The sequence below is a fragment of the Aureimonas endophytica genome (genome assembly GCF_014642635.1).
GTDB classification, from domain to species: domain Bacteria; phylum Pseudomonadota; class Alphaproteobacteria; order Rhizobiales; family Rhizobiaceae; genus Plantimonas; species Plantimonas endophytica.
The window spans coordinates 1-56,067 of record NZ_BMIQ01000004.1 but is presented as its reverse complement, the minus strand read 5'-3'; the positions used below and the strand labels follow the sequence as shown (position 1 = coordinate 56,067).

The window sequence follows — 56,067 nt, the reverse complement described above, 5'->3', positions numbered from 1 at the left end:
GTGGCGCTGTTCGACGTGATCGAGACGGTCGACCGCGAGAAGATCGCCCGCGAGATCGCCAAGGAGATCGCACGCCAGGGCCGCGCGCCGCGTCTCTACGTGCAGGTGAATACGGGGGAGGAGGAGCAGAAGGCCGGGATCGCGCCCGGCGAGGCGGTCGCCTTCGTGGCGCGCTGCCGAACGGAATTCGGCCTCGCCATCGAGGGGCTGATGTGCATTCCGCCGGCCGAGGAGGCGCCGGGGCCGCATTTCGCGCTGCTGGAGCAGCTGGCGAGGGAGGCCGGCCTGTCCCGGCTCTCCATGGGCATGTCGGGCGATTACGAGACGGCGATCGGCTTCGGGGCGACCGCCGTCCGGGTGGGCTCCGCCATCTTCGGAGCCCGCGACTACGGCTGAGTCTCAGAGCTGGCGGGCGCGGCGCTTCTTGCGGAAGTCGAGGACCAGCCAGATCGCGCCGGCGACGAGCGCCAGGACGATGACCGCGTCGGCGACGTGGAAGGCGGTCTTCAGCGCCGGGCTGTCGTGCCAGTTCTCGCCCAGGCGCTGGCCGATATAGGCGAGGGCATAGCACCAGATCAGCGAGCCGACGAAGGTGAAGAGGTGGAAGGTCCAGAGATTCATCCGCGCGATGCCGGCCGGCAGCGCGATGAAGGTGCGGACCACCGGCAGCAGCCGGCCGACGAACATCGCCCAGGCGCCGTATTTGTTGAAGAACCAGTCGGCGAGCTGCAGCTCGCGCTTGCCGAAGACGGAATGCTGGCTCCAGCGCTCGGCCAGCGGCCGGCCGCCCTTGGCGCCGATCATATAGGCGACATGCGAGCCGATATTGCAGCCGATCGCCCCGGCGAGCGCGACGCCCCAGAGCTCGAACCGGCCGGTCGAGACGAGATAGCCGGCGAAGGGCATGATGATCTCGGACGGGATCGGGATGCAGGCCGATTCCAGCGCCATCAGCAGCGCGACGCCGGCGAGGCCGCCGGCCGAGATCAGGCCGAGCACGGCCGCGACGAGAGGGGCGATCAGGGTTTCCATGGGCAAGAAAGCTCGGTGGAGAGGGAGAAAAAGCCGGGCAGGCCCGGGGTCCGGGCGCAGACGAATGCTTTCGCCGGCATATATCGAACGACGAAACGGCGCCAGCGCCGGCCGGACACGATGCGCCGCGCATCCTCTCCGCGCCCGCCGCCCGCCGCCATCCTCGTCCATCGGAAGGCGCGTCCTTGTCCCTCGAAGTCCCGCTCCCTTCCCGGCCCGATCCCGCGCGGACGGAGGACGCCCGGCGCAAGCGCCTCGCGCTCGACACCGTCCTCGTCACCGGCATCGTGCTCGCCATGCTGGTTCTGGCGCTCGTCGTCTATGCCGCCGCGCCCGCCTTCCTCATCGTCTTCGCCAGCCTCCTCGTCGCCGCGATCTTCTGCGGCATCGCGCGTCTGCCGCAACGGCTCGGCCTGCCGCGTGGCGTCGCGCTGCTTCTCGTCTATCTCCTGGTCTTCGCGGCGCTTCTCGCCCCGCTCGCCTGGGGCGGCGTCAGCCTGGCGCAGCAGTTCAACGATCTTCTCGCGGCGGTGCGCCAGCAGGCGGAAGGCGTGCTGCGGACCCTGTCGCAATCGGGCCTGCCGCTCGGCGACGAGAAGACGCTCGGCGATCTCCAGCAGTTCCTGCCCAATCCTTCCGGCGTCTTCTCCTCGGCGGGCCGGGCGGTGCTCGGCGCGCTGGGCGGCCTCGGCAATCTCTTCGTCGTCCTTTTCCTCGCGATCTTCATCTCCTGGCAGCCCGGCCTCTATCGCGACGGCCTCGTCTCGCTCCTGCCGAAGACCAAGCGGGCGCGCGTCGCCGAGGTGCTCGGCAAGAGCGCCCATTCGCTGATCATGTGGGTGGCGGGCGACGCGATCTCGATGGCGACGATCTTCGCCGTGTCCTGGATCGGCCTCGCGCTGATCGGCATCAACAACGCCTTCCTGCTCGCGCTTCAGGCCGGCCTTCTCGCCTTCGTGCCGACCATCGGGCCCTTCGTCGCGGGCGTCGTCATCGTGCTGGCGGGTCTCGCGCAGGGGCCGCAGATGGCTCTGTGGGCGCTCGGCGTCTATCTCCTCATCCAGGGCGTCGAGAGCAATGTCGCCCAGCCCATCGCCCAGCGCATGACCTCGGCCCTGCCGCCGGCCCTGACGCTCAGCGTCCAGATCGTCTTCGGCATTCTCTTCGGGCTTCTCGGCTTCGTCCTCGCGGTGCCGATGGTGGCCGTCATCGTGACCCTGGTCCGCGAACTCTATATCGACGACGTCCTCGGCGGACCGGTGGAGGAAAAGGTGGGCTGATCCCCCGCCGCTCCGTCTGGACCACCGGCTGGAGCGGTTCTAGAAGGTGATACGAAGCCGGCTCGGGAATCCGGCGACAGGGGAGGTGGCAGGATGGCCGAGACGATCGCGGTCAAGGATGCGTGGGCGGCGGGCGCCTCGCTGAGCGATGCGGACTATCGCGCCTGGTACGAGGAGAGCGTGACCGATCCGGAAGGCTTCTGGGGCCGCCATGCCGGCCGTCTCGACTGGGTGACGCCCTTCACCAAGGTGAAGAACACTTCCTTCGCGCCCGGCAACGTCTCGATCAAATGGTTCGAGGACGGCGTCCTCAACGCCTCCGCCAACTGCCTCGACCGGCATGCCGCTAAGGATGGCGGGCGCACCGCCATCATCTTCGAGGGCGACGATCCGGGCGAATCGCGCCGCATCTCCTATGCGGAGGTCCTGGAGGAGGTCTGCCGCATGGCGAACGTCCTGAAGGCGGAGGGCGTGAGGAAGGGCGACCGCGTCACGATCTATCTGCCGATGATCCCGGAAGCGGCCTATGCGATGCTGGCCTGCGCCCGGATCGGCGCCGTCCATTCCGTCGTCTTCGGCGGCTTCTCGCCGGATTCGCTCGCCGGGCGCCTCGTCGATGCCACCTCCGGCTTCGTGATCACCGCCGACGAGGGCGTGCGCGGCGGACGCAAGGTGCCGCTGAAGGCCAATGTCGACAAGGCGATCGCCATCGCCGAAAAGGGCGGCCAGAAGGTCGGCAAGGTGCTGATGGTGCGCCGCACCGGCGGAGACGTCGCCGTCGAGCCGGGCCGCGATCTCTGGTGGCACGAGCGGCGCGAGGCGGTGGCCCCGACCTGCGCGCCGGAGCCGATGGGCGCCGAGGACCCACTCTTCATCCTCTACACCTCCGGCTCGACCGGCAAGCCGAAGGGCGTGCTGCACACGACCGGCGGCTATCTCCTCTATGCCGCGATGACCCATGCCCATGTCTTCGACTACCGGCCGGGCGAGGTCTATTGGTGCACGGCCGATGTCGGCTGGGTGACGGGCCACAGCTATATCGTCTATGGCCCGCTCGCCAACGGCGCGACGACGCTGATGTTCGAGGGCGTACCGACCTATCCAGATGCCGGCCGGCTGTGGCAGGTGGTCGACAAGCATCAGGTGAACATCTTCTACACCGCCCCGACCGCGATCCGCGCGCTGATGGGCGCGGGCGACGAGCCGGTGACGCGCGCCTCGCGCCGCTCGCTGCGCGTGCTCGGCACGGTGGGCGAGCCGATCAACCCGGAAGCCTGGCTCTGGTACTATCGCGTCGTCGGCGAGGAGCGCTGCCCGATCGTCGACACCTGGTGGCAGACGGAGACCGGCGGCATCCTGATCACGCCGCTGCCGGGCGCGACGGCGCTGAAGCCCGGCTCCGCGACGCGGCCCTTCTTCGGCGTCAGGCCGGAACTGGTCGATGGCGAGGGCAAGCCGCTGGACGGCGCCGCCGAGGGCAATCTCTGCATCGCCGATTCCTGGCCGGGCCAGATGCGCACGGTCTACGGCGATCACGAGCGCTTCGAGCAGACCTATTTCTCGACCTACAAGGGCAAGTACTTCACCGGCGACGGGGCGCGGCGCGACGGCGACGGCTATTGGTGGATCACCGGCCGCGTCGACGACGTCCTGAACGTCTCCGGCCACCGCATGGGCACGGCCGAGATCGAATCCGCCCTCGTCTCGCATCCGAAGGTCTCGGAAGCGGCCGTCGTCGGCTATCCGCACGACGTGAAGGGGCAGGGCATCTATTGCTACGTCACGCTGATGAAGGGCGAGGAGGGCACGGAGGAGCTGCGGCGCGAGCTGGTGCTGCATGTGCGCGGCGAGATCGGCCCCTTCGCGGCGCCGGACAAGATCCAGTTCGCCCCCGGCCTGCCGAAGACGCGCTCCGGCAAGATCATGCGCCGCATCCTGCGCAAGATCGCCGAGGACGAGCCGGGCGCGCTCGGCGACACTTCGACGCTGGCCGAGCCGGCGGTGGTCGAGGATCTCGTGGCGAACCGCCAGAACAAGCGCAAGGAGGGCGCCGCCGCCTGAGCGGGGCGGAACGGAAGCTGGCGCGAACCTGTCGTTTTTTTCGACAGCCCTCTTGTCCTGCCCGTTTTATCACCCCATACTCTTCTCGTGTTCAACGTAATGGAAGGAGGTGATCCAATGTCGAGTGATTTCCTGATGCCGGTTGGATCTGAGTATCCCGGTGTTTCGACGGAGCAGTCTCCTTCCAACGCCTAAGGATATGTCGATCCGGGGACGGTTCGTCTGATCCCGGCAACTCGGACAATCACGGGGCCGCTTCTGCGCAGGCAGAAGCGGCCTTTTGATTTCTATGTTTCTTCTTTCGCCGGCGCCTCGTGCCGGATCAGCGGCAAGAATGTCGCTGGGCCGGCCTCGTCCGCCGCCATGGTTCGGCGCAGCGCGAGCCAGGCGCTCGGCGAGGCGCCGGTGACGCGCGCGAATTCCCGGTTGAAGTTCGATTTCGTGTTGAAGCCGCTTTCCAGCATCGCGGCCGTCACGCCGTGCCCGGCGCCGAGGAGATGGCAGGCCCGGCGAATGCGGTGGCCATTCACATGGCGCGAGACGTTGTCGCCGGTCACCCGGTTGATCGCCGCCGAAAGCGCCTTGGCCGGCACGCCCAGCCGGCGCGCCAGACGGGCGAGCGTCAGATCGGGATCGAGAAACAGGGCGTGATCGGCGAGGAGCGCGTCGAGCCGGGCGACGAGCGCGATCTCGTCCGGCGAGGGCGGCTCGCGCTCGAGCCTCGTCGCGTCCGCCGCCGCCACGGCGGCTCGTGGCCCGCCCTCCTCGTTCGGTTCCGGCGGCGCGAGTTCGGGCGACAGGCTGAGACCGCCGATCGCGAGCAGCGCCAGCGAGGAGGTGCCGCTGACGATGAAGGGCCGCAGCCAGCCCGCGCCGAAGAGGAAGGCGGCCGCGATGGCGAGGTCGCTGACGGCGGACAGAAGAAGCGCCGCCGCGATCGCCCGCCAGATCCAGCGCGGCCAGTCCCCGGCTTCGAGCCGGGCCATGGGCAGGCCGTCGCCATTCCTCCGCAGGCTGCGCAGGATCGCGATGCCATAGGCGAGGAACAACCCGGGAACGACGAGATCGAGAAGGACCGGGGCGGCGAGCGTCACCGCGAGCGTCACGAGCGGGGCCGCCAGATGCGGGACATCACGATCGAAGCGGAAGGGACGGAGGCTGGTCGCGCCGAAGGCGAGAAAGGCGAGCGGCGGCAGGAAACTCGCCGTGACGGGCCGGAGGGCCGCGAGCAAAGGCAGCCGCAATTCGAGCGCGACGACGAAGCCTTGGAGGATGCAGGCGAGGATCAGCGCCAGGACCGGCCAGGCCCAGCGCCCGCCGCGCAGGATGCGATGCAGCAGCATATAGGCGAGGGCGAGGGAGACGACGAGCGAGATCGGCAGGGCGAACATCGGAAAGCCTTGGAACGTCGCCCCTCATAGCCCTCGAACGGGTTCGGCTTCGACCTGGAACCGGTTCGAGGACGCGAAAATCCGCGCCTTCCCATGGGGTCGGACCGGCCGGCCGCTTCCGGGCCGGTCGTTTCACGGACCCTTTCGATGCCGAAGCTCTTCCTGTCGCTCCTCTCCCTCCTGGCGCTCGCCGTCCTTGCCCGGGTCGCCATCGCCGAGCCGCTGGCCGGCTACGACCGCTTCACCGTGCCGGCGCCGCATCGCGCCGGCCTCGTCGCCGCCTCGCTCTGGTATCCGGCCGGCACGCCCACCTATCGCGGCCTCGTCGGCGACAATCCGGTCTTCCAGGGCACGGAGGCGATGATCGGCGCCGGGATCGCGCCCGGCCGGCACCCGCTCGTCCTTCTGTCGCACGGCTCCGGCGGCAACATGGACGGTCTCGGCTGGCTGTCGTCGCGCCTCGCGGCGCGGGGCGCGATCGTCCTCGCCGTCAACCATCCGGGCAGCACCTCCGGCGATTCCTCGCCGCGCCGCTCGCTCGAATTCGGGGACAGGGCGCGGGATCTGTCGCGGGCCCTCGACACGCTCCTTGCCAATCCGGCCTTCTCGCCCTTCATCGACCCATCCCGCATTACCGCGCTCGGCTTCTCGCTCGGCGGCGTGACGGCGCTGAACCTTGCCGGCGCCCGGTTCGACCCCGCGCTCTATCGCGACTATTGCGCCCGGAACGCCGACCAGGGCGACTGCGTGTTCTTCGCCAAGGGCGGCGTCGATTTCGCGCATCTGCCGGAGGATTTCGCGGCGGATGCGCGCGACCCGCGCGTGACGAGCCTCGTCGCCATCGATCCCGGCGCCACGCATGCGCTGACGACGGCCAGCCTCGCCGCGATGACGCTGCCGACCCTTTTCGTCAATCTCGGCGGAGCGGAGCGCTGGAAGAGCATCGACGTCTCGGCCGCCGGCAGCGATCTCGTCCATCGCCTGCCGCAGGCGCGCTATGTCGTGGTCGAGCCGGCGATCCATTTCACCATGCTCGGGCTCTGCAAGCCGGAGGCCCACGATCTTCTCCTTGCCGAGCATGACGATCCGGTCTGCGACGATCCGGCGGGGGCTGACCGGGCGAAGGCCCATGCCAAGATCGCCGAGGCGGTCCTCGCCTTTCTTGGTCTCTGACGGCGCGCCGCCGGCCCGTTTCGCGACGGGCCGGCGGCCACGGCAGTCGGGCCGGTTCGGGCCGCATTCCGTAGAGATTTTCGTGTCCACCCATCGAGGCGCGGAACAGGTCGGTGCATCATGCCTAGTATTCATGATGAACGAACGTTAAACGCCGTTCGATCCCCCATTTACTTTACGAAACGTAAAGCCGACGGCAAAGGTTCATCCATGGCCGCTTCGATGAGGCCGGGGGATAGTCTTCGATGGAACGGACGAGGATCCGCACTATCGAATAAAATATTAGACATAAGAAAAGAACGATTGGGGGAAACGACATGACCACTTTCACGACCACCTCGCCGACCTCGCAGGGCGCGCTGCCGACCGGCGTCACCGAAATCGGCGGCGTCGTCCTCGACCTCGTGGGCCTCAACGGCGTGCGCATCGTCAGCCAGCTTTCGGCGGCGAGCCTCTACAACGGCTATAGCGTCGCGAACACGACGATCGGCACCCAGACCGGCTTCAGCGACACGACCCTCGCGGCGCTGGGCGGCGGTCTGAAGGAAGCGGCCGTGCGCATCACCCTCTACGACGGCGACACCGCCGCCGGCAATTTCGACTTCCATCAGAACAGGCTGACGCTCAACGGCGTCGACTTCGGCGACTTCAGCGACGTCCAGACCCAGATCACGACCAATGACGGCAAGACGAGCTCGGCGACGCAGAACGGCTTTCCCAACGACCGGCTGGCGACCGGCTGGTTCGCCTCCAGCGACAGCGCCCTGCTCAAGCAGTTCTACGACTCGCTGGTGAGCCACAAGGCCGTCGCCTTCGCGCTCACCGATGTCGATCCGACCGACAACCTCCTCGACTTCACCCGCGGCGTCGCCGGCAGCCTCGTCGATATCGGCAAGCCGCCCGTACCGGTGAACCAGGCGCCGGTGATCGAGCACCACAGCCTGTCGCCGGTGCTCGGCGCCTGCGACACCCATGCGACGATCGGCGCCGACGACCTGCACGCCACCGATGCCGAGGGCGCCGCGCTCACCTATACGATCACCGGCGCGTCCATCGGCACGCTCCTCGTCAACGGCGACATCGCCGGCGTCGGCACCAGCTTCACCCAGGCCGATATCGATGCCGGCCGCGTGACGCTCTTCGGCGGCGCGGTCCTGCCGGGCAGCGCGGTGGCGACGCCGAACGGCGCGATCTCCGGCGCCGGCATCAGCTTCGCCGACAGCTTCCACTTCTCGGTCTCGGACGGCGTCAACAAGGTGGCCGGCACGTTCGACGCCGCCTATGCCGGCTATGACAGCGTGCAGACCAGCGCCCAGTGGGGCGGCTATTGGGGCGGCAGCGGCAAGGACTTCATGCTCGGCACCGACGGCGCCGACACCATGTCCGGCGGCGAGGGCTGCGACACGCTGATCGGCAATGGCGGCGACGACAATCTCAACGGCCAGGGCGGCAACAACCGCATCTTCGGCGGCGAGGGCCGCGACACGCTGACCGGCGACAATGGCGACGATCTCCTCGACGGCGGCAATGGCGACGACCAGCTGCATGCCAATGGCGGCAACAACACGCTGTTCGGTGGGGCGGGCAACGACCGCATCACCGCCGGCGAGGGCAACGATCTCGCCTTCGGCGGCGACGGCGACGACCAGATCGACGTCAATGGCGGCAACAACCGGGTGAATGGCGGGGCGGGCAACGACCGCATCACCACCGGCAACGGCAACGACACGATCGTGGCCGGCGCGGGCGACGACGTGGTCTATGCCAATGGCGGCAGCAACAAGATCCAGCTCGGCGGCATTTCCGGCGCGGTCTCGGACGGCAACGACCAGTTCTGGACCGGCAACGGCGCCGATAAGTTCGCCCTCTTCCTCGACGATCGCGACGGCAAGGCCGCCGGCTTCGGCCACGACACGATCAACGGCTTCCGCATCGCCGAGGGCGACCAGCTTCTCGCCTTCAACCCGGCCAAGGGCTTCTGGGACGACAAGGCCAATCTCGCCTCGCTGGCCGATAGCGGCTTCGTCTCCGGCGCGCGCTCGGCCGATGGCGGCGACCTGACGCTGACCTTCGCCAAGGGCCAGGCGGCGGAATCCTCGGTCACGCTGAAATGGTTCTTCTGGGACAACGGCCAGTTCCTGACCGACGGCGAGCGCCAGACCGGCTTCGGCCAGTCGATCGCCACCGACAAACTGGTCGGTATCCTGGAAGACGTCATCCAGGACGGCGGCACGGTCGGCGTTTCCGGCACGGACTTCGTCGCCAAGGGCCTGAACTACGTGGCGGGCGACTTCCACCTCTGAGCCTTCGGTCCGCAGATGAAAGGGGCCGTCCCGGCAGCGCCGGGGCGGCCCTTTCAGCATGGCGGCCCGGAGGCCGCGATCCAGGCGAGAGCATGCCGGAGAACCGGATCGCGGCCCTCGCGAATATCCTCGGCGGTCGGCGAAAGGGTCTCGTCCGGTTCGAGGCCGACGCCTTCGAAGGCCGCGCCGTCCGGCCGGAACTGGCGCTTGGCGCCGACCCGGAAGCGCAGGCCGTCGCCGAGATCCATGTGATAGGGCTGGCCGCTGCTGGCGGCCGTCGCCTCGCCGAAGAGCCGCGCCCGGCCATTGTCCCGGAACGGCACGATGAAATCCTCGGCCGCCGAAAAGGTGCCGCCGTCCTGCAGGATCGCCAGCGGCCCGGCGAAGGCGTCCGGCGCCGGTTCGTGCCAGGCGGCCGGCTAGCCGAGGCGGGCGGCAAGGCCGCCCTGCGCCCGGTCCAGCGCCACATGCATCGGCGTCTCCTCCCGCCAGAAGCGATAGGGGCGGGGCATCAGCGCTCTGACCAGCGCTTGCGGCGTGTCGCCACCGCCATTGCCGCGCAGATCGAGAACGAGCGCGCAGTCCGCCGGCAGGTCCCGCACCAGACGCAAGGCGGCGGCCTCGTCCTCCGGCCGCTCGAAGCCGGGCAGGCGCAGGAGAAAGACCTTATCCCTCTCCAGCCAGCGGCCCGCCGGTTCGAGGCCCGTCTCCAGCGCCGCGACGCCGCGCGTGACGACGGCTTCGCCGCCCCCGGCGAAGGCAAGATGGAAGCGCTCCGGCAGAAGGATGGGCCGGGCGAAGAGCATCCGGGACTTCGTCCGCGCATGGGATGCGGCGATGAAGGGCGCGGCCTCGGCGAGCACGTCGTCGAGCGGCCGCCCGTCCAGCGTTTCCAGCACGGTGCCGGGCGGCAGCGCGGCATGGGCGGAGGCGGTGACGACCCAGCCTTCGGCGAGGCGCCGCGCCCGGAACCCGCAGGGCGCCCCGCGCAGCCGCCAGAGTTCGGCGTCGAAGAAATCCGTATGGCCGTTGCCGAGGCCGGCGAGAAGGCGCATCGTCGCGAGGCTGAAGGCGAAGCGGCCGGGCGCCGCCAAGGCCGCGTCGAGATAGGCGCGGAACGTTTCCGGCCAGTCGAAGCCGGGCAGGGCGTCCCAATGGGCGAAATTCGCCTCGGCCGTGGCGAAGATGCGCCGCGACGAAGGCGCGCCGCGCGACCGGCAGGTCGTCCATGCCTCTTTCCTTCAATCGCGCTCCCGCCAGCCGATAGGCCGGCCGCCTTGCGTCACCACCCGGTTCCAAAAGGCGCCACGATTCGCGTCGGAGGCAAGGTCCTCCGATCCTGGAGCGAGATCGACGGCATGTGATAGTCTGGCTCGGCGACGGGAGTGCCCCATGAAAGTTCCTGAACAGGCGAGAGTGTCGGCCGAGACGTTTCTGGAATGGATCGTCGATCAGGACGGTCGCTTCGAGCTGGTCGGCGGCCATGTCGTCGAGATGATGGCCGGGGCCAAGCAGGGGCACAATGTCGTCGTGAGCAATATCGTCATGGCCCTCGGACCGCAGGCCAAGCGCGGCGGCTGCCGGACGACGTCCAGCGACACGGCCGTGCAGACGGGCAGGGACGCCATCCGCTTTCCGGACGTCGTCGTCGATTGCGGGCCGCCCGATCCGTCGGCCCTGGTGGCGGCAAGCCCGACCCTCGTGATCGAGGTCTCCTCACCCGGGACGAGCCAGATCGACACGACCGACAAGCTGGACGAATATCAGCGGCACGCGACGATCCGGCTCATCCTGTTCGCAGAGCCCGACACAGTCTCGGTGAAGCTCTATCGGCGGAACATAGCCGGCGACTGGACGGCCGAACGATATGACGACCTCGAAGACGCGATCGATCTGCCGGAGATCGGAGCGGTCCTGTCGCTGCGGGATGTCTACGACACACTCTCGCCGCGTCAGAGACCCCGCCTGCAACTGATCGAAATGCCGAGCCGGCCGAAGGAAGGCTGATCGCCCCTTCGATCGCCGCATGCCATGCCGGCGGCGAATCCAGGCTCTTCCGGTCGATGGCGCTCCGGCCAGCCGATAGGGCGCGCGGCGCCTCGACTGGCGGGTCGAGCGTGCCGCAGGCGTCGCCGACGGAGACGGACAGGGACCTTCCGTTCCACGGGTTCGCGGCCCGCCTTCCGCCGCTCTCGCCGACGCGACGCTTTCACGAAGCCTGCGTCGGCGGATGCGCTCATCCTCGAAGTCCTTGACGCAGGGCGCCGGAGCCCTGTTTCAAGCACAATGCGGAAGCGCGCTTCCGTTCCGGCATTGTTTTCGCTCAGACGGAGCTCGCCTCGATGCGATCCGCCCTTCTTGCCCCCTTGGCGCTCGCGCTCGGCCTTCTTCCCAGCCTGGCGGGCGCCCAGGTGCCGGACTTCCCGCCGATCAACGACGGCCCGCCCTCCGGCTCGCCGCAGATGGACCCGGTCGAGACGGCGCCGGCGCCGGTGACGGCCGCGCCGGTCGACACGACCACGGCCACCACCCTGCCGCCGCCGCCGCCGGAACCCGGCGCGCCGCCCCCCGTCGCCAGCGGCTTGCCGCCGATCGACATCGACCGGATCATGGACCGGGTGAAGACCTGCTGGACGGCGATCCCGAAGACCTACGGCACGCCGGCCCAGGGCGGCTTCGCCCGGATCCGCCTGAAGCTTCAGTCCGACGGGCTTCTGGACGGCAAGCCGATGATCATCGACAAGCCGCTCGGACCGATCGGGGCGAAATTCGCCGAAAGCGCCGCCGGCGCCATCGAGCGCTGCCAGCCCTATCGCCTTCCCCCGGATCGCTATGCCGAATGGCGGCTGATCGAAATGCGCTTCGACACGATCGACCCCGAAAATCCGCCGCCGGCGCCTCCGCCGCCCCCGCCGGCCGGCGACGGCACGCTGGACGGCCTGCCGCCCGCCGCGACGCCGGCGCCCGGCACCGCCCTGCCGCCGGCGGATGGCGGCCTGCCGCAATAGGTCCTCAGCCGCGCTCCCCGGCCGGGGCGGCGCGATCCTCGCCGCCCGCGCACCAGTCGCGCCGCGCCTCGCCGCGATAGGGCGCGACGAGCCCTTCCGCCAGAAGACGGCGCGCGACGTCCGGCACCTCCGGCGCGGCGACGCTCGCCAGGACCCGGCCGAAATACTTGTCGCCGGCAATGGCGGTGAGCTGCACCTCGCCGCTGCCGATAAGAACCGTCAGCCGCTCGCGCGCCACTTCCGCCGCCGCCCGCTCGGCCGGGCAGCGGCCCTTCAGTTCCGGCGCGTCGATGCCGCGCAGCCGCACCGCCGTCCGCACCACCTGCTGCGGCCAGATCACCGCCTCCACCTCCACCGTGTCGCCGTCCCGCACCTTCAGGACGCGCGCGGCGACCGGCCCGGCCACGGTCGAGGCTTCGCTCGCGGCCGAAGCACAGGTGTCGCCCGATCCGAGAATGGCGAGAAGCGCCAGCAGCGGAGCAAGGATGAAACGGGCATGCGGCCCGTTGGACATGGAGGGCTCCGACGAGGATTGGAACTGGTGTAAGGAATATATTCTTATATCATGAGGCGGCAATCCCTTGCCGCGTCGCTTTCCATGGCTGGGATGCGAAGGCTTCCGAAGGTCATTCGCTGTGACGGTCGGCATCGCGACGGTGGCAGGAATGGCGAACCGCAACGCTGCGTGATCTCCCCTTCGAGGGAGAGATCAGGTCAGTCGCGGACGGTGGTGCCCGGCATCGCGGCGAAAGCTTAAGAGACGAGACCTCGACGCTAGGATTTCTCCTGAAAGAGATGAGCGCCAGCCCGAGGAGCGCGAACGAAAGCGGTCTGCCTTCGCCCTCATCCCAAACGACCGCCGACCGGCCGCCTGTCCTCAGAAGTCCGAGATGATGCCGTTCTTTTCCCAGTCGCCGAAGCGTGTCGGCTCCGGTCCGGCGCGGCCGTGGATTTCCGTCGGGCGTTCGGGCGCGGCGGCGGCGCGGCGGCGCGCCTCGGCTTCGGCGAGAGCCCGTTCGGCGGCCGGCGAGAGGACACGCGCCGGTTCTTGCGGCGCGCCGGCCTCGGTCTTCCCGGGCATTTGGTCGATCTCGTCACGCATGGCACTGGACATCGGCGCTCCGACGCGGAATTGCAAGCGGGACAGGCGCCGCAATCGGGAGAATCAGCACATGACGACGGCCAGCACGGAACCCTCCTTCCGCCAGAGCGCGGGGCATCGCCGCCATCTGGCCGAACTCGCCGACCGGCTCTTCGGCCTGTTCGAGACCGAAAGCCTCGATCCGGCCGGCGGCTTCTTCGCGCTCGACGCGGAGGGGCGCGCGGTGACGGGCGCGGCGGGCTGGCCGCGCGGCATTCACGAGGTGACGCGCATCGTCCACTGCTTCGCCATCGGCGAAAAGCTCGGCCGCCCGGCGGCGCGGCGCTTCGTCGAGCATGGGCTCGACTTCATCGAGACGCGGCATCGCGATCGCGAGGCGGGCGGCTGGTTCTGGAGCGTCGGCGAGACCGGCCCGGCCGACGCCACCAAGCAGGCCTATGGCCATGCCTTCGTCATGCTGGCCGCCGCGGGCGCCACCGTCTGCGGCCATGAAGCCGGTCCCCGCCTCCTCGCCGATGTCGATGCCGTGATCGACGCCCATTTCTGGGAGGAGGACTGGGGCGCGGTGATCGACGGCTTCGAGCGCGACTGGACGCCGCTCGGCCCCTATCGCGGCCAGAACGCCAACATGCACCTGACCGAGGCGCTGATGGCCGCCTTCGAGGCCAGCGGCAACCCGAAATTCCTGGAGCGCGCCGAGCGCATCGCCGGGCTCATCATCGAGCGCCATGCCGCCGGCCTCGCCTGGCGGGTGGCCGAGCATTTCAACGCCGACTGGACGCTCGACCGCGACTTCGCCGGCGACCGCATGTTCCGCCCGCCGGCGATGACGCCCGGCCATTGGCTGGAATGGGCGCGGCTCCTGCTCCAGCTCTGGATCGCCGGCGGCAAGCGGCACGACTGGATGGCGGAGGGCGCGGAGAAGCTCTTCGCCAACGCGGTGCGCTGGGGCTGGGACGAGACCCATGGCGGCTTCTTCTACACGACCGACTTCGAGAACAATCCGGCGATGCGCGAGAAGCTCTGGTGGCCGACGGCCGAGGCCATGGCGGCGGCGCATTTCCTGGCCGAGCACCGGCCGAGCGCCTTTCACGAGGAATGGTATCGCCGCTCCTTCGAGTTCATCGACCGGCACTTCATCGACCATCGCCATGGCGGCTGGCGGCCGGAACTCTCCGAGGATCTGCGGCCGCAGGCCGAGCTCTTCCACGGCGTGCCGGACATCTACCACTCGCTGCAGGCGCTCCTGATCCCGCTCTTCCCGGCGACCGGCAGCCTGACGCAGGTGGCCAGGCCCCTCGGCGACGCGCGTTGAACGGGCGGGGCGCGCATCCCATTTCACGTGAAACATCGTCCTCACGCGAAGAAGGATCAGGCCCGCCCCATGAATAGAATGAAGACGGCCATGCTGATCGCGGTGATGACCGCGCTCTTCATGGGACTGGGTTATCTCGTCGGCGGCACCGGCGGCATGGCCATCGCCTTCGTGGTGGCGGCGGCCATGAACCTCTTCTCCTACTGGAACGCCGACAAGCTGGTGCTGCGCATGCACCATGCGGTGGAGGTGGACCAGCATTCGGCGCCGGAATATTACGGCATCGTCGCCGGTCTCGCGCAGCGCGCCGGCCTGCCGATGCCGCGCGTCTACGTGATCCAGGAGGACCAGCCGAACGCCTTCGCCACCGGCCGCAATCCCGAGAACGCCGCCGTCGCCGCGACGACCGGCCTTCTGGAACGCATGACGCCGGAAGAGGTCGCCGGGGTCATGGCGCATGAGCTCGCCCATGTGCAGAACCGCGACACGCTGATCATGACGATCACCGCGACGCTGGCCGGCGCGATCTCCATGCTCGGCAATTTCGCCTTCTTCATGGGCGGCAACCGCGAGAACAACAATCCGCTCGGCGCGGTCGGCCTCATCCTCGGCATCATCGTGGCGCCGATCGCGGCGATGATCGTGCAGATGGCGATCAGCCGCACGCGCGAATATTCCGCCGACCGGCGCGGCGCCGAGATCTGCGGCAATCCGCGCTGGCTGGCCTCGGCCCTCGCCAAGCTCGCCCAGGCCGCCGGCCGTACCGTCAATTACGATGCCGAGCGCAATCCGGCGACCGCGCATATGTTCATCGTCAATCCTCTTTCCGGCCAGCGCATGGACAATCTGTTCTCGACCCATCCCGACACGCAGAACCGGATCGAGGCGCTGCTGGCGCTGGAGGGCGGCCACCTCGCCGCCGCGCCGCGCCACGCGCCGGAGCCGGTGGCCTATGAAAGCGGCGCGGAGCAGGCCGGGCCGTGGGCGCGCGGTCTCGACCGCAACCGCCGCCCGGACGCGGCGCCGCGCCGCGGGCCCTGGGGTTGAGCGCCGCCTCGAAGAAGGGCGCCCGCCGTCCCGCGCCGGCGCCCGCCGCGCCCGATCGGCCGGGCCTCGCCGCCCGGCTCGTCGCGGCGCGCCTGCTCGGCGCCGTGGTCGAGACGCGGACCTCGCTCGACGGCCTCACCGATCCGAAGGGCGGGCATCCGGGCTTCCGCGCGCTGGAGCCGCGCGACCAGGGGCTGGTGAAGGCGATCCTCCTCTCGGCCCTGCGCCATCGCGGCACGCTGGAACGCGTTCTCGCCGAGCGGCTGGAGCATCCGCTGCCGGAGGGCGCGCGCAGCCTGCGCCATCTTCTCCATGTCGCGGCGGCGCAGATCCTGTTTCTCGACGTGCCGGATTCGGCCGCCGTCGATCTCGGCGTCGCGGCGGCGGATGGCGATCCGCGCAACCGCCGCTTCAAGGGCCTCGTCAACGCGCTGCTGCGCCGGCTCGCCCGCGAGAAGGCGGCGATCGCCCCCCTGGCGGGCGAGACGCTGCCCGGCTGGCTGCGCGAACGCTTGGTCGCATCCTATGGCGTGCCCGCGACCGAGGCGATCGCGCTCGCCCATCTGGCGCCCGCCCCGATCGACCTCACGGTGAAGAGCGACCCGGAAGGTTGGGCCGCGCGGCTCGGCGGCCGGGCGCTTCCCACCGGCACGGTGCGCCTTGCGGCGCTCGACGGGCCGCTGACCGACCTTCCCGGCTTCGCGGAGGGCGAATGGTGGGTGCAGGACGCCGCCGCCGCCCTGCCGGCCCGGCTCTTCGGCCCGTTGCGCGGCCGGCGCGCCCTCGATCTCTGCGCCGCGCCCGGCGGCAAGACGGCGCAGCTGGCCGAGGCCGGCGCGGCGGTGACCGCGCTCGACCAGAGCGAGACGCGCATGCGGCGCCTGCGGGACAATCTCACCCGGCTCGGATTGCAGGCCGAAACGCTGGTCGCCGATGCCGCGAGCTTCGCGCCGGACGCGCCCTTCGACGCGGTGCTCCTCGACGCCCCTTGTTCCTCGACCGGCACGATCCGCCGCCATCCCGACGTCGCCTTCACCAAGGACGCGGCCGAGGTGGAAAAGCTCGCCCGCGTCCAGGCGCGGCTCCTCGCCCATGCGGCGAAGCTGGTGGCGCCCGGCGGCACGCTCGTCTTCTCCAACTGCTCGCTCGACCCCGCCGAGGGCGAGGCGGTGGTGGAGGCCTTCCTGGCGGAAGAGCCGGACTTCCACCTCGATCCGGTGCGGCCGGAGGAACTGCCGGGGCTCGGCGAGGCGATCGACGCGCAGGGCCGGCTGCGCACGCTGCCCTCGATGCTGGCCGATCCCGAACCGCGCCTTTCCGGGCTCGACGGTTTCTTCGCCGCGCGGCTGATCCGCCGGGGCTGACGCTGCGTTCGCAATTTCAACCTTTCTTGAGCGGGCTTCGGCCTTAGCTTCTCCGTTTCGTGACGAGACGGAGGAGACCGGCATGAAGATCGGCATCATCGGAGCCGGCAATATCGGGGGCACGCTGGCCAGGCGCCTGGCGAGCCTCGGCCATCAGGTGACCATCGCCAATTCGCGCGAGCCGGAGACCCTGGCGGAATTCGCCCGCGACAGCGGCGCGCGGGCCGGAACGCCGGTTCAGGCCGCCCGGGCCGGCGAAGTGGTGATCGTCACCATCCCGCTGCGCAACGTGCCGAACCTGCCCGCCGATCTCTTCGCCCGCGTGCCGGAGAGCACCGTGGTGATCGACACCAACAACTACTATCCCCGCCATCGCGACGGGCGCATCGCCGAGATCGAGGACGGTCTGCCGGAAAGCCGCTGGGTCGAGCGCCAGCTCGGCCGGCCGGTGGTGAAGGCCTTCAACAATATCGCCGCCGCCCATCTGATGGAGCGCGGCAAGCCGAAGGGCGCGCCCGGCCGCATCGCCCTGCCGGTGGCGGGCGACGATCCGCGCGCCAAGGGCGTGGTGATGGATCTCGTGGAACAGCTCGGCTTCGACGCGGTGGATGCCGGCACGCTGGACGAGTCCTGGCGTCAGCAGCCGGCGACGCCCGTCTATGGCACCGATCTCGATGCGGCCGGCGCCCGCCGGGCGCTGGCCGAGGCCTCGGCCGAGCGCGGCGCCGACTGGCGCGCGACGGATCGCAGCCCCGGCACGCTCGCCAACCCCGCCTGACACCATCGCGCCTTCGCAGCGATCCGCTCACCTTTCCGCCTCGTCATCCCGGCCTTGAGCCGGGATCCATTCCAAGGCGGTAACGATGCGGAAGGAGATTTGTCTGCGACCTCATCCATGCTGATTCGTAGAAGGCATGGATCCCGGGTCGGGCCCGGGATGACGAGCCTGAGATGGCTCCACCAAAGATCAATGCATAAGGGTGCCGGTATGATCCGGGCTTCGGTCGAGCGGACCGGAACCCGCGCCGCTTTAGCATTCCGTTTACCATAAGGCGCCATCATGGCCCCGACCGGCGAAGTCCGGCCGGGGGCAAAGGCCGCCGGCGGCGAGGGGAGCGGAGAGGCGAACGTGGAACTCGTGGGGGCACAACTTGCCGGCCGGCCGCGCCTGATGCGCCTGCTCGTGAGCGAAGCCACCCGCCGCGCGCGCCACGCGCTGCGCACCGGGCCGCTCGGCGGCTGGCAGTTCGCGCGCCTCGTGCCCGAAACCCTCACGTCCCTGCCGCCGCCGCTCCATCGCGGCGAGCCGGCGCTGGCCGCCGAGATCTATGGCGGACGCTTCCGCCTCGCCGGCCTCCTGGTCGAAACCAACGGCCGCTCGCCCTTCGCCCTCGATCCGCCCTCGCGCGCCTTCGCGGCGGAACTCCACGGCTTCGGCTGGCTGCGGCATCTCGACGAGACGGGCGACGCGCTGGCGAGCGCCAATGCGCGCGTCCTCGTCTCCGACTGGATCCGGCATGTCGCGCCGCGCCAGCGGCCCATCGCCTACGAGACCGAAGTGGTGGCGCGGCGGCTCGTCGCCTGGCTGTCCTATTCGGATCTTCTTCTCCACAGGGCGGATGCCGGCTTCCGGCGCCGCTTCCTGAAGAGCCTCGCCGCGCAGCAGCGCTTCCTGCGTCAGGCGGCGCCCGAGGCGCCGGACGGGCTGCCGCGGCTTCTCGCCCGCGTCGCGCTCGTCGCCGGCGCCATCGGCCTCCAGGCCGGCACGCCGCATATCCGCCTCGCGACGCGCCTCCTCGCCGAGGAGCTCGACCGGCAGGTCTTCGCCGACGGCGTCCATGTCTCGCGCAATCCGGCGACCGGCATCGCCATCCTCGCCGAGCTTCTGCCGCTCGCCCGGCTGCTGGAGGCCGAGAACCAGCCGATGCCGAAGAGCCTCGTCAACGCCATCGACCGGCTCTTGCCGATGCTGCGCTTCTTCCGCCATGCCGATGGCGCGGTCGCCCTGTTCAACGGCGCCGGCGCCAGCGATCCGCAGCTGATGACGCGGCTCCTGCGCCATGACGAGACGCTGGGCGAGCCGATCTCGCATGCGCGCCAAGGCGGCTATCAGCGCCTGTCGGCCGGCGGCACCGTGGTGATCGCCGATACCGGCGCGCCGCCGCCGCCGGCCTTTTCCGGCGAGGCCCATGCCGGCACGCTCGCCTTCGAATTCTCCGCCGGCGGCCGGCGCTTCGTCGTCAATTGCGGCGCGCCTGACGCCGCCGATCCGCGCTGGCGGCGCCTTGCCCGCAGCACCGCCGCCCATTCCACCCTGACGCTCGCCGATCACTCCTCCTCGCGCTTCGAGACGACGGAGACGATCGAACGCCTGCTCGGCGCGCCGCTGATCGAGGGACCGGACCAGGTTCTGGCGAGCCGCGAGGACGCGGGCGAGGGCATGCGCATTCTCGCCGCCCATGACGGCTATGCGGCGCGCTTCGGCCTCGTGCACGAGCGGATGCTGTTCCTGTCGCGGCGCGGCGATCTCATCCAGGGCATCGACCGCCTCACCGGTTCGGCGCGCGGCGTCGGGGCCGGCGGCGCCGCGCTGCGCTTCCATCTCCATCCCGAGATTTCCGTCTCGCGCGTCGGCGAGGCGCTGCTGCTCTCCGCCGATGGCGAGGTCTGGAGCTTCCAGGCCGAGGCCGCCGTGACGCTGGAGGACGGCATGTTCCTCGCCGATCCGGCGGGGCCGCGCCGCAGCCTGCAACTGGTGATCAGCTTCGATCCGCGCCGCCGCCAGGACGTCGCCTGGACCTTCCAGCGCCGCCGCGAGGCCTGCCCCACGGTGGACGCAATGGTGCGGCAAAGCCGGGCGCGATGATCCGCGCCTTGCTTCTCGCCTCCCTTCTTGCCGGCCTTGCCGGTTGCGGCGGCATGACCCGCGCCGTCGGCGTTCTGCCAAATACGCTCGATGATCTTTCGGCGAAGAGCGAGCCCTTCCGGCGCAACCGCGCCGCCGCGCCCGAACCCGAGCGCGTGCCGGCCCCGCCCGGCGGCTTTTAAGGACGACCGACGGAAGGCTTCCCGCGCGGCATTGCGGGGAGGGCGCTTGGCGGCTATCAGGCCGGGACCTTGCCGTTTTTCGACCGAAAGGAGCCGTCGATGGCCGTTGCCGCGAATCCGACGCCCGTTCCAGACCGCGTTTCCGTCCGCCGCGCCCTTCTCTCCGTGTCCGACAAGACCGGGCTCGTGGATTTCGCCAAGGCGCTGGCGGTGCGTGGCATCGAGCTCGTCTCCACCGGGGGCACGCGCCGCAGCCTCGCCGAGGCGGGCCTTGCCGTGCGCGACGTCTCGGAGCTCACCGGCTTTCCCGAGATCATGGACGGGCGGGTGAAGACGCTGCACCCGCTCGTCCACGGCGCGCTGCTCGGCATTCGCGACGACGCGGCCCATGCGGCGGCGATGGCGGAGCACGGGATCCAGCCGATCGACATCCTCTGCGTCAATCTCTACCCCTTCGAGGAGACGCGCCATTCCGGCGCCGAGTTCGGCCATATCCTCGAGAATGTCGATATCGGCGGGCCGGCGATGATCCGCGCCGCCGCCAAGAACCATGCCTATCTGACCGTGACGACCGATCCGGCCGACTATGCCGAGATCCTCGCGACCCTAGAGGAAACGGGCGGCGAGACAACGCTCGACCTGCGCCGCCGGCTGGCCGGCCGCGCCTTCGCCCGGACCGCCGCCTATGACGCGGCGATCGCGGATTGGTTTGCCGGCGTAGTTTCCGATGGGCCGCGCCGCCATGCGAGCTTCGCCGGCCGGCTTGCCGAGACGCTGCGCTATGGCGAGAACCCGCATCAGTCGGCCGGCTTCTACCGCACCGGCGACAAGCGGCCCGGCGTCGCCACGGCCCGGCAGGTGCAGGGCAAGGCGCTGTCCTACAACAATATCAACGATACCGACGCCGCCTTCGAATGCGTCGCCGAATTCGATCCGAACCGCACGGCGGCCGTCGCCATCATCAAGCACGCCAATCCCTGCGGCGTCGCGGAAGGCGGCGACATCCTGGCGGCCTATCATAAGGCGCTCGCCTGCGATCCGGTCTCGGCCTTCGGCGGCATCGTTGCGCTGAACCGCCGTCTGGACGCGGCGGCGGCGCGGGCGATCACCGAAATCTTCACCGAGGTGATCGTCGCGCCCGAGGCCGACGAGGAGGCGATCGCCGTCGTCGCGGCGAAGAAGAACCTCCGCCTGCTTCTCACCGGCGGCCTGCCGGACCCGCGCGCGCTCGGCACCACGGTGCGCTCCGTCGCCGGGGGTCTCCTCGTCCAGTCGCGCGACAATGGCGTGATCGACGATCTCGACCTTCGCGTCGTGACGAAGCGGGCGCCGACGGAAGCGGAGATGGGCGACCTGAAATTCGCCTTCCGCGTCGCCAAGCACGTGAAGTCGAACGCCATCGTCTATGCCAAGGACCGGGCGACGGTCGGCATCGGCGCCGGCCAGATGAGCCGCGTCGATTCGGCTCGCATCGCGGCGCGGAAGTCCGAGGATGCGGCGCGCGCGCTCCTCGCCGAGGCGGCGGGCCGCGAGGTCGCGGCCGGGGAGGGTGCGGAAGGGCGGATCAAGCCGCTGACGCTCGGCTCGGTCGTCGCCTCCGACGCCTTCTTCCCCTTCGCCGACGGTCTGCTCTCGGCGGTGGAAGCGGGTGCGACTGCGGTGATCCAGCCGGGCGGCTCGATGCGCGACGACGAGGTCATCTCCGCCGCCGACGCCCATGGCATCGCCATGGTGCTCACCGGCATGCGCCATTTCCGGCACTGAGCGGCGGTCAGGCCGCCTCGCGCGGCGTCCGGGCGCGGCGCAGCGGCCGCGCCTCGACGAAGAGCTTGCGGGACCGGAATTCCGCCGGGCTCGAATAGACGAGGAATTCGCGGAGGCCGTCCGCCTCCGCGCCGCCGGCGAACCAGGGCTCGGCGAGGTAACGGACAGCCTTGCCCGCCCATTCCGGCACTTGCGGCAGCGCATGGCGTTTCGCGAGATATTCCGCGATGGCGCCAATATAGGCATCGACATCCGGTCGCCCCGTCAGCGGCGGCTCCTCGGCCAGAATGGCGAGGCGCTCGGCCGGCGAGGCCGCGAGATAGAAGCTGTCGAGACATTCCGCGACGGCGCGGGCTTCCGGCTCGCCGGCGATGATCCTGCGACAGGCGTCAGCGAGGGTAGCGGGGCGCATCGACGAGACCTTGAGGCCGGGCCAGGAGATGGCGCAGCAGAAACAGCTGCTTCTCCGGCTGCGCGGCGCTTTTCGGATAGAATTTGGCGAGGACGGCCAAAGCCTCTTCCGGCGTCGTGATGCCGACCACCCGCATGAGATTCAGGATATCGGCCGCCTCCTGCTCGCCCTTAGCGGGATCGGCGATGCGCATCGCCTTCAGCTTCATCGCCAGCATATAGTCGGCCGCCGGCACGAAGACCGTCAGTCCGACCTCTTCGTCGTCCCTGGGAAAGGTGCCGAATTCCTGGTGATCGCTCGCCCGATCGGCGAAGGCGCTCAAATGGAACTCGACCGCGTCGTTGAGCCAGTCCTGCGAGAGGCCGAAGGCCTCGGCGATCCGATCGACGGCGGTCCGCAGCCATGTCGGCCACGCCGCGCCGAGCAGGCTGACGTCGACATCCTCCGACGCATAGCGGAAATTGCTCGCCAGCATCAGGGCCGAGCCGCCATAGACGGCGATATCGAGCCGCTGGCCCGCCGCGATCGCCTCGCGACCGAGCCAGTCGAAAGCCTGGAGAATGCGTTCGCGGTCGAAAGCGGAACCGGCTGTCTCATCCATGGCGCGACGATAGCACGCTTCGTCATGGCGAAGCGTGAACTCTCAAGACGATCCCGCCACCAACCGATGGCCGTCGGGATCGCGGACCTCATGCGCCATACCGCAAAGTACGAGACTCGTCGCCGCGACATCGTCGGCAGCGGCGGGTTTGGTCTCGATCGCCGGCGGCTGACGGTAGCAGAGCAGCTCCAGATGCGGCGTGTCGGCGCCGCGCGGCAGAAGGGTCGTCACCTCTACGCGCGGCGCGGCGAGACCGTCGAGCCGCGCCTGTTCGGGTCCGCGATTGGTCTGGCGGCTACCGACGCTAAAGCCGAGACCCTCGTAGAAGGCGATGCTGCGCGCGGTGTCGGCGACGCTGATCGCCGAATGGTCGATGCCGAGACAGGGTCCGCCGGACCGCGCGGCCCAGGGCGCCGGGACCTTGCTGGCGGGAAATTCGAGAAGCTCCAGCGGGTGGCCTTCCGGCGAGCGGAACTTGAAGGCGAGGACGCCGCCCGAGGCCTCCGGCAGCCGCTCCGGCCCATGGGTCGAGATCGCCGTCCACCCGGATGTCGCGGCGAGTTGGCGATAGGCCGCCGCCATGTCGGAGGCGATGATGGCGAAATGCTGGAAGCGCGTGTCGTTGCCGGGAAGATCGGCCGGATAAGGCGCGCCACCGGCAGGCGCGAGCACGATCGCCTGCTCGCCCAACCGGAGGCGGCCGTCGCCGACGGGCGCGAAGCCGAAGGCGCGTTCGAAGAAACCGGCGAGTCGCCCCGGGTCCTCGGCCATCAGGCGGATCGCCTCGATCGTCAGCTGGGCCATCGCGCGCCTCGGCGGTTGAGGAAGACGGCATAGAGCGCGTGGCTGCACCCGACGAACAGCCGGTTGCGATAGGGCGAGCCGCCGAAGCAGAGATTGGAGACGAGAGCCGGCATGAAGAGCCGGCCGAGACGCTCGCCCTCCGGCGACAGGCAGTGGACGCCGTCTTCCGCGCTCGCCCAGACATTGCCGTCCTCGTCCACCGCCAGCCCGTCCGTATAGCCGGGCTCGACCTTGTGGAAGTCACGGAGGTTCGACAGCGCCGTGCCGTCCTCCGAGACATCGAAGACGCGCAGCACCTGAACCGGGTCGGGGCGGCGCTGGTCGCCGGTTTCCGCCACGTAGAGGCGGCGCTCGTCCGGCGAGAAGGCGAGGCCGTTCGGCCCGTCGAAGTCGCGCGACATGGCGCGCAGCGAGCCGTTGCGCGGATCGAAGCGGTAGAGGGCCGGCGGCTGTTCGGAAGGCTGCCGGCCGCCTTCGTAGTCGTTGAGGATGCCGTAGAGCGGATCGGTGAACCAGACCGTCCCGTCGCTCTTCACGACGATGTCGTTCGGCGCGTTGAGGCGCTTGCCCTCGAAGCGATCGACGAGGCGGGTGACGGAGCCGTCATGCTCGATCCGGTCGATCGCCCGGCCGCGATGCGAGCAGGCGAGGACCCGGCCCTGCCGGTCGCGCGCCAGTCCGTTGGCATAGTCCGAGGGCTGGCGCCAGACCGAGACGCCGGTATCCTCGCGCCAGAGAAGGGTGCGGTCGCGCGGCAGGTCCTCGAAGAGCAGCGCGTTCCAGTCGCCCATCCAGAGCAGGCCCTCGATCCAGCGGATGTCGCTGGCGAGGCATTCGAGCTGCGCATTGCCGAGGATATAGGTCTTGAAGCGCGGCGCGTTGGCCTCGAAGCGCAGCGCCTGCGGCTCCGGCAGCGGGCGGCTCACGAGAAGCGGCAGGGCGTCGTTTCCGCCCGCTTCGTGTCGAACTGCACGACCATCAGCACGGCCGGCGCGTCGCCGACGGTGCCGGAAAGATGGCCCTTCCGCCCCTCCCGCTCCACCGTGTTCTGGTCCTCGCCGAAGGAGATCTCGCCCGGTCCCATCTCGATCCGCGTGCCGTCCATCGATTCCACGAACCAGCGGCCGGAGAGGGGAATGATCCATTGCGGCGCGGGATTCTCGTGCCACGCGCCTTCCCAGCCGACCGGCTGCACCGTCACCATCACCGTCATGCCGTCGTGATGCTTGCGGCCCTGCCATTGCGGCGCGGCCGGCGGCTGCATCGACTTCAGCTCGAACTCGGTCATCCGGCATTGCCGCTGCCGGCTGATGCCGTCTTCGTCGGTATAGAGATGCCAATAGGCGACGCTGGGCGTCTCGCCGGCCTCGGAACTCATGGGGACATCTCCGTGATCGCGTAAGGATGGGTGGAGCCGAGCGGATCGGCGAGAAAGGCGCGGGTGCCCTCGGCGCTGCCGCAGCCGGCCAGCACCAGGAAGCCGCCGGCCAGCGCGAAGTTCTTCAGGAAGTCCCACATCGTTTCGCGGCCCTGGCTCGGGCCGGTGAAGGCGAAGTCGCCCTTCGCCCAGAAGCGCTTCCAGAGGAGCGCCGTCGCCATGCAGTAGAGCGCGAGCACGACCGCCGCCGCCCGGTCGGCGAGACCGGCGAGAATGGCGAGCGACATCACGATCTCGACGAAGAGCCCGGCGAGGATGAGAAGCTTCGCAAGGGTGCGGCTCGGCGCCATCTCGCTGGCCTGGCAGACCGCGCCGGAAAAGTTCACGATCTTGTCGAGCGCGCTGAAGGGCAGGAAGAGCAGGACGAGGATCAGCCGGACGAGGAACGCGACCAGGACTTCCATCTCGAACCTCGATTCCGCCATGCCTTGTGCGCTGCGAGGAACGAGGCTCGCCGGCTTTCGTTCACCGCAGCGCGAACGGGAACGAGAGGCCGGCGATGCAGGACGAGCGCTACGACGTCATCGTGATCGGCTCCGGGCCGGGCGGCGCCACCATGGCGGCCAAGCTCGCCGAGACGGGCAAGCGCATTCTCCTGGTGGAGCGCGGCGACTATCTGAAGCGCGAGAAGGCGAACTGGGACACCGACGCCGTGTTCCGCAAGGGCCGCTATCAGGCGGAGGAGACCTGGGTCTCGTCCGACGGCGCGAGCTTCCGGCCGGGGCTCCACTATTTCGTCGGCGGCAATTCCAAGGTCTACGGCGCCGTGCTCTTCCGCCTGCGCGAGGAGGATTTCCACGGCACCCGGCATCCCGACGGCATCGCGCCGGAATGGTGCGTGAAATACGACGAGTTCGAGCCCTATTATCAGGCGGCCGAAGAGTTCTTCGAGGTGCGCGGCCGGCGCGGCGAGGACCCGACCGAGCCCTGGTCGAGAAAGCCCTACAAGCATCCGCCGATCCGGCACGAACCGCGCATCCAGAAGCTCGCCGACGATCTCCAGCGCGAAGGGCTGCAACCCTTCCACCTGCCGATGGGCGGCCTTCTCGACCAGGACGAGACGGGCGAGGCGACGCCAACCTCGCCGCTTCTGCGCTGCGACCCCTTCGACGGCTATCCGAGCCTCACCAACGGCAAGGCCGACGCGCAGGTGATCGCCGTCGATCCCGCCTTGAAGCGCCATCCGAACCTGACGCTCCTGAAACGCGCCTATGTCGAGAGACTGGTGACGGATGCGGGCGGGCGCAGTGTCGCGGGCCTCGACGTCGTGATCGAGGGGGCGCGCCATCGCCTCGCCGCCGATCTCGTGGTCGTCGCCTGCGGCGCCCTGTCCTCGGCGCTCCTCCTGTTGCGCTCCGGCCGGGACGGCGACGCGCGCGGGCTCGCCAACGGCTCCGGCCTCGTCGGGCGCAACTACATGCGCCACAACAATGCGACGGTGCTGGCGATCTCCAAGGAGCCGAACCCGACCGAGTTCCAGAAGACTCTCGGTCTCAACGACTTCTATTTCGGCCATGAGAAGAGCCCAGCCAACGACTGGGAATTCCCGCTCGGCCATATCCAGATGGTCGGCAAGTCGGACGGTACGCAGATCGAGGCGGAGGGCCTGCCCGCCTTCCTGCAATGGTTTCCGAACCGGCCCTTCGAATGGCTGGCGAAGCACTCGATCGACTTCTGGCTGACCTCGGAGGATCTGCCCCGGCCGGAGAACCGCATCTTCTATCGCGACGGCCAAGTCCATCTCGACCTGACCGAGACCAACCAGGAAGGCCATCGCCGCCTGCGGCAGAAGCTGCGCGACATCTGCGACAAGGCCGGCATCCACCCGCATCTGATGGATCGCACGCTCTATCTCGGCAAGGACACGCCGATCGGCGGCACGGCGCATCAGGCGGGGACGCTGGTCTTCGGCGAGGACCCGGCGACGAGCGTGCTCGACCGCAACTGCAAGGCGCACGAGCTCGACAATCTCTACGTCACCGATGCGAGCTTCTTCCCCTCGATCGGCGCGGTGAACCCGACGCTGACGATCATCGCCAACGCGTTGCGCGTCGCCGACATCATCGCCAAACGCCTCGGTGCCGCGCCCTTCGAGGTGACGGACGCGCGGGCGATGGGGGCGACCTGAACCGCGTCAGGCGCCCGGCACACGGGCGGCGAGCCTGAGTTCGCCGAGAACTCGATGAAAGCAGGCCGGATCGTCCAGAGCGCGCGCCAGGACGATCGCGCCTTGGATGCCGGCGACGATCCGTGCCGCGAGCGCCGGCGTTTCCGCCAGGCCGGCGCGATCGAGAGCCGTGGCCAGAACGGCGAGCCAGCGGGCGAAATAGGAGCCGACCATCGCCGCGAACCGGTCGCGCGTCTCCTCCAGCGCGAAGGCCCCCATCAGACAGATGCGGCGTCCGGAGCGGAAATAGGTCTCCACCTTGTCGAACATCGCATCGATCGCTCGGGCCGGCGGCTCCTCGGCCAGCGGCCGGAAGACTTCCGTCTCGAACCAGTCGCCGATATGGGCGAGCACGGCCTCGGCCATCTCCTCCTTGCCGCCGGGAAAGAAGTGGTAGAGGCTGCCCTTGCCGAGCTTCGTGCCCTCCGTCAGCCGTGTCAGGCTGGCGCCCTCGAAGCCGTAGCGGCGAAAGACTTCGGCGACGAGCGGCACCACGTCACCGCGCTCCTGCACCAGCCGCGCCATCAGCTTCGCCGCGCGGGATAGGGCGTGCCGCTCGCCTTGTGGAAGACCGTCGCGACCGCGACGAGGGCCAGCGCGCCGGACAGGACCGGCAACACGAGAAAGCCGAAATCGGGATCGGCGGCGAAGACCACGAGCGGATCGGCGCCGGCCGGCGGATGGGTGACGCGCAAAGCCGCCATGAGCCCGATGGCCAGACCCACGGCCAGCGCCGCCGCCCACCATTCGTTCGGCAGCGCCAGGCGCAGAACGAGTCCCACCAGCGTCGCCACGCCATGGCCGCCGACGACGTTCGCGGGTTGCGAAAGCGGGCTACCCGGCACGGAGAACAGCAGCACACAACTCGCGCCGAACGGGGCTATCAGCATCGGGACATGCGCATAATGTGAGAGACCGCCGACGAGGCCGATCGTGAGGAGGCCACCGAGGCTCGCCAGCATGGACTGAGCACTCGACTGCACGGGTTGATGGCGTGTGAAGAACGATCGCATCGAAGTTCTGTACCAAACGGTAAACTGTTTGTCGATCGGTACAGGATCGCGGCACGACCGACAAGCCCTTACCGTCTCCGAACAGGTACGGCGGCGTTTACCTCCGCCGGATCCGGCGCCATAAGGCGCCATGCCGATCCGTCTCGCCGCCTTCCTTCCCGCCGCCGCGCCGATCAGCGGGCGGGAGCGCCTGCGCTCCGCTCTCGGCGCGCTGGTCGGGCTTCTCGCCACCGGCGTCCTGTCGCGGCTGGCGGTCGGGGAGGGGACGGCGCTGCCGGTGCTGATCGCGCCGATGGGCGCCTCGGCCGTGCTGCTCTTCGCCGTGCCGGCGAGTCCGCTCGCGCAGCCCTGGTCGATCCTCGGCGGCAATCTCGTCGCGAGCCTCGTCGGTGTCACGGTGGCGCGGCTGGTGCCCGATCCCTTCGTCGCGGCGGCGCTGGCCGGGGGCCTCGCCATCGCGGCGATGATGGCGCTGCGCTGCCTCCACCCGCCGAGCGGCGCGGTGGCGCTGACCGCCGTTCTCGGCGGCGCGGCGGTGCGCGATCTCGGCTACGGCTTCGTACTCTGGCCGGTTCTGGCCAATTCCGCCATACTCCTTGGTACGGCACTCGCCTTCAACAATCTCGCCGGCCGGTCCTATCCGCATCGCCCGCTCGAGAAGGCGCCGGACCATGGCACGGCCGACCGGCCGCCGACGGGGCGGATCGGCTTCAGCTCGGACGATCTCGACGCGGTTCTGGCCGAATACGACCAGCTCATCGACGTCGATCGCGGCGATCTCGAAGCGATCCTGCGCCAAGCCGAAATCCGCTCCTATCGCCGACGCGCCGGCCAGGCGCGCGTCGCCGCCGTGATGTCGCGCGACGTGGTCGCCATCGCCCCGGACGCGTCAATCGGCGAGGCGCTGGATCTGCTGCGCGCCCATCACATCAAAGTCCTGCCAGTGACGGACGAGACGGCGCGCGTCATCGGCATCGTCACGCAGACCGACCTTCTCGACAAGGCGGCCTGGGACAGGCGCGGGCCGAAGCTCGATCTCCGCCATCGCCTGCGCCTGACCCTCAGCCGGGGACGGGCGCCGAACGGTAGCGTCGCCGACATCATGACGGCGCCGGTGAGGACGCTCGGACCGGAGGCGCTGATCGCCGACGCGGTGCGCCTGATGGCATCGACCGGCCTGCATCACCTGCCGGTGGTGGAGCCGGACGGCCGCCTCGCCGGCATCGTCTCGCAATCCGACCTCCTCGTCGCCCTCCTCGCCGAGGCGGCCGGGCGGCCGAGCGAGCCCGCTTAAGCGGGCACCAACAGGCGCAGCCCGTCGTCCCGCCGCAGCGGTTCGGTGCGGTGGAGGAAGACCGCGAACGTATCCCAGGGGCGGGCGGCGAGGTCGAGCGGGGCGAGCAGGCGGCCGACCTCGCCCCGGTGATAGGCGCCGTGCAGCACGACATGGGTCAGCATCTCGGCCCGCGTCATCGAGCCGCGATCGCCGTCGGTGAAGGTGAAGGCGACGGGTTCGGCCAGCGCTTCGGCCGAGACGCGGCTCGCATAGTCGCAATACCAACGATCCCTGGCGGCGAGCGCGGCGCGCAAGTCCGCCGGCTCCGGCGTCGCGTCCGTGTTGTCCGCCGCGTAGCCATGCGACCGCGCTTCGAGATGCGCGGCGAAGATCTCCGACACGACATGGATATGGTTCATCAGGCGCAGCGCCTGATGCCGCTCCCGTCCTTGCCGCACCGGATCGAGCCGCTCCAGGCAGGCCAGAAACTCCTCATTGGCCCAGCTTTGATAGAAGAACAGCGGTATGAAGGCGCTCATGCGGGGGTCCTTTCGAGCCGCGCGAAATGCGAGTAACTCGTTCAGATTTTCCGCGGAGAGCCGGTTCTGTCTACTCGCATCCCCCTGCCGCCGGCTTCGATGCGCAAGACGCCGCGCCAGGCGCGGTCGCAGGCGACCGTCGCCGCCATTCTCGAAGCCGGTACTCGCATTCTCGCCGAGGAGGGATGGTCCGGCTTCACCACGAACAAGGTCGCCGCGCGGGCCGGCGTCGGCATCGGCTCGCTCTACCAGTATTTCCCCGACAAGCTGTCCTTGGTGGCGGCGATCCGCACCCATCACCTCGACGAGTGCCTCGCCGTGATGCGGCGCGCCACCGCCGGCGGCAAACCGCTGGATGTCTTCGTCGGGGATCTCGTCGCCGGCCTGATCGCCGCGCATCGCCGGCATCCCGGACTGCACCGCGTCCTCCTCGACGAGGCGCCGAATGCAGAAGGCTTCCGCAATCCGAACAGCGAGTTCGAGCAGGACTATCTCGAATGCTACCGCAGCGCCGTCGCGCCTTTTCGAAGCGCGGCGGCGGGCGGCGGGGCGGCGGCGCTCATCGTCTCCGACGCGATCGATGGCGTGATCCACAATGCCGCGCGGCGGGGCATGCTGGAAGCGCCGGACCTCCAGCAGGAACTCGTCCGGATGATTACGGCCTATCTGGCGTCCTGAGTGACGGACGCCCGCCGCCGGCCCTTCCAAGCGGCGGCGGGCGGTGGTCCGCCCTTACCCCGGCAGGTCGGAGAGCAGGCCCGCCGCGACGGTGAGGCGGGCGACGGAGGTCTCGCCGGAGCCGGCAAGGGCCGTCACCTGCGGCCGGATGCGCGCCACCACCGATTCGCGATGCCGCGCCCAGGCCTCGACCGGCTTCTCCTCGCCGCCGAAGCGCGACAGGGCCGCCACCGTCAGCCGGCGGCGGGCGAGGCCGATCTGGGCGCCCGCCCGCTCCAGCGCCAGGATCTCGTAATAGTCGGTCGGCTTGAGGCGCAGGAGCGCGTCTTCCAGCCGGCCGATCTCGAAGAGGTCGGTGACCGCGAAATAGGCTTCCACCGTCGCGTCCAGCGGGGCCGACGTTTCACGTGAAACGAGGGCGATGTCCGGCACGAGGGCGAGAAGCGGCAGAAGCGCCAGGGTCTCGGCCACGCCCTCCGGCACGCCGGCCTCCACGAGACGGGCGCGCTCGGCCTCGGTCTCCTGCCGGGCCGGTTCGCTGACGAGCGTCAGAAGCTTGGGCTTCAGCGCCGCGATCACCTCCGCCAGCTCGGCGATGGCTTCGGCGAAGCGCTCGCGCGGCTCGCCATTGGCGACGAACCAGCGCGTCGCCGCCTGGAGGAACAGGCCGAGCCGGTCGTAGAGGCCGTTCTGCACCTCGCCGGCGACGCGGTTGTCGAGCGCGTCCACCGCCGCATAGAGGCCGCCCGCCGAGAAGCCGTCATGGGCCGAGACGAAGGCGCGGCCGATATCGCTGAAGGAGGCGCCGGTCGCGTCGCGGATGGCAGTCACCGAGGTCGGGCCGAGCCGGTTCACCATCGCATTGGCGAGGCCCGTCGCGACGATCTCGCGCTTCAGGCGGTGGCTCTCGATCTCCGCCGTGAAGCGCTGGCGCATGGCCGCCGGGAAATAGGCGTACAGCCGCCCGGCGAGATAGGGCTCGTCCGGCAGGCTGCCGGAGACGAGCTGGTCGAAGAGCGAAATCTTGGCATAGGCGAGGATCACGGCGAGTTCCGGCCGCGTCAGGCCGCGGCCGGAGGCGCGCAGATCGGCGAGCCCCGCCTCGCCCGGCAATACCTCGACGCCGCGATCCAGCACCGCCGCCTCTTCGAGCAGCGACATGAAGCGGCCCTGCAAGGCCAGCGCCGAGGTGCCGCGCCGCTCCTCCAGGGACAGCGCCAGGGTCTGCTCGTAATTGTTGGCGAGGACGAGCTGCCCGACATCCGCCGTCATGGATTTCAGGAGGGTGTCGCGGTCGGCGCGGTCGAGGCGGCCGGCATCCATCGCGCCCTTCAGCGCGATCTTGATGTTCACCTCGACGTCCGACGTGTTGACGCCGGCCGAATTGTCGATCGCGTCGGTGTTGATGCGCCCGCCGGCCCTCGCATATTCCATGCGCCCGCGCTGGGTGCAGCCGAGATTGGCGCCTTCGCCCACCACCTTCGCCCGCACTTCGCGCCCGGTGACGCGGACGGCGTCGTTGGCGCGGTCGCCGACCTCCAGATTGGTTTCGGTCGAGGCGCGGATATAGGTGCCGATGCCGCCGAAGAAGAGGAGATCGACCGGCGCCTTGAGGATGGCGTTGATCACCTCGGCCGGCGTGCCGGAGCGCCGGTCCCAGCCGATCGCCTTCGCCGCCTCCTCGGAAAGCCGGATCAGCTTCTCGCGCCGCGAGAAGACGCCGCCGCCGGGCGAGATCAGCGCGCGGTCGTAATCGGCCCAGGAGGAGCGCGGCAGGGCGAAGAGGCGCCGACGCTCGGCGAAGCTTCGCACCGCGTCGGGCGCCGGATCGATGAAGATGTCGCGATGGTCGAAGGCGGCGACGAGGCGCGTCTCCTCGGACAGCAGCATGCCGTTGCCGAAGACGTCGCCCGACATGTCGCCGCAGCCGACCGCCGTGAAGGGCTCGCTCTGGATGTCCCAGGCCCGGCCGTCCCGGCCGAGCTCGCGGAAATGCCGCTTCACCGCCTCCCAGGCGCCGCGCGCCGTGATGCCCATCGCCTTGTGGTCGTAGCCGGCCGAGCCGCCGGAGGCGAAGGCGTCGTCCAGCCAGAAACCGTCCGAGACGGCGATGGCATTGGCGGTGTCGGAGAAGGTGGCGGTGCCCTTGTCGGCGGCGACGACGAAATAGGGATCGTCGCCGTCATGGCGCCGCACATCCGGCGGCGGCACGACGGCGCTGCCGGAAATATTGTCGGTGACGGAGAGGAGCGAGGCGATGAAGACGACATAGGCGGCGCGGCCGGCCTTGGCGAAGGCGTCGCGGTCGCCGGCGGGATCGGGCAGGCGCTTCGGCAGGAAGCCGCCCTTGGCGCCGACCGGCACGATTACCGCGTTCTTCACCTGCTGCGCCTTCACGAGGCCGAGGATCTCGGTGCGGTAGTCCTGGCTGCGGTCGGACCAGCGGATGCCGCCGCGCGCGACGCGGCCGAAGCGCAGATGCACGCCCTCGACGCGGGCGTCGAAGACGAAGATCTCGCGGAAGGGCACCGGCGCCGGCAGGCCCTCGACGAGGCCGGAATCGAGCTTGAAGGCGAGGGCGGGCGCGACTTGGCCGGGTTCCGAGCCTTCCGCCGCCGAGGTTCCCTCCACCGCGAAGGCATTGGTGCGCAGCGTCGCCATCACGAGATTGAGGAGGCGGCGCAGGATGCGGTCGTCGTCGAGGCTGTCGACGGCGTCGAGCGCGGCGAGAATGGCGCGATAGGGGCCGCCGGCGCCGCGCTCGGCGGCGATGCGCGCCAGGGGGTCCTCGTGGCCGTCGGGCCCGGCGCCTTCGTCCGGGCCGGCCTCCGCCGCCCCGGCGCGCGCCGGATCGAAGCTCGCCGCGAAGGCGCGCCAGAGATCGGCGGCGATGCCTGGGTGGCGCAGCAGCACCTCGGCGATGAAGTCCTGGCCGTAGGAAATGCCGGTCTGGCGCAGGTAGCGCGAATAGGCGCGCAGGATATTGGCCTCGCCGACTGCCAGCCCGGCTTCGAGGACCAGGGCGTTCAGCCCGTCATTCTCGATCCGGCCGGTGAAGACATGGGCGAAGGTCGTCTCCAGCGCCTCGCCGCCATCGGCGAGCGGGATCGCCCCGCCGCGCCGGCGGGTGAGGTCCATGTCGTGGAGATGGACCGTGGCGCCGTCCGGCCGCCGGATCTCGAAGGTGCGCTCCGAGACGACCGAGAAGCCCATGTTCTCGAGGATCGGCACGCGGGTCGACAGCGGCACGGCCCGGCCGAGATGGTAGATCTTCAGGCCGAGCCCCGTCTCGGCATCCTCCGGCCGGCGATAGAAGTCGATGGCGAGCGGGCCGTCCTCCGAAAGCGGCATGATGCGCGCGGCGTCCACCACCGCCTCGGCGGGATCGGTGAGGTCGCGATAGCTTTCCGGCAGGCCGGCGGCGAGGTCGAGAAGGCGGGCCTCGCCGCCCTCGGCCAGCACCGCCTTGGCGAAATCGTCCTCCCAGGCGCGGGCGAGCGTCGCGACATCGGCTTCGAGCGCGGTAAGATCCGGCTGCGGCGTGCGCCCGCCGCGACGGCCGATGATGAAGTGGATGCGCGCCAGCTCGCCTTCCGGGAAGGCGGGATAATAGGTGGAGAGATGGCCCTCGTAGCGCTCGGCGAGAAGGAAGCCGATCCGCTCGGCGAGGCGCGTGTCGTAGCGTTCGCGCGGCACGAAGACGAGGACGGAGACGAAGCGGTCGAACTTGTCGATGCGCGGCAGGACGCGCACGCGCGGCCGCTCGCCGAGTTCGAGGATGCGGCCGGCGAAATCCTCCAGCCGGTCGAGGCCGATCTGGAAGAGGTCGTCGCGGGGATAGGATTCGAGGACGGCGAGCAGCGCCTTGCCGCTATGCGAGGCGCGGCCGAGATCGAAGCGCCGGATCACCGCCTCCGCCTTCGGCCGGAGATAGGGGATGGTGAGGACGGAGCGCGTATAGGCCGAGGAGGTGAAGAGGCCGACGACGCGCAATTCGCCGCGGAAGGCGCCGGCCGCGTCGTAGAGCTTCACCCCGATATAATCGAGATAGGCGCGGCGATGCACGGTGGAGCGCGTGTTCGCCTTGGTGACGATGAGCGGCGCCGGCGCGGTGAGGAAGGCGCGGATCTCGGGCGTCACCTGCACCGGCGCGCCGGGCCGGCCGAGGACGCGCACGCTCGGATCGCGCAGGATGCCGAGGCCGGACCCCTCGCGCGGCACCAGGGCCTCGGCCTCCGCCTCGCCGGCATAGTCGAGCTCGCGCAGGCCGAGGAAGATGAAGTTCTCGGCCAGCAGCCATTCGAGGAATTCCACCGCCTCGCCGATCTCGCCCGCCTCGCTCGGCGGCAGCGTCGCGGCGCGGTGGCGCAGCACCTCCACCGCGTCCCGCACCTTCGCCGTCATCGCCGGAAAGTCGCCGACCGCCGCCGCGACCTGATCGAGGACGCGGGTGACGGCCTCGGCAAGCGCCGCGTCGGCCTCCGGCGCCGGGTCCGGCTCGAAGGCGATCTGGATCAGGCTGACGCGCCGCCCGGCCGGGCCGTCGACGATCGGATGCGAGACATAGGCGACCGGCCGGCCGCGCGCCCCGACCTCGTTCGTCACCGAGTCGAAAAGGAAGGGCATGTCGTCGTTGACGACGGTGAGAAGCGCCAGCGCCGTCCCGTCGCTCCGCGCGAAGCCGGCCGGCCGGTCGAGATCCACGACATGGGCGCCGGCCTCGTGGCGGGCGAGGGCCTCCGCCGCGCGCGCCGCCGCGATGGCGAGGGCTTCCGCCGGAAAGGCCTTCAGATCCTCGGCGGGCGGGCGGGCGAAGAGGCTCGGCGCGAGGCGCCGCCCCGCCGCGTCGGAGAGATGGCTTTCGACGGCGGCGAGGATCGCCGCCTTTTCGCTGCTCTCGATCATCGTCGCCCCCGAATCCCGGTTCCCGCCCTGTGCGATTCGCTCTTAGGATAGGCAGCGATGCCTTGATAAAAAGCACCGGTCGCGGCCGCTTGCCCTTCGCGAAGCTTTGCGTCAGGGTCGCGCGCGGATGCGACACGAGAACGACAGGCCGCCGGGGCGGGACGAAGAGGATGCGGCGCGGCTCGCCGAATCGGCCGCGATCCTTCGGCGCGTCCGGCAGGAGACCGATCCGCAGATCGGCGCCCATGCCGGCCAGGCCATGACCGATCTCGTCGGCCATTTCGGCGCGCGCGACGCCGATCCGGACGACCGGATCGAGGTGATCGGCACGCGGTTCGGACGGGGGCTCGGCCTCCTCGGCTTTCTGGCCTTGGCCGGGCTCCTCGCCTGGCAGATGATGGGTTGACTGCGATCACATGAGCGACGCGAAGCCCCCGGCGCGCGGGGACAAACCGGCGGTGATCGCCATTTCCAGCCATGTGGTGCGCGGCACGGTCGGCAATCGCGCCGCCGTCTTCGCGCTGGAATCGCTCGGCCATCCCGTCTGGTCGGTGCCGACGGTGACGCTGCCCTGGCATCCCGGCCACGGACCCTCGACGCGCATCGTGCCGCCCGCCGCCGATTTCGCCGCCATGCTGGCCGATCTCGAACGCGCGCCCTGGCTGGGCGAGGTCGGAGCGGTGCTGACCGGCTATTTCGGCGCGCCCGAACAGGTGGAGCCGGCGGCGCGGCTGGTCGAGGCGGTGAAGCGCGCCAATCCGCGCGCGCTCTTCCTGCTCGATCCCGTCACCGGCGACGGCGGCCGGCTCTATCTGCCGGAAGCGACGCTCCAGGCCATCCGCGACCGGCTCCTGCCGCTCGCCGACCTCGCGACGCCGAACCGTTTCGAGCTGGAATTCCTCACCGGGCACGAGCTCGCCAGCAATGCCGAGCTGACGCAGGCCGCGCTCGGCCTCGGCCCCTCGACCGTCGTCGTCACCTCGGCCTTCTCGCTCCTGAAGGGCGGGACGGGCAATCTTCTCGTCGACGGCAGCCGCACCCTTCTCGCCGAGCATCGCGAGATCGCCGACGCGCCGCACGGGCTGGGCGACCTCACCTCGGCGGTGTTCCTGGCGCGGCTGCTCGCCGGGCTGCCGCCGGAAAAGGCGCTCCAGACGACCACGGCGGCCGTCTACGAGATTCTCGCGCGCACCACGACGCGCGGCGCCGACGAACTGACGCTCGAAACCGATGCCGAGAGCCTGAAACATCCGATGGCCATGGTGCAGCTGCGCCAGCTCGGCCGTCCGGCGGGGCACCGCCGCCGGTGAGCCGGGCGCTCGCCGGCGTCGACGGCTGCCGGGCGGGCTGGATCGCGGCGATCGCGATCGCCGGCGAGGCACCGTTCCTCCGCGTCTTTCCACGTTTCGAAACGCTGCTCGATAGTCTTCCGTCAGATGCCGCGATCGCCGTCGACATGCCGATCGGCTTGCCCGAGCGGATCGTCGGTCCGGGGCGGGTCGCGGAGGCGGCGGCTCGGCCATGTCTCGCAGGACGCCAGTCGAGCGTCTTTTCGATTCCCGCACGCGCCGCCGTCGAAGCCGATCCGGGCCCGCATGAGGACGACATCGCCCGTTCAGCCGCGCATGCGCGGGCGAATGCGATCGCCCGCACGCTCTCCGATCCGCCGCGCGGCGTGTCGCGGCAGGGCTTCATGCTTTTTCCGAAGATTCTCGAGATCGATCGCCTTTTGCGCGCCCGACCGGGTCTTGCGGATCGCCTGATCGAAAGCCACCCGGAACTCGCCTTCTGCCAACTCAACGGCGGCATCCCCCTGAGTCTGCCGAAGAAGATGAAGAGCCGCCCGCATCCGCCCGGTCTCCTCGAACGCCGGACGCTGCTCCTGGCTCATGCGCTTCCCGCCGAGTTGCTGTCGGCCGCGCTTCCGGCGAAGACGGGAGAGGACGACCGGCTCGACGCCTGCGCCATGCTGCTCGTCGCCGGCCGGCACGCGCGGGGCGAGACCCTGTCCTTTCCCGACCCGCCGGGCCGCGACGCCCATGGCCTGCCGATCGCGATCCGCGTCTGATCAGCGCTCCGTCGCGGCCAGTCGCAGGCCGAGACCGAGAAAGGCGGCGGCAAAGCCTCGCCGCAGCCATGCGAGGATGGCGGGGCTCGCCGCGACGCGCCGCTTCGCCCCGGCCGCCAGAAGGCCGTAGAGCGCGAAGACGGCGAAGGTGATCGCCATGAAGGCCAGCGAGAGCTCCAGCATCCGCGCCAGCGGGGCGGGCTCGGCCGCGCCGATGAACTGCGGCAGGAAGGCAAGGAAGAAGATCGACAGTTTCGGATTGAGCAGATTGACGAGGACGGCCGAGAGAACGACGTCGCGGTCCCGGCGCGGTGCCGTCTCCGGCGCGGCGGAAAGGCCGCCGCCGTCCCGCAGCGTCGCGACGGCCATGAACAGGAGATAGGCGACGCCTGCATATTTCAGCGCGGCGAAGGCGATGGCGCTGGCATGGAGAAGGGCGGCGAGCCCGGTCGCGGCGGCGGCCATGTGCGGCACGATGCCGAGCGTGCAGCCGAAGGCGGCGACGAGCGCCGCCCGCGCACCGCGCGACAGGCCGGCGCCGAGCGTGACGAGCACGCCGGTGCCGGGCGAGGCCGCGACGACCAGGGAAGTCAGGAGGAATTCCAGGCGCATGGGGCTTGTCTCCGAACGAGGTGCGACGCGCATTCTGCGCCGCCCCGCTTCCAGCCGCCCACCCGGTTTTCCCGGCTCCGCCGAACGGCCCTTCGCTTGACGCGATGCAGCATCGCGCCTAACTCGCCAGGGAGCATTTCCCATGTGTGACGCTCAACGGAGACCCCATGGCCCTGCTTCCGGACCATCTTCTCGCCGGCCATGACGCCTTCATGAGCGGTCGCTACGCGGCGGAGGAGGCGCGCTACCGGGCGCTCGCCCGCGAGGGGCAGGCGCCGGAGACCATGGTCATCGCCTGCTGCGATTCCCGCGCCGCGCCCGAGATCATCTTCGACTCGGCCCCGGGCGAGCTCTTCGTCGTGCGCAACGTCGCCAATCTCGTGCCGCCCTTCGGGCCGAACGACGATTATCACGGCACCTCGGCGGCGATCGAGTTCGCGGTGGTCGGCCTTAAGGTGAAGAACATCCTGATCCTCGGCCATGGCCGCTGCGGCGGCATCAAGGCCGCGCTGACGGAGGGCGGCGATCCCCTGTCGCCGGCCGACTTCATCGGCCGCTGGATGAGCCTCGTCGACGAGCCGGCGCGCGGCGTCGCCGCCATCGCCGACCTGACGGCGACCGAGCGCCAGACGGCGCTGGAGCGCATCTCCATCCGCTATTCGATCAACAATCTGCGCAGCTTCCCCTATGTCGCCGAGCGCGAGGCGGCGGGCGAACTCGCCATTCACGGCGCCTGGTTCGACATCTCGACCGGCGAGCTCTGGGCGATGGACCCGGTGAGCGGCGATTTCCAGCGCCCGAATGTCGACGCCGAGCGGGCGGCCTGACGGGAGCGGGCGCCGCCCCCTCGGCAAAGCGGCAACGGCGCGCGCTTTTCTGGTCGCGAGGAACGGCTTCGCCTGTTGACCTCGCGGCTTTGTGCTAATTTTAACCAATGACAACGCCCGGTCGAACCCGCCTTTCGCGAAAGGCGGCCCGCCGGGCGCGCGAACGGGGACGAAGACGGGCGCCGCGCCTTCGCGGGTCCGCAAGGGGAACGGGTGGATGAAGCAGATCCTGACGACGGGCGCGGCGCTGGCGGCCCTTGCGGCGCTGGCCGCCTGCCAGAGCGCCTCGCCTGCCGCTGACTATAGCCGTCCCGCGCCGCTGACCGCGGCCCCGACGAGCCCGGTCCAGTCGAGCCAGCTGCCGCCGCCGCCTCCGCCGCCCCCGCCGGTGCAGCAGGCGGCGATTCCGCCGGCCCCGGCCGCCCCCGCCGCCGACGCCACGCCGGCCAGTTCGGGCGCCGCGCAGCCGGCGCAGACCGCCTCGGCCGAGCCGGTGAAGCGCGAAGGCCTCGTCGGCGCCTGGAAGGTTTCGACCGGCGGCGGCAGCTGCCAGATCTTCATGGCCCTGACCAAATGGACCGGCGGCTATCGCGCCGCCTCGCGCGGCTGCCCGGGTCAGGTCGCCGATGTCACTGCCTGGGACGTCGCCGGCGGACAGGTGGTGCTGAAGGATTCTGGCGGCTCGACGGTTGCCAACCTGTCCTCGGCCGGCGGCCAGCGCTATGACGGCTCGACCACCGGCGGCCAGCAGATCAGCCTCTATCGCTGATCTCCGCCAGAGCAGGGACCGGCCCCCGGAGGGCCGGCCCGCCGTTTCCCTCCGAATCTTAGCCGGCTTTAGACGGTCTTAGTCCTTCCGCGTTAGAGGGGGACGGGACGGCGGCGAGGGGAGGCATGGCGGAGATTCGATGACAGCCTCTCTTCCTCCCGCCAAGTCGCGTCCCGGCTCCGTCCGCCAGAGCCTCGAACGGCTGATCGCCTCCGGCGAGATCGAGCCCGACGCCAATCAGCGCCTTCTCGCCGACCGGCTCGACCGGCTCGACAAGGACCTGTCGGCCGCGACGCTGGCGGCGAAGGGCAGCGCGCTCGGCTGGCTCTTCGGCCGGGCCAAGGCGCCGCAGCCGGTGCGGGGCGTCTATATCCATGGCGCGGTCGGGCGCGGCAAGACGATGCTGATGGACATCTTCTTCCGCCATGCCAGCGCCGCGCCGAAGCGGCGCCTGCATTTCCACGCCTTCATGGGCGAGGTGCACGAGCGTATCGGCGAGCATCGCAAGGCCCTGCGCGAAGGGCGCGTCCAGGCCAGCGATCCGATCCCGCCCGTCGCCAAGGCTCTGGCGGAGAAGGCGAAGCTTCTCTGCTTCGACGAATTCACCGTGACCGATGTCGCCGACGCGATGATCCTGCGCCGGCTGTTCGAGCAGCTCTTCGCCGAAGGCGTGGCGCTGGTCGCGACCTCCAACGTCGCCCCGGACGATCTCTATCGCGACGGGCTGAAGCGCGGCGACTTCCTGCCCTTCATCGAGATCCTGAAGAGCCATGTCGATGTCGTGAAGGTCGACGGGCCGCAGGACTACCGGCTCGCCTCGGTGGGGGAGGCGGCCTTCTACGTGACGCCGCTCGGACCCGAGACCGAGCGGGCGATGGACGAGACCTTCCGCACGCTGCTCGCCGGCGAGAAGCCGCGCCCGGCCTCGCTGTCCGTCAAGGGCCGCACCGTGCCGGTGCCGGCCGCCGGCAACGGCGTCGCCCGCTTCGCCTTTCAGGACCTCGTCGGCCGGCCGCTCGGCGCCGAGGATTTCCTGGCGATCGCGGCGCGGTTTCACACGGTCGTCATCGACGGCGTGACACGCATGGGCCCGGCGGAGCGCAACGAGGCCAAGCGCTTCATCACGCTGATCGACGCGCTCTACGACGCCGGCCGGCGCGTCGTGATCTCCGCCGACGGGCCGGTGGAGGCGCTCTATTCCGGCCGCCAGGGCGCGGAGGCCTTCGAATTCCAGCGGACCGTGTCGCGCCTCATCGAGATGCGTTCGGGCGACTATGGTCTCCGCGAGGCCGGGGGATCGTCTCCGACCTGAAGCGGGCGGCGGTGCTGGACAAGTCTGCGTTCCCCGAAGGCGGGAGAAGCCTGCGACGACCCGCGCATCTTCGGATCGATTGACGTTTACGTAAGCGAAAATCCACTTAAACGATTGAAATTCCTGAGGTGGATCGAGCGTGGTTGCATGTTAACCTTTGCCGGACTATAGCGCTCGCGAATTCGCAGTCGCGAGATGACGAGACGGCAGAATCGGCATCGCGGTCCTCGCAGGCATACCGGCTCGCGCCTTCGGGGCGTCGCGGCCGGGAGAATGGCGGCGCGTCCCTTCCGGCGCGGCGAAACGCATAAGACGAACCGGCGCAATGCCGAGACGCAAAGGCGAAGAAGAGCACCATGGCGCGCAAGAAGATCGCACTCATCGGTTCCGGCATGATCGGCGGCACGCTCGCCCATCTGGCCTCCCTGAAGGAGCTCGGCGACATCGTCCTGTTCGACATTTCCGAGGGCACGCCGCAGGGCAAGGCGCTCGACATCGCGCAGTCCGGCCCCGTCGAGGGCTTCAATGCCAGCCTGACCGGCGCCAATGACTATGCCGCGATCGAGGGCGCCGATGTCTGCATCGTCACCGCCGGCGTGCCGCGCAAGCCGGGCATGAGCCGCGACGACCTTCTCGGCATCAATTTGAAGGTCATGGAGCAGGTCGGCGCCGGCATCGCGAAATACGCCCCCGACGCCTTCGTGATCTGCATCACCAACCCGCTCGACGCCATGGTCTGGGCGCTGCAGAAGTTCTCCGGCCTGCCGAAGGCCAAGGTGGTGGGCATGGCCGGCGTCCTCGACTCGGCCCGCTTCCGCCACTTCCTGTCGGAGGAGTTCAAGGTTTCCGTCGAGGACGTGACGGCCTTCGTGCTCGGCGGCCATGGCGACACGATGGTGCCGCTCACCCGCTATTCGACGGTCGCCGGCATTCCGCTGACCGATCTCGTCAAGATGGGCTGGGTCTCGAAGGAGCGCCTGGAGGAGATCGTCCAGCGCACCCGCGACGGCGGCGCCGAGATCGTCGGCCTCCTGAAGACCGGCTCGGCCTATTACGCGCCGGCCGCCTCGGCCATCGAGATGGCCGAGAGCTACCTGAAGGACAAGAAGCGCGTCCTGCCCTGCGCCGCCAACCTGAAGGGCGAGTACGGCCAGAAGGATCTCTATGTGGGCGTGCCCTGCGTGATCGGCGCCGAGGGTGTCGAGCGCGTCATCGAGATCGAGCTGAACGGCGACGAGCAGGCGATGTTCGAGAAGTCCGTCGGCTCCGTGCAGGGCCTGATGGAAGCCTGCCGCGGCATCGCGCCGTCGCTCGCCTGAACCGACGCGCCAAAGCGGGATAGATCCTTATGAACATTCATGAATACCAGGCCAAGCAAGTCCTGAAGGGCTTCGGCGCGCCGGTCGCCTCGGGCGTCGCGATCACCTCGGCTTCGGAGGCCGAGGGCGCGGCGAAGCAGCTGCCGGGGCCGCTCTATGTGGTGAAGAGCCAGATCCATGCCGGCGGTCGCGGTAAGGGCAAGTTCAAGGAGCTCGGCGCCGAGGCCAAGGGCGGCGTGCGCCTCGCGAAATCCGTCGAGGACGTCGTCGCCAACGTCAAGGAGATGCTCGGCAACACGCTCGTCACCGCCCAGACGGGCGAGGCGGGCAAGCAGGTGAACCGTCTCTATATCGAGGACGGCGCCGATATCGACCGCGAGCTCTATCTCTCGATCCTCGTCGACCGCTCGGTCGGCAAGGTCGCCTTCGTCGTCTCGACGGAAGGCGGCATGGATATCGAGAAGGTGGCCCACGACACGCCGGAAAAGATCGTCAACGTGGCGATCGACCCGGAGACGGGCGTCACCGCGGCGGATGCCGGCAAGCTCTGCGACGCGCTGAAGCTCGATGGCGCGGCGCGCGAGGACGGGCTGGCCCTCTTCCCGGTGCTCTACAAGGCCTTCGTCGAGAAGGACATGAGCCTTCTCGAGGTGAACCCGCTGATCGTGATGAAGGACGGGCGCCTGCGCGTGCTCGACGCCAAGGTCTCCTTCGACGGCAACGCGCTGTTCCGCCACGACGACATGAAGGCGCTGCGCGACGAGACCGAAGAGGACGCCAAGGAGATCGAAGCCTCCAAGTGGGACCTCGCCTATGTGGCGCTCGACGGCAATATCGGCTGCATGGTGAACGGCGCCGGCCTCGCCATGGCGACGATGGACATCATCAAGCTCTACGGCAAGGAGCCGGCGAATTTCTGCGACGTCGGCGGCGGCGCCAGCAAGGAGAAGGTCGCGGCGGCCTTCAAGATCATCACCGCCGATCCGCGCGTCCAGGGCATCCTGGTCAATATCTTCGGCGGCATCATGAAATGCGACGTCATCGCCGAGGGCGTCGTCGCGGCGGTGAAGGAGGTCGGCCTCAAGGTGCCGCTCGTCGTCCGCCTCGAAGGCACGAATGTCGAGCTCGGCAAGAAGATCCTGAACGAATCGGGTCTCGCCATCACCGCGGCCGACGATCTCGACGACGCGGCTAAGAAGATCGTCGCGGCGATCAAGTAACCTCATCGGAACGGCGGGCCGGCGCCTATGAGTGCCGGCCCTTCCCCGCTTTCCGCCCTTTGCTGATCGACCCATCCGGAGTCTCGCGCAACGCCATGTCCATCCTCGTCGACAAGAACACCAAGGTCATCGTGCAGGGCCTGACCGGCAAGACCGGCACGTTCCACACCGAACAGGCCAATGCCTATCACGCCGGCACCATGGTGGCGGGCATCCATCCCAAGAAGGGCGGCGAGAACTGGACGGGCGCGAGCGGCGAGACGCTGCCGATCTTCGCGACCGTCGCCGAGGCCAAGGAGAAGACCGGCGCGACCGCCTCGGTGATCTACGTGCCGCCGGCCGGTGCCGCCGACGCCATCATCGAGGCGATCGACGCCGAGATCCCCTTCATCACCTGCATCACCGAGGGCATTCCGGTGCTCGACATGGTGCGCGTCAAGGGCCGGCTCGACAAGTCGAAGTCGCGCCTCCTCGGCCCGAACTGCCCGGGCATCCTGACGCCCGGCGAGTGCAAGATCGGCATCATGCCCGGCTCGATCTTCCGCCAGGGCTCGGTGGGGATCGTTTCCCGCTCGGGAACGCTTACATATGAGGCGGTCTTCCAGACCTCGAACGAGGGTCTCGGCCAGACCACGGCCGTCGGCATCGGCGGCGACCCGGTGAAGGGCACGGAGTTCATCGACGTTTTGGAAATGTTCCTTGCCGATGATGCGACGAAGTCGATCGTGATGATCGGCGAGATCGGCGGCTCGGCCGAGGAGGACGCGGCGCAGTTCCTCATCGACGAGGCGAAGAAGGGCCGCAAGAAGCCGATGGTCGGCTTCATCGCCGGCCGCACCGCCCCCAAGGGCCGAACGATGGGCCATGCCGGCGCCGTCGTGTCCGGCGGCAAGGGCGATGCCGAATCGAAGATCGCGGCGATGGAAGCGGCGGGCATCCGCGTGTCGCCCTCGCCCGCCCGCCTGGGCGCGACCCTGGTCGACGTCCTGAAGGGCTGAATGGAAACCGGCGGGCGCCCGCGCCCGCTCTCGACCCTTGAGAGGAGGCGGCCGCCGCAGCGCCGGCGCCGCGAAGACCCGACCATGTCACGCGATTCCGCGAACGATTTCTTCTCCGAAACCTCGTTTCTCTATGGCGGCAATGCCGACTATATCGAGGAACTCTACGCGGCCTACGAGAAGGACCCCGCCTCGGTCGCGGGCGACTGGGCGGCCTTCTTCGGCGAGCTGAAGGACGAGAAGGCGATCGTCCTCAAGAATGCCGAGGGCGCCTCCTGGAAGCGCGGCAACTGGCCGATCGTCGCCAATGGCGAGCTCGTCTCCGCCCTCGACGGCAATTGGGGCGAGGCCGAGAAGCGCATCGAGACCAAGCTGAAGGACAAGGCGGCGGACGTCGCCAAGGCCAAGGGCACCGAGGTCTCGGAAGCCGCCATCCTCCAGGCGACGCGCGATTCGGTGCGCGCTCTCATGCTGATCCGCGCCTATCGCGTGCGCGGCCATCTCCATGCCAAGCTCGACCCGCTCGGCATCGCCGCCCAGCCGGACGAGGACTATAACGAGCTCTCGCCCAAGGCCTACGGCTTCGAGGACGGCGATCTCGACCGCAAGATCTTCATCGACAACGTCCTCGGCCTCGAATTCGCGACCATCCGCCAGATGGTCGAGATCCTGGAGCGCACCTATTGCTCCACGATCGGCTGGGAATTCATGCATATCTCGAACCCGGTCGAGAAGCAGTGGATCCAGGAGCGCATCGAGGGCCACGACAAAGGCGTCGGCTTCACGCCGGAAGGCCGCCGGGCGATCCTCAACAAGCTGATCGAGGCGGAGGGCTTCGAGAAGTTCCTCGACGTCAAGTACAAGGGCACCAAGCGCTTCGGCCTCGACGGCGGCGAATCGCTGATCCCGGCGCTGGAGCAGATCATCAAGCGCGGCGGCCAGCTCGGCCTCCAGGAGATCGTGCTCGGCATGGCCCATCGCGGCCGGCTGAACGTCCTGTCGCAGGTGATGAACAAGCCGCACCGCGCCATCTTCCACGAATTCCAGGGCGGCTCCTACAAGCCGGAGGACGTCGAGGGCTCGGGCGACGTGAAGTACCATCTCGGCGCCTCCTCGGACCGCGAGTTCGACGGCAACCGGGTGCATCTGTCGCTGACCGCCAATCCCTCGCATCTCGAAATCGTCAACCCGGTCGTGATGGGCAAGGCGCGCGCCAAGCAGGACCAGCTCGCCCGCAAGGCCCAGATCGAGACGCCGAACCTGGAGCAGCGCTCCAACGTCCTGCCGCTGCTGATCCATGGCGACGCGGCCTTCGCCGGCCAGGGCGTCGTCGCGGAATGCTTCGGCCTGTCGGGCCTCAAGGGCCACCGCGTCGCCGGCACGCTGCATTTCATCATCAACAACCAGATCGGCTTCACCACCAATCCGCGCTTCTCGCGCTCCTCGCCCTATCCGTCGGACGTGGCGAAGATGGTCGAGGCGCCGATCATCCACGTCAATGGCGACGATCCGGAAGCGGTGACCTTCGCGGCCAAGATCGCGATCGAGTTCCGCATGCAGTTCCAGAAGCCGGTCGTGGTGGACATGTTCTGCTATCGCCGCTTCGGCCATAACGAGGGCGACGAGCCGGGCTTCACCCAGCCGAAGATGTACAAGGTCATCCGCGGCCACGAGACGACGCTGGAACTCTATACCAAGCGCCTCGTCGCCGAGGGCGCGGTCAGCCAGGAGGATGTCGATGCCCGGCGCGCCGAATGGCGCCAGCATCTGGAGACCGAGCACGAGACCGGCCAGAACTACAATCCGAACAAGGCCGACTGGCTGGACGGCGCGTGGTCGGGCCTGCGCCGCGCGGCCTCCGAGGACGAGCCGCGCCGCGGCGCGACCGGCGTGCCGCTGAAGGCGCTGAAGGAGATCGGCGCCAAGCTCGCCACCGTGCCGGAAGGCTTCAACGTCCACCGCACCATCCAGCGCTTCATGGAGAATCGCGGCAAGGCGATCGAGAGCGGCGAGAATATCGACTGGGCGACCGGCGAGGCGCTGGCCTTCGGCACGCTGGTGACGGAAGGCCATCCCGTCCGCCTGTCCGGCCAGGATTCCGAGCGCGGCACCTTCTCGCAGCGCCATTCGGTGCTCTACGACCAGGAGGAGGAGACGCGCTACGTGCCGCTCTCCAACCTCGCCAAGGGCCAGGCGACCTATGAGGTCATCAACTCGATGCTCTCGGAGGAGGCGGTGCTCGGCTTCGAATACGGCTATTCGCTGGCCGAGCCGAACGCGCTGACGCTCTGGGAAGCCCAGTTCGGCGATTTCGCCAATGGCGCGCAGGTCGTGGTCGACCAGTTCATCTCGTCCGGCGAGGCGAAGTGGCTGCGCATGTCCGGCCTCGTGATGCTGCTGCCGCATGGCTATGAGGGGCAGGGGCCGGAGCACTCCTCGGCGCGGCTGGAGCGCTATCTCCAGATGTGCGCCCAGGACAACATGCAGGTCGCCAACCTGACGACGCCGGCGAACTATTTCCACGCCCTGCGCCGCCAGCTGAAGCGCGACTTCCGCAAGCCCCTGATCCTGATGACGCCGAAGTCCCTGCTGCGCCACAAGCGCGCCGTCTCGGACCTCTCGGAAATGGCGGGGGACACGAGCTTCCATCGTCTGCTCTGGGACGATGCGGAGATGAAGAAGGACTCCGCCATCAAGCTGGCGAAGGACGCCAAGATGCGGCGCGTCGTGATGTGCTCGGGCAAGGTCTATTACGACCTCTACGAGGAGCGCGAGAAGCGCGGCGTCGATGACGTCTATCTCCTGCGTCTCGAACAGCTCTATCCGTTCCCGGCGAAAGCGCTGATCGGCGAGCTGTCGCGCTTCAAGCAGGCCGAGATGGTTTGGTGCCAGGAGGAGCCCAAGAACATGGGCGCCTGGAGCTTCATCGACCCCTATCTCGAATGGGTGCTCGACCATATCGGCGCCGATCGCCGGCGCGTGCGCTATGCCGGCCGCCCGGCCGCGGCCTCGCCGGCGGCGGGCACCATGTCGAAGCATCAGGCGCAGCTCCAGACCTTCCTGGAAGAGGCGCTCGGCTGAGGCCGGGCACCCCTTCCGTCCCGGCCCCAAGGCCGATTGCGACCATTTCCAAGAGATCCAGATCCATATGAGCACCGAAATCAAAGTCCCGACGCTCGGCGAATCCGTGACGGAGGCGACCGTCGGCCAATGGTTCAAGAAGCCCGGCGACCGCGTCGAACGGGATGAGACCATCGCCGAGCTCGAAACCGATAAGGTGACGGTGGAAGTGCCGGCCCCGGCCGCCGGCATCCTGGAAGACATCGCCGTGAAGGAGGGCGAGACCGTCCAGGCCGGCGGCCTTCTCGGCTCGATCGGCGAGGGCCGGGGCGCCGGCGATACGGGTGCCCGGAAGGCGACCGAGGCGGCGCCCGCTCCGGCGGCGGCTGCGACGGAGGCGAAGACCACCGATTACGGCGGCGGCACCGCGCCTTCGAAGGAACAGCAGGGCGCCGAGCCGGCGCGCGCCAATGGCGGCGCGATGCCGGCCGCGCCCTCGGCCCAGAAGCTGATGAGCGAGAAGGGTCTCGGCGAGGGCGATGTCGAGGGCTCCGGCAAGCGCGGCCAGGTGCTGAAGGGCGACGTGCTCGCCGCCCTCGCCAAGGGCGCCCCGTCCTCGGCGCCGGAGCGCCCGGCGGCGCCCGCCGCCGCCCGCGCCCCCTCCGCCCCCGGCGACGAGGCGCGCGAGGAGCGGGTGAAGATGACCCGCCTGCGCCAGACCATCGCGCGGCGCCTGAAGGACGCGCAGAACACCGCCGCGATGCTGACCACCTTCAACGAGGTGGACATGGGCGCGGTGATGCAGCTGCGCAACCGCTACAAGGACGTGTTCGAGAAGAAGCACGGCGTGAAGCTCGGCTTCATGGGCTTCTTCACCAAGGCGGTGACGCATGCCCTGAAGGAGATCCCGGCGGTGAATGCCGAGATCGACGGCACCGACATTCTCTACAAGCACTATTGCCACATCGGCATGGCGGTCGGCACCGACAAGGGTCTCGTCGTGCCGGTGGTGCGCGACGCCGACCAGATGTCGATCGCCGGGGTCGAGAAGGAGCTCGGCCGTCTCGCCAAGGCGGCGCGCGACGGCTCCTTGTCCATGGCCGACATGCAGGGCGGCACCTTCACCATCACCAATGGCGGCGTCTACGGCTCGCTGATGTCGACGCCGATCCTCAACTCGCCGCAGTCGGGCATTCTCGGCATGCACAAGATCCAGGAGCGGCCGATGGTCGTCGGCGGCAAGATCGAGATCCGCCCGATGATGTATCTGGCGCTGTCCTACGATCACCGCATCGTCGACGGCAAGGAAGCCGTCACCTTCCTGGTCCGCGTCAAGGAGAGCCTGGAGGATCCGGAGCGTCTGGTCCTCGACCTCTAAACTCTTATGAGCGTTCGGAAACGTCAGGCCATTCCGGGCCTGATGTTTCTGCTTTCTGTCTGCCTCGGACCGACCTGCGCTGGTTTCGCCGGTCTCCTGGTCGGCCGGAAGTATCAACATTGGATGGACTTCGGAGACGCGGCGAACTGGGGCTTCGTGATCGACCGGTGGTTCGATCTGATCTTTGCCTTGAGTATCGGAACCGCGCTTTCCACAATCGCCGCCGCTGCGCTCTATGCCTTGGCGGTACGCTCGGCTTCGCCGGGACAATCCAAGGCCGATGGCGAACTGAAAAGAGAAACGGCATGAGCCACTATCTTCTCGAGCTGGCCGCGCTCATGGCGGTCTTCTCCTTCGGCATCGTGGTTCCGGGCGCCGATCTGGCGATGGTGATGCGCCAGTCGCTCACCCATGGTCGGCGCGCCGCCATCGCGACCAGCTTCGGCATCGGCACGGCGCTGCTGTTCCATGTCGGCTATACCGTGCTCGGCATCGGCCTCATCGTCTCGCAGTCGATCCTCGCCTTCAACATCGTGAAATGGGTCGGCGCCGCCTATCTCTTCTATCTCGGCTGGCGTTCGATCCGCGAGGCGAACGTGCCGGAAATGCCGGAGATCGATCCGGCCGAGCGCGCCCGCCCGATGTCCGACGCGAAGGCCTTCGGCATGGGCTTCCTGACGAATGCGCTGAACCCGAAGCCGGTCCTGTTCTTCCTCACGCTCTTCTCCTCGCTCGTCAGCCTGGAGACGCCGACGCTCGTCAAGATCGGCTACGGACTCGTGATGGCGAGCGCCCTGATCCTCTGGTTCGTCGGCGTTTCCTTCTTCTTCACCATTCCCGCCATCCGCCAGTCCTTCGTCCGCGCCGGCCGCTGGATCACGCGGGCGACGGGGTTCGTCTTCATCGGCCTCGGCCTGAAGCTCGCGACGGAGAAGATGCATGGCTGAGGTCTTTCGCCCGGCCCTCTTCGCCCTGGCGCTCGCCGCGGCGCTGCCCGCCCGTGCCGAGGAGGCCGCGCCGCAGCCGCCGGCCGACCAATCCACCGCCGCCGAGCCCGACTATCTTGACGATCGCTCGACGCCGGACGCGGTGATCCGCTCGCTCTACAACGCGATCGACCGCAAGGAATATGTCCGCGCCTGGTCCTATTTCCGCGACGAGCCCGACCGGCCGGCCTTCGCCGATTTCGCCAAGGGCTATGCCGAGACGGCCGGGGCGGCCGTGCGCACCGGCAAGGCGGTATCGGACGGCGCCGCCGGCTCGATCTACTATACGCTGCCCGTCGCGGTGCGGGCCGTGGACGTGAAGGGGCGCGAGAGCGTTTTCACCGGCTGCTACCAGCTGCGGCTCGTCCAGCCCGGCATCCAGGCGGAGCCGCCCTTTCACCCCCTCGGCATCGTCAAGGGAAAGCTCGAGGCCTCGTCGCGCGCTTTCTCCGAGGCGATGGGAACCTGTCCCCAGGGCGGGCTTTGAGGTCGCGAGTCCTGTCATGACGGAAAGCGCGCCCATGCTCCCGATGCCCCATCTGCCGATCGAACTGACGCTTCTCGCCTGGTCGGTCGTCCTGCTCGTCGTCCATATCGGCTTGCAGGGCCAGCTCGCGACGCGCGAGCGCGGCACCGACTGGAATGCCGGGCCGCGCGACGGCGAGGCCAAGCCGCTCGGCCGTCATGCCGCGCGCGCCGAGCGGGCGCTGTCGAATTTCCAGGAAACCTATCCGGCCTTCGTCGCCGCCGTGCTGATCGCCGTCCTGTCCGGCCGGCTCGGCTGGTGGTCGACGGCCGGCGCCTGGCTGTGGTTCCTCGGCCGCATCGTCTATCTGCCGCTCTACATCTTCGGCATTCCCTATATCCGCTCGCTCGTCTGGCTGGTGTCGCTCCTCGGCATCGTCCTGATCCTGTTCCAGCTCACCTGACCCTCCACCCTCCGAGACCTCGCATCCCATGTCCGACAGCACCGCCTCCTTCGATCTCGTCGTCATCGGCTCCGGCCCCGGCGGCTATGTCTGCGCCATCAAGGCGGCGCAGCTCGGCCTGAAGGTCGCGGTGGTGGAGAAGCGCGCCACCTATGGCGGCACCTGCCTGAATGTCGGCTGCATTCCCTCCAAGGCGCTGCTTCACGCCTCCGAAATGTATGCCGAGGCGCGGCACAGCTTCGCGACGCTCGGCATCAAGGTGTCGCCGGAACTCGATCTCGCGACGATGCTGGGCCACAAGGACAGGACGGTGAAGCAGAATGTCGACGGCATCGCCTTCCTGTTCAAGAAGAACAAGATCGATGGCATCATCGGCGCCGGCCGCATCGCGGCGCCGGGCGAGGTGGAGGTGACGGGCGAGACCGGCAGCCGCAGCCTGAAGACCAAGGCGATCTGCATCGCGACCGGCTCGGTCGTCGCCGGCATTCCGGGCGTCGACGTCGTCTTCGACGGCGAGACCGTCGTCTCCTCCGACCATGCGATCGCCCTGCCGAAGGTGCCGGAGACGATGATCGTCGTCGGCGGCGGGGTGATCGGCCTCGAGCTCGGCTCGGTCTGGTCGCGCCTCGGCGCCAAGGTCACCGTGGTCGAATATCTCGACAAGGTGCTGGGTCCGATGGACGGCGAGGTCTCGACCGCCTTCCAGAAGCTGATGGTGAAGGAAGGGCTGGATTTCCGCCTCTCGGCCAAGGTGACGGCGGTGGAGAAGACCGGCGCCCGCGCCAAGGTGACGTTCGAGCCAGTCGCCGGCGGCGCGGCCGAGGTGCTGGAGGCGGATGTCGTGCTGGTCGCGACCGGCCGCCGGCCCTTTACCGACGGGCTCGGCCTCGACGAGGTCGGCGTCGCGCGCGACAAGACGGGCCGCGTCGAGATCGACGCGCATTATAAAACCAATGTCGACGGCATCTATGCCATCGGCGACGTGGTGAAGGGGCCGATGCTCGCCCATAAGGCGGAGGACGAGGGCATCGCGCTGGCCGAGATCCTGGCCGGCCAGGCGGGCCATGTGAATTACGGCGTCATCCCCTCCGTCGTCTATACCTCGCCGGAAGTCGCCTCGGTCGGCCGGACGGAGGAGGAGCTGAAGAAGGAGGGCGTCGCCTACAAGGTCGGCAAGTTCTCCTTCACCGCCAATGGCCGCGCCCGCGCCATGCTGCACACGGACGGCTTCGTAAAGGTGCTGGCCGATGCCGCGACCGACCGGGTGCTCGGAGTCCATATCCTCGGCTTCGGCGCCGGCGACATGATCGCCGAGACGGCCGTGCTGATGGAATTCGGCGGCTCGTCGGAAGATCTCGGCCGCACCTGCCATGCCCATCCGACCCTGTCGGAAGCGGTGCGCGAGGCGGCGCTCGCCACCTTCGCCAAGCCGATCCACTCGTAAGCGTCCGACCTCGCGAAAAGGCCCGGCGATCGCGCGATCGCCGGGCCTTTCTCATGGGGGAGACCTCAGCCCGGCTGGCCGCTCGGCGGCGGCGGGGGCGGGGGCGTGCCGGAATCGGCGGTGGTCGTGGTGCCCTTCGCCTCGGCCGAGACATGGCCGGGACAATCGGCGAAGGCCGGCGCGGCGAACAGCGCCGCGAGGAGCCCGAAGGCGAGGGCGGTCTTGCTACGGATCATGCCATGCGCTCCCTTCCCATGGAAAGACAGGCAACCTGCGCCCCGCCGCCGGCCCCGGCAAGCGCGCCGGCGTTCACGATCCGGTGCTTGAGTCCCACAGCGGCGCCCGAGGGTGCCGAGACGCCACGCAGGCTTCGGCCGCGCGGCGACGGCCGGGAAGGGGCATTTTGGACGCGCGGCGCGATCAGTCCGCCCGGGTGACGCGATAGCCCGCGCGGCGCAGCAGCTCCACGAGCCCTTCCTCGCCCGGCAGATGCAGGGCGCCGACCGCGACGAGGACGCCGCCCGCCGCCAGCTGCGGCGCCAGCCGCTCGGCCATACGGCGATTGCGATCGGTGACGATGCGCTGCTCGAATTGCGCATAGGCGGCGCCGCTCGCCTGCGGGCTGTCCGGCGTTTCGGTCGCGATCTCGGAGAGCGGACCGATCGCGCCGATGCGGCCGGCGAGATAGAAATCCGTCAGCGTCTCGAAGAGATCGGGGATCGTGTCCTTGACCCTGAGGATCGACAGGAGATTGGCGACCTGGAGTTCCATGTCCATCGAGGCCATGGCCTGAAGCTGTTCCAGCGAGCTTTCGAGCCCGACCAGCACCTTGCCGGCGGCCTTGGCATCGAGCGCCAGCGCGATGTCGAGCGGATGGGCGCCCGCCGCCGCCCGCGCCGCCTCGCAGCCCGGCAGCATCACGCCCATCGCCGTGAACCAGGGCTGGAGCGTGCGCACCGCCGCATAGGGCGTGCCGGCCTTGGCGAAGAGCGCGTCCGACTCGCGCTTCTCCTCGGGCGACAGATAGTCGTCGAGGCTCTTGCCGGCCGGCAGCATCATCAGTTCGGGATGGGCGAGGACGAGGAGATCCGACTTGCCCTGGTCGAGCACGTCGAGCGTCTCGATCACCACCGTCTTCGCCGCGCCGAGCGCCGCCTCCACCGCCGGAGGCCGGGCGAGGATGCGCGGATCGGAAAGATGCATGGTGCCGAAGAGATAGGAGGGTGGCAGGCCGTCCTTCTCGACCCGCCAGAAGCGGCCCTCGCCATTCGGCACCTTGGCGGCTTCCGCCTCGATGCGGGCGAGGCGGCCATCGGCCGCGAGCTTCGGCGTCAGGTCGGTGCCGGGCTGGCAGGCGGGCTCGGCGGCGGATGCGGGGGCGGGGCCCGGCGCCAGCGTGGCGAGAAGGACCGCCAGCGCCCCGGCGAGGCGCCGCCTGTGCCGGCGCCGCGTGCCGCCGCTTCCCTCCGTGCCGTTCCGCATCGCGCCCTCGTCCTTCTCCGCGTTCGGGCGGAGCCTAAGCGGCGAATGCGACCAAAGGCTGAAGGTCTCGCCGCGAGGCCTCAAGAGGCGCGCCGCGCCCGGGGATGGGCCTGATCGTAGACGGACAGGAGCCGCGCTGAATCGACGGCGGTATAGCCCTGCGTCGTCGACAGGCTGGCATGGCCGAGAAGGTCCTGGATCGCCCGGAGGTCGCCGCCGGCGGCCAGGAGATGCGTCGCGAAGGAATGGCGCAGGGCATGGGGCGTGGCGGAAGGCGGCAGGCCGAGGGCGCCGCGCAGCCGCGCCATCTCGCGCTGCACGATCTGCGGCCGGAGCGGACCGCCTTTGGCGCCGCGAAACAGCGGCGCCTCGGCCGACAGCGCGAAGGGGCAGAGCCGGCGATAATCCGCGACCGCCGCATGCACCGCCGGCAGAAGCGGCACGAGACGCGTCTTCATGCCCTTGCCGAGGATCGGCATCGAGCGCGCCGTCGCATCGGTCAGCGCGTCGCCGGGAAGATCGAGGGCCTCGGAAATGCGCAGGCCGCAGCCATAGAGCAGCGTCAGCACCGCGACATTGCGCGCTGCGAGCCAGGGCTCGGCGGCGAGCGCCCCGGCCTCCTCCGTCACGCTCAGCGCGTCCGGCACGCTGAGCGGCCGGGGCAGGGAGCGCGGCTGCTTCGGCGCGCGCATCGCCCGCGCCCCGGCGGAGGAGGCGAGGTCCCGGCGCTCCAGATGCCGCACGAAGGAGCGGATGCCGGACAGCGACCGCCCCAGCGTCTTCGCCTCCACCCCGTCGCGGCGCCGGGCGGCGAGAAAGGCGCGCAGATCCGTGCTGCGCAGCTCGGCGAGATCGCCGAGCTCGGCCGGGCGGCCGTGATAGGCGGTGAGGAAGGCGAGGAACTGCCGCACGTCGCGCTCATAGGCGGCAAGCGTATGCGGGCTGGCGCGCCGCTCCTCCTCGAGCGCCCGCAGCCAGGCGGATTTCTCGGCGAGAAGAGGCGGCGCGGCGGTGACGAGCAGGGCTTCGGTCATGACGAATGCGGGCTTCCGGACGAGGCGCGGCGGAACCGGGCCGATCCTAGCTGGACGAATGCGAAGCGAATCTTAACTCCCGCCCATCCGCAACGCGGCCAGGGTCCGCAAGAGCCGAGGATCGCCTCTCATGAAACGACATGCAACCGCCGTCTGGCAGGGCGCGCTCGCCGACGGCAAGGGCCAGATCACGACGCAGTCCGGCGCCCTGTCGGGCCATCCCTATTCCTTCAAGGCGCGCTTCGAGGACGAGAGCGGCAAGTCGGGCACCAATCCCGAGGAACTGCTCGGCGCCGCCCATGCCGGCTGTTTCGCCATGCAGCTTTCGCATTTCCTCGCCGAGAACGGCACGCCGGCGGAGGAGCTGAACGCGCGCGCCGTCGTCAGCGTCGAGCAGGCGGAGGGCGGCTTCGCGGTGAAGTCCAGCGCATTGACGCTGGAGGCCAAGGTGCCGGGTCTCGACGACGCGAAGTTCCAGGAACTGGCGAAGAAGGCGAAGGAAGGCTGCCCGATCTCGAAGGCGCTCGGCGCGATCGAGGTCTCGCTCGACGCGCGTCTCGCCTGAGCGGCGCGGACCGACGAATCAGAGGGCATTCGCATCGAACGGGAGCGTGCCGGACCGGCGCGCTCCCGTTTGCATTCGGGGAGGAAAGGCGAACGTGCGAACCCACCCTCACCTTCGTCTCGCAGGTGACGAGGTCGGCTGGCAAAGCGCGCCCGTCCCGATCCGGAGAGAGAATTTTGCCGTCTTTTTTGCATGGGATTGTCATGGTGACGTGTGGGTGACGTGGTGGGCTGTGGTGAAGGATGAGTTGGAACAGTAGGTTAGGCGGTTTGGCGGTTTTTTGATTTTTGGTGGGATGGGGCGTTGACAGTTTGGTCGGGGTGGATCTATAAACCGCTCATCG

At 69.3% G+C, this 56,067-nt stretch carries 53 protein-coding genes and 1 pseudogene (1 of these 54 only partly in view); 34 read left to right on the top strand and 20 right to left on the bottom strand.

Annotated features, from left to right (window positions below; all coding sequences use genetic code 11):
* Window positions 1-396, top strand: partial view of a YggS family pyridoxal phosphate-dependent enzyme gene (locus IEY14_RS13660; protein WP_188909379.1) — the 3' portion only. The gene continues 273 nt to the left of window position 1, outside the view; the window shows 396 of its 669 coding nt (coding positions 274-669); its start codon lies off the left edge, out of view; it ends in the stop codon at window positions 394-396.
* A gap of 3 nt (window positions 397-399) precedes the next feature.
* Here the strand turns inward: IEY14_RS13660 and IEY14_RS13655 are convergent, their stop codons facing one another.
* A complete protein-coding gene (locus IEY14_RS13655) occupies window positions 400-1,032 on the bottom strand; it encodes a DedA family protein (RefSeq protein WP_188909377.1) in 633 nt (210 codons plus the stop codon).
* A 185-nt stretch (window positions 1,033-1,217) separates the two neighbouring features.
* On the opposite strand from IEY14_RS13655, the gene IEY14_RS13650 reads away from it, so the two are divergent.
* Entirely contained in the window at window positions 1,218-2,312 is a 1,095-nt protein-coding gene (locus IEY14_RS13650) for an AI-2E family transporter (protein ID WP_188909375.1), read from the top strand.
* Window positions 2,313-2,405: 93 nt separating this feature from the next.
* Entirely contained in the window at window positions 2,406-4,373 is a 1,968-nt protein-coding gene (gene acs, locus IEY14_RS13645) for an acetate--CoA ligase (RefSeq protein WP_188909374.1), read from the top strand.
* A 287-nt stretch (window positions 4,374-4,660) separates the two neighbouring features.
* Here the strand turns inward: acs and IEY14_RS13640 are convergent, their stop codons facing one another.
* A complete protein-coding gene (locus IEY14_RS13640; RefSeq protein WP_188909372.1) occupies window positions 4,661-5,764 on the bottom strand; it encodes a helix-turn-helix domain-containing protein in 1,104 nt (367 codons plus the stop codon).
* A 147-nt stretch (window positions 5,765-5,911) separates the two neighbouring features.
* Between IEY14_RS13640 and IEY14_RS13635 the strand changes: the two genes are divergently transcribed.
* Together IEY14_RS13635 and IEY14_RS26155 are read left to right on the top strand one after the other, a co-directional pair.
* Entirely contained in the window at window positions 5,912-6,937 is a 1,026-nt protein-coding gene (locus tag IEY14_RS13635; protein ID WP_188909370.1) for an alpha/beta hydrolase family protein, read from the top strand.
* A 317-nt stretch (window positions 6,938-7,254) separates the two neighbouring features.
* A complete protein-coding gene (locus IEY14_RS26155) occupies window positions 7,255-9,240 on the top strand; it encodes a calcium-binding protein (protein WP_188909368.1) in 1,986 nt (661 codons plus the stop codon).
* A 53-nt stretch (window positions 9,241-9,293) separates the two neighbouring features.
* Here the strand turns inward: IEY14_RS26155 and IEY14_RS13625 are convergent.
* Together IEY14_RS13625 and IEY14_RS13620 are read right to left on the bottom strand one after the other, a co-directional pair.
* Window positions 9,294-9,617 (bottom strand): annotated as a pseudogene (locus IEY14_RS13625) (S41 family peptidase); the annotation flags it as partial.
* Between the two features lie 42 nt (window positions 9,618-9,659).
* Window positions 9,660-10,334, bottom strand: coding sequence for a S41 family peptidase (locus IEY14_RS13620; RefSeq protein WP_188909366.1), 675 nt, complete (start codon window positions 10,332-10,334; stop codon window positions 9,660-9,662).
* Between the two features lie 298 nt (window positions 10,335-10,632).
* Here IEY14_RS13620 and IEY14_RS13615 point away from each other — a divergent pair, with 298 nt between their 5' ends.
* The gene (locus IEY14_RS13615; RefSeq protein ID WP_188909364.1) at window positions 10,633-11,247 is read left to right on the top strand and encodes a Uma2 family endonuclease; all 615 of its coding nucleotides are present in this window, start codon (window positions 10,633-10,635) and stop codon (window positions 11,245-11,247) included.
* 335 nt (window positions 11,248-11,582) lie between these two features.
* On the top strand, window positions 11,583-12,248 hold the full coding sequence (gene tolA, locus IEY14_RS13610; protein ID WP_188909362.1) for a cell envelope integrity protein TolA: 666 nt from the start codon (window positions 11,583-11,585) through the stop codon (window positions 12,246-12,248).
* A gap of 4 nt (window positions 12,249-12,252) precedes the next feature.
* Here the strand turns inward: tolA and IEY14_RS26150 are convergent, their stop codons facing one another.
* Together IEY14_RS26150 and IEY14_RS13600 are read right to left on the bottom strand one after the other, a co-directional pair.
* On the bottom strand, window positions 12,253-12,762 hold the full coding sequence (locus tag IEY14_RS26150) for a thermonuclease family protein (protein ID WP_188909360.1): 510 nt from the start codon (window positions 12,760-12,762) through the stop codon (window positions 12,253-12,255).
* A gap of 363 nt (window positions 12,763-13,125) precedes the next feature.
* Window positions 13,126-13,329, bottom strand: coding sequence for a DUF1674 domain-containing protein (locus tag IEY14_RS13600; protein ID WP_244639480.1), 204 nt, complete (start codon window positions 13,327-13,329; stop codon window positions 13,126-13,128).
* Between the two features lie 91 nt (window positions 13,330-13,420).
* Here IEY14_RS13600 and IEY14_RS13595 point away from each other — a divergent pair, with 91 nt between their 5' ends.
* The 7 genes from IEY14_RS13595 (at window position 13,421) to purH (ending at window position 21,888) form a co-directional block, all read left to right on the top strand.
* Window positions 13,421-14,665, top strand: a complete 1,245-nt coding sequence (locus IEY14_RS13595; protein WP_188909358.1) for an AGE family epimerase/isomerase — start codon at window positions 13,421-13,423, stop codon at window positions 14,663-14,665.
* Between the two features lie 69 nt (window positions 14,666-14,734).
* Window positions 14,735-15,712, top strand: a complete 978-nt coding sequence (htpX, locus tag IEY14_RS13590) for a zinc metalloprotease HtpX (RefSeq protein ID WP_188909357.1) — start codon at window positions 14,735-14,737, stop codon at window positions 15,710-15,712.
* Window positions 15,709-17,076, top strand: coding sequence for an RsmB/NOP family class I SAM-dependent RNA methyltransferase (locus tag IEY14_RS13585; protein WP_188909356.1), 1,368 nt, complete (start codon window positions 15,709-15,711; stop codon window positions 17,074-17,076). The genes htpX and IEY14_RS13585 overlap by 4 nt, the downstream gene beginning before the upstream one ends.
* 13 nt (window positions 17,077-17,089) lie before the next feature.
* Window positions 17,090-17,854, top strand: a complete 765-nt coding sequence (locus IEY14_RS13580) for an NADPH-dependent F420 reductase (RefSeq protein ID WP_280515049.1) — start codon at window positions 17,090-17,092, stop codon at window positions 17,852-17,854.
* Between the two features lie 351 nt (window positions 17,855-18,205).
* Entirely contained in the window at window positions 18,206-19,942 is a 1,737-nt protein-coding gene (locus IEY14_RS13575; protein ID WP_188909354.1) for a heparinase II/III family protein, read from the top strand.
* Window positions 19,939-20,124 (top strand): hypothetical protein, encoded by a 186-nt coding sequence (locus tag IEY14_RS13570; RefSeq protein WP_188909353.1) that lies wholly within the window; start codon window positions 19,939-19,941, stop codon window positions 20,122-20,124. The genes IEY14_RS13575 and IEY14_RS13570 overlap by 4 nt, the downstream gene beginning before the upstream one ends.
* A 99-nt stretch (window positions 20,125-20,223) precedes the next feature.
* Window positions 20,224-21,888: a bifunctional phosphoribosylaminoimidazolecarboxamide formyltransferase/IMP cyclohydrolase gene (purH, locus tag IEY14_RS13565; protein ID WP_188909352.1), complete on the top strand. Its 1,665-nt coding sequence runs from the start codon at window positions 20,224-20,226 to the stop codon at window positions 21,886-21,888.
* Window positions 21,889-21,895: 7 nt separating this feature from the next.
* Here the strand turns inward: purH and IEY14_RS13560 are convergent, their stop codons facing one another.
* From IEY14_RS13560 to IEY14_RS13535, 6 genes are read right to left on the bottom strand one after another with little or no spacing between them, the layout of a single operon-like run.
* Entirely contained in the window at window positions 21,896-22,300 is a 405-nt protein-coding gene (locus tag IEY14_RS13560) for a hypothetical protein (protein ID WP_188909350.1), read from the bottom strand.
* Window positions 22,278-22,901, bottom strand: a complete 624-nt coding sequence (locus tag IEY14_RS13555; RefSeq protein ID WP_188909348.1) for a hypothetical protein — start codon at window positions 22,899-22,901, stop codon at window positions 22,278-22,280. The genes IEY14_RS13560 and IEY14_RS13555 overlap by 23 nt, the downstream gene beginning before the upstream one ends.
* A 42-nt stretch (window positions 22,902-22,943) precedes the next feature.
* Window positions 22,944-23,705: a VOC family protein gene (locus tag IEY14_RS13550; RefSeq protein ID WP_188909346.1), complete on the bottom strand. Its 762-nt coding sequence runs from the start codon at window positions 23,703-23,705 to the stop codon at window positions 22,944-22,946.
* Entirely contained in the window at window positions 23,693-24,631 is a 939-nt protein-coding gene (locus IEY14_RS13545; protein WP_244639479.1) for an SMP-30/gluconolactonase/LRE family protein, read from the bottom strand. Before IEY14_RS13545 ends, IEY14_RS13550 begins: the two co-directional genes overlap by 13 nt.
* Window positions 24,628-25,083, bottom strand: a complete 456-nt coding sequence (locus tag IEY14_RS13540; RefSeq protein ID WP_188909345.1) for a cupin domain-containing protein — start codon at window positions 25,081-25,083, stop codon at window positions 24,628-24,630. Before IEY14_RS13540 ends, IEY14_RS13545 begins: the two co-directional genes overlap by 4 nt.
* On the bottom strand, window positions 25,080-25,547 hold the full coding sequence (locus IEY14_RS13535) for a DoxX family protein (protein WP_188909343.1): 468 nt from the start codon (window positions 25,545-25,547) through the stop codon (window positions 25,080-25,082). Before IEY14_RS13535 ends, IEY14_RS13540 begins: the two co-directional genes overlap by 4 nt.
* Before the next feature lie 95 nt (window positions 25,548-25,642).
* Between IEY14_RS13535 and IEY14_RS13530 the strand changes: the two genes are divergently transcribed.
* Complete coding sequence (locus tag IEY14_RS13530) at window positions 25,643-27,271, top strand: FAD-dependent oxidoreductase (RefSeq protein WP_188909341.1); 1,629 nt, start codon at window positions 25,643-25,645, stop codon at window positions 27,269-27,271.
* Between the two features lie 6 nt (window positions 27,272-27,277).
* Here the strand turns inward: IEY14_RS13530 and IEY14_RS13525 are convergent, their stop codons facing one another.
* Together IEY14_RS13525 and IEY14_RS13520 are read right to left on the bottom strand one after the other, a co-directional pair.
* On the bottom strand, window positions 27,278-27,835 hold the full coding sequence (locus IEY14_RS13525) for a TetR/AcrR family transcriptional regulator (RefSeq protein ID WP_188909339.1): 558 nt from the start codon (window positions 27,833-27,835) through the stop codon (window positions 27,278-27,280).
* On the bottom strand, window positions 27,835-28,323 hold the full coding sequence (locus tag IEY14_RS13520; RefSeq protein WP_188909337.1) for an HPP family protein: 489 nt from the start codon (window positions 28,321-28,323) through the stop codon (window positions 27,835-27,837). The genes IEY14_RS13525 and IEY14_RS13520 overlap by 1 nt, the downstream gene beginning before the upstream one ends.
* Window positions 28,324-28,453: 130 nt before the next feature.
* Here IEY14_RS13520 and IEY14_RS13515 point away from each other — a divergent pair, with 130 nt between their 5' ends.
* Window positions 28,454-29,617 carry an HPP family protein gene (locus IEY14_RS13515; protein ID WP_188909335.1) on the top strand — a complete coding sequence of 388 codons (1,164 nt, stop codon included), beginning with the start codon at window positions 28,454-28,456 and terminating at the stop codon, window positions 29,615-29,617.
* Here the strand turns inward: IEY14_RS13515 and IEY14_RS13510 are convergent.
* Window positions 29,614-30,138 carry a DinB family protein gene (locus IEY14_RS13510; protein ID WP_188909333.1) on the bottom strand — a complete coding sequence of 175 codons (525 nt, stop codon included), beginning with the start codon at window positions 30,136-30,138 and terminating at the stop codon, window positions 29,614-29,616. The genes IEY14_RS13515 and IEY14_RS13510 overlap by 4 nt on opposite strands.
* Window positions 30,139-30,237: 99 nt before the next feature.
* On the opposite strand from IEY14_RS13510, the gene IEY14_RS13505 reads away from it, so the two are divergent.
* Window positions 30,238-30,816, top strand: coding sequence for a TetR/AcrR family transcriptional regulator (locus IEY14_RS13505; RefSeq protein ID WP_188909332.1), 579 nt, complete (start codon window positions 30,238-30,240; stop codon window positions 30,814-30,816).
* A gap of 54 nt (window positions 30,817-30,870) precedes the next feature.
* Here IEY14_RS13505 and IEY14_RS13500 read toward each other — a convergent pair whose 3' ends face one another.
* Window positions 30,871-35,721 carry an NAD-glutamate dehydrogenase gene (locus IEY14_RS13500; protein WP_188909330.1) on the bottom strand — a complete coding sequence of 1,617 codons (4,851 nt, stop codon included), beginning with the start codon at window positions 35,719-35,721 and terminating at the stop codon, window positions 30,871-30,873.
* Window positions 35,722-35,848: 127 nt separating this feature from the next.
* Between IEY14_RS13500 and IEY14_RS13495 the strand changes: the two genes are divergently transcribed.
* From IEY14_RS13495 to IEY14_RS13485, 3 genes are read left to right on the top strand one after another with little or no spacing between them, the layout of a single operon-like run.
* Window positions 35,849-36,127: a hypothetical protein gene (locus tag IEY14_RS13495; RefSeq protein ID WP_188909328.1), complete on the top strand. Its 279-nt coding sequence runs from the start codon at window positions 35,849-35,851 to the stop codon at window positions 36,125-36,127.
* Window positions 36,128-36,137: 10 nt separating this feature from the next.
* A complete protein-coding gene (pdxY, locus tag IEY14_RS13490; RefSeq protein ID WP_188909327.1) occupies window positions 36,138-37,031 on the top strand; it encodes a pyridoxal kinase PdxY in 894 nt (297 codons plus the stop codon).
* Complete coding sequence (locus tag IEY14_RS13485) at window positions 37,028-37,789, top strand: DUF429 domain-containing protein (protein WP_188909325.1); 762 nt, start codon at window positions 37,028-37,030, stop codon at window positions 37,787-37,789. Before pdxY ends, IEY14_RS13485 begins: the two co-directional genes overlap by 4 nt.
* Here the strand turns inward: IEY14_RS13485 and IEY14_RS13480 are convergent, their stop codons facing one another.
* Window positions 37,790-38,401: a LysE family translocator gene (locus IEY14_RS13480; protein ID WP_188909323.1), complete on the bottom strand. Its 612-nt coding sequence runs from the start codon at window positions 38,399-38,401 to the stop codon at window positions 37,790-37,792.
* A 167-nt stretch (window positions 38,402-38,568) separates the two neighbouring features.
* On the opposite strand from IEY14_RS13480, the gene IEY14_RS13475 reads away from it, so the two are divergent.
* From IEY14_RS13475 to lpdA, 13 genes are all read left to right on the top strand, one after another.
* On the top strand, window positions 38,569-39,228 hold the full coding sequence (locus tag IEY14_RS13475; protein WP_188909321.1) for a carbonic anhydrase: 660 nt from the start codon (window positions 38,569-38,571) through the stop codon (window positions 39,226-39,228).
* A 217-nt stretch (window positions 39,229-39,445) separates the two neighbouring features.
* Window positions 39,446-39,997: a protease inhibitor Inh/omp19 family protein gene (locus IEY14_RS13470; RefSeq protein ID WP_188909319.1), complete on the top strand. Its 552-nt coding sequence runs from the start codon at window positions 39,446-39,448 to the stop codon at window positions 39,995-39,997.
* A gap of 139 nt (window positions 39,998-40,136) precedes the next feature.
* Entirely contained in the window at window positions 40,137-41,309 is a 1,173-nt protein-coding gene (gene zapE, locus IEY14_RS13465; RefSeq protein WP_188909317.1) for a cell division protein ZapE, read from the top strand.
* 356 nt (window positions 41,310-41,665) lie between these two features.
* Window positions 41,666-42,628 carry a malate dehydrogenase gene (gene mdh / locus IEY14_RS13460; protein WP_188909315.1) on the top strand — a complete coding sequence of 321 codons (963 nt, stop codon included), beginning with the start codon at window positions 41,666-41,668 and terminating at the stop codon, window positions 42,626-42,628.
* A 29-nt stretch (window positions 42,629-42,657) separates the two neighbouring features.
* A complete protein-coding gene (gene sucC / locus IEY14_RS13455) occupies window positions 42,658-43,848 on the top strand; it encodes an ADP-forming succinate--CoA ligase subunit beta (protein ID WP_188909313.1) in 1,191 nt (396 codons plus the stop codon).
* Between the two features lie 95 nt (window positions 43,849-43,943).
* A complete protein-coding gene (sucD, locus tag IEY14_RS13450; protein WP_188909311.1) occupies window positions 43,944-44,846 on the top strand; it encodes a succinate--CoA ligase subunit alpha in 903 nt (300 codons plus the stop codon).
* Window positions 44,847-44,930: 84 nt separating this feature from the next.
* Window positions 44,931-47,927, top strand: coding sequence for a 2-oxoglutarate dehydrogenase E1 component (locus IEY14_RS13445; RefSeq protein ID WP_188909309.1), 2,997 nt, complete (start codon window positions 44,931-44,933; stop codon window positions 47,925-47,927).
* 67 nt (window positions 47,928-47,994) lie between these two features.
* Window positions 47,995-49,284 carry a 2-oxoglutarate dehydrogenase complex dihydrolipoyllysine-residue succinyltransferase gene (gene odhB, locus IEY14_RS13440; RefSeq protein WP_188909307.1) on the top strand — a complete coding sequence of 430 codons (1,290 nt, stop codon included), beginning with the start codon at window positions 47,995-47,997 and terminating at the stop codon, window positions 49,282-49,284.
* Between the two features lie 6 nt (window positions 49,285-49,290).
* Window positions 49,291-49,593, top strand: a complete 303-nt coding sequence (locus IEY14_RS13435; protein WP_188909305.1) for a hypothetical protein — start codon at window positions 49,291-49,293, stop codon at window positions 49,591-49,593.
* A complete protein-coding gene (locus IEY14_RS13430) occupies window positions 49,590-50,231 on the top strand; it encodes a LysE family transporter (protein WP_188909303.1) in 642 nt (213 codons plus the stop codon). Before IEY14_RS13435 ends, IEY14_RS13430 begins: the two co-directional genes overlap by 4 nt.
* Window positions 50,224-50,757 carry a hypothetical protein gene (locus tag IEY14_RS13425; protein ID WP_188909301.1) on the top strand — a complete coding sequence of 178 codons (534 nt, stop codon included), beginning with the start codon at window positions 50,224-50,226 and terminating at the stop codon, window positions 50,755-50,757. Before IEY14_RS13430 ends, IEY14_RS13425 begins: the two co-directional genes overlap by 8 nt.
* 34 nt (window positions 50,758-50,791) lie before the next feature.
* Entirely contained in the window at window positions 50,792-51,199 is a 408-nt protein-coding gene (locus tag IEY14_RS13420) for an MAPEG family protein (RefSeq protein WP_188909299.1), read from the top strand.
* Window positions 51,200-51,227: 28 nt separating this feature from the next.
* Entirely contained in the window at window positions 51,228-52,643 is a 1,416-nt protein-coding gene (lpdA, locus tag IEY14_RS13415) for a dihydrolipoyl dehydrogenase (protein ID WP_188909297.1), read from the top strand.
* A gap of 65 nt (window positions 52,644-52,708) precedes the next feature.
* Here lpdA and IEY14_RS13410 read toward each other — a convergent pair whose 3' ends face one another.
* The 3 genes from IEY14_RS13410 to IEY14_RS13400 all read right to left on the bottom strand — a co-directional run bounded on the left by IEY14_RS13410 (window position 52,709) and on the right by IEY14_RS13400 (window position 55,159).
* Complete coding sequence (locus IEY14_RS13410; RefSeq protein WP_188909295.1) at window positions 52,709-52,879, bottom strand: hypothetical protein; 171 nt, start codon at window positions 52,877-52,879, stop codon at window positions 52,709-52,711.
* A 184-nt stretch (window positions 52,880-53,063) separates the two neighbouring features.
* The gene (locus IEY14_RS13405; RefSeq protein ID WP_188909293.1) at window positions 53,064-54,125 is read right to left on the bottom strand and encodes a TraB/GumN family protein; all 1,062 of its coding nucleotides are present in this window, start codon (window positions 54,123-54,125) and stop codon (window positions 53,064-53,066) included.
* Between the two features lie 80 nt (window positions 54,126-54,205).
* Entirely contained in the window at window positions 54,206-55,159 is a 954-nt protein-coding gene (locus IEY14_RS13400; protein ID WP_188909291.1) for a tyrosine recombinase XerC, read from the bottom strand.
* Window positions 55,160-55,289: 130 nt separating this feature from the next.
* On the opposite strand from IEY14_RS13400, the gene IEY14_RS13395 reads away from it, so the two are divergent.
* On the top strand, window positions 55,290-55,724 hold the full coding sequence (locus IEY14_RS13395; protein ID WP_188909289.1) for an OsmC family protein: 435 nt from the start codon (window positions 55,290-55,292) through the stop codon (window positions 55,722-55,724).
* The last annotated feature ends 343 nt before the right edge of the window (window positions 55,725-56,067 follow it).

Coding starts and splice junctions, on each gene's coding strand:
- IEY14_RS13655 (WP_188909377.1), bottom strand. CDS start 1,032: ATGGAAACCCTGATCGCCCCTCTCGTCGCGGCCGTGCTCGGCCTGATC.
- acs (WP_188909374.1), top strand. CDS start 2,406: ATGGCCGAGACGATCGCGGTCAAGGATGCGTGGGCGGCGGGCGCCTCG.
- IEY14_RS13640 (WP_188909372.1), bottom strand. CDS start 5,764: ATGTTCGCCCTGCCGATCTCGCTCGTCGTCTCCCTCGCCCTCGCCTAT.
- IEY14_RS13635 (WP_188909370.1), top strand. CDS start 5,912: ATGCCGAAGCTCTTCCTGTCGCTCCTCTCCCTCCTGGCGCTCGCCGTC.
- IEY14_RS26155 (WP_188909368.1), top strand. CDS start 7,255: ATGACCACTTTCACGACCACCTCGCCGACCTCGCAGGGCGCGCTGCCG.
- IEY14_RS13615 (WP_188909364.1), top strand. CDS start 10,633: ATGAAAGTTCCTGAACAGGCGAGAGTGTCGGCCGAGACGTTTCTGGAA.
- tolA (WP_188909362.1), top strand. CDS start 11,583: ATGCGATCCGCCCTTCTTGCCCCCTTGGCGCTCGCGCTCGGCCTTCTT.
- IEY14_RS26150 (WP_188909360.1), bottom strand. CDS start 12,762: ATGTCCAACGGGCCGCATGCCCGTTTCATCCTTGCTCCGCTGCTGGCG.
- IEY14_RS13600 (WP_244639480.1), bottom strand. CDS start 13,329: ATGCCCGGGAAGACCGAGGCCGGCGCGCCGCAAGAACCGGCGCGTGTC.
- IEY14_RS13595 (WP_188909358.1), top strand. CDS start 13,421: ATGACGACGGCCAGCACGGAACCCTCCTTCCGCCAGAGCGCGGGGCAT.
- htpX (WP_188909357.1), top strand. CDS start 14,735: ATGAATAGAATGAAGACGGCCATGCTGATCGCGGTGATGACCGCGCTC.
- IEY14_RS13570 (WP_188909353.1), top strand. CDS start 19,939: ATGATCCGCGCCTTGCTTCTCGCCTCCCTTCTTGCCGGCCTTGCCGGT.
- purH (WP_188909352.1), top strand. CDS start 20,224: ATGGCCGTTGCCGCGAATCCGACGCCCGTTCCAGACCGCGTTTCCGTC.
- IEY14_RS13560 (WP_188909350.1), bottom strand. CDS start 22,300: ATGCGCCCCGCTACCCTCGCTGACGCCTGTCGCAGGATCATCGCCGGC.
- IEY14_RS13555 (WP_188909348.1), bottom strand. CDS start 22,901: ATGGATGAGACAGCCGGTTCCGCTTTCGACCGCGAACGCATTCTCCAG.
- IEY14_RS13550 (WP_188909346.1), bottom strand. CDS start 23,705: ATGGCCCAGCTGACGATCGAGGCGATCCGCCTGATGGCCGAGGACCCG.
- IEY14_RS13540 (WP_188909345.1), bottom strand. CDS start 25,083: ATGAGTTCCGAGGCCGGCGAGACGCCCAGCGTCGCCTATTGGCATCTC.
- IEY14_RS13535 (WP_188909343.1), bottom strand. CDS start 25,547: ATGGAAGTCCTGGTCGCGTTCCTCGTCCGGCTGATCCTCGTCCTGCTC.
- IEY14_RS13530 (WP_188909341.1), top strand. CDS start 25,643: ATGCAGGACGAGCGCTACGACGTCATCGTGATCGGCTCCGGGCCGGGC.
- IEY14_RS13525 (WP_188909339.1), bottom strand. CDS start 27,835: ATGGCGCGGCTGGTGCAGGAGCGCGGTGACGTGGTGCCGCTCGTCGCC.
- IEY14_RS13520 (WP_188909337.1), bottom strand. CDS start 28,323: ATGCGATCGTTCTTCACACGCCATCAACCCGTGCAGTCGAGTGCTCAG.
- IEY14_RS13515 (WP_188909335.1), top strand. CDS start 28,454: ATGCCGATCCGTCTCGCCGCCTTCCTTCCCGCCGCCGCGCCGATCAGC.
- IEY14_RS13510 (WP_188909333.1), bottom strand. CDS start 30,138: ATGAGCGCCTTCATACCGCTGTTCTTCTATCAAAGCTGGGCCAATGAG.
- IEY14_RS13505 (WP_188909332.1), top strand. CDS start 30,238: ATGCGCAAGACGCCGCGCCAGGCGCGGTCGCAGGCGACCGTCGCCGCC.
- IEY14_RS13500 (WP_188909330.1), bottom strand. CDS start 35,721: ATGATCGAGAGCAGCGAAAAGGCGGCGATCCTCGCCGCCGTCGAAAGC.
- IEY14_RS13495 (WP_188909328.1), top strand. CDS start 35,849: ATGCGACACGAGAACGACAGGCCGCCGGGGCGGGACGAAGAGGATGCG.
- pdxY (WP_188909327.1), top strand. CDS start 36,138: ATGAGCGACGCGAAGCCCCCGGCGCGCGGGGACAAACCGGCGGTGATC.
- IEY14_RS13480 (WP_188909323.1), bottom strand. CDS start 38,401: ATGCGCCTGGAATTCCTCCTGACTTCCCTGGTCGTCGCGGCCTCGCCC.
- IEY14_RS13475 (WP_188909321.1), top strand. CDS start 38,569: ATGGCCCTGCTTCCGGACCATCTTCTCGCCGGCCATGACGCCTTCATG.
- IEY14_RS13470 (WP_188909319.1), top strand. CDS start 39,446: ATGAAGCAGATCCTGACGACGGGCGCGGCGCTGGCGGCCCTTGCGGCG.
- zapE (WP_188909317.1), top strand. CDS start 40,137: ATGACAGCCTCTCTTCCTCCCGCCAAGTCGCGTCCCGGCTCCGTCCGC.
- mdh (WP_188909315.1), top strand. CDS start 41,666: ATGGCGCGCAAGAAGATCGCACTCATCGGTTCCGGCATGATCGGCGGC.
- sucC (WP_188909313.1), top strand. CDS start 42,658: ATGAACATTCATGAATACCAGGCCAAGCAAGTCCTGAAGGGCTTCGGC.
- sucD (WP_188909311.1), top strand. CDS start 43,944: ATGTCCATCCTCGTCGACAAGAACACCAAGGTCATCGTGCAGGGCCTG.
- IEY14_RS13445 (WP_188909309.1), top strand. CDS start 44,931: ATGTCACGCGATTCCGCGAACGATTTCTTCTCCGAAACCTCGTTTCTC.
- odhB (WP_188909307.1), top strand. CDS start 47,995: ATGAGCACCGAAATCAAAGTCCCGACGCTCGGCGAATCCGTGACGGAG.
- IEY14_RS13435 (WP_188909305.1), top strand. CDS start 49,291: ATGAGCGTTCGGAAACGTCAGGCCATTCCGGGCCTGATGTTTCTGCTT.
- IEY14_RS13430 (WP_188909303.1), top strand. CDS start 49,590: ATGAGCCACTATCTTCTCGAGCTGGCCGCGCTCATGGCGGTCTTCTCC.
- IEY14_RS13425 (WP_188909301.1), top strand. CDS start 50,224: ATGGCTGAGGTCTTTCGCCCGGCCCTCTTCGCCCTGGCGCTCGCCGCG.
- IEY14_RS13420 (WP_188909299.1), top strand. CDS start 50,792: ATGCTCCCGATGCCCCATCTGCCGATCGAACTGACGCTTCTCGCCTGG.
- lpdA (WP_188909297.1), top strand. CDS start 51,228: ATGTCCGACAGCACCGCCTCCTTCGATCTCGTCGTCATCGGCTCCGGC.
- IEY14_RS13410 (WP_188909295.1), bottom strand. CDS start 52,879: ATGATCCGTAGCAAGACCGCCCTCGCCTTCGGGCTCCTCGCGGCGCTG.
- IEY14_RS13405 (WP_188909293.1), bottom strand. CDS start 54,125: ATGCGGAACGGCACGGAGGGAAGCGGCGGCACGCGGCGCCGGCACAGG.
- IEY14_RS13400 (WP_188909291.1), bottom strand. CDS start 55,159: ATGACCGAAGCCCTGCTCGTCACCGCCGCGCCGCCTCTTCTCGCCGAG.
- IEY14_RS13395 (WP_188909289.1), top strand. CDS start 55,290: ATGAAACGACATGCAACCGCCGTCTGGCAGGGCGCGCTCGCCGACGGC.